The organism is Stenotrophomonas sp. STEN020, assembly GCF_056760195.1.
Map to the genome: position 1 here is coordinate 1 of NZ_JBRREI010000039.1, position 45002 is coordinate 45002.

At 63.1% G+C, this 45002-nt stretch carries 43 protein-coding genes and 1 tRNA gene; 24 read left to right on the forward strand and 20 right to left on the reverse strand.

Annotation, left to right across the window (positions count from 1 at the left end; genetic code table 11):
• Positions 1-225: 225 nt before the first annotated feature.
• From ACVOLZ_RS15450 to ACVOLZ_RS15480, 7 genes are read right to left on the reverse strand one after another with little or no spacing between them, the layout of a single operon-like run.
• Positions 226-1038: a M15 family metallopeptidase gene (locus tag ACVOLZ_RS15450; protein WP_481516905.1), complete on the reverse strand. Its 813-nt coding sequence runs from the start codon at positions 1036-1038 to the stop codon at positions 226-228.
• Between the two features lie 9 nt (positions 1039-1047).
• On the reverse strand, positions 1048-1620 hold the full coding sequence (locus ACVOLZ_RS15455) for a PH domain-containing protein (RefSeq protein WP_481516906.1): 573 nt from the start codon (positions 1618-1620) through the stop codon (positions 1048-1050).
• A complete protein-coding gene (locus ACVOLZ_RS15460; protein ID WP_481516907.1) occupies positions 1620-2912 on the reverse strand; it encodes an alpha/beta hydrolase in 1293 nt (430 codons plus the stop codon). The genes ACVOLZ_RS15455 and ACVOLZ_RS15460 overlap by 1 nt, the downstream gene beginning before the upstream one ends.
• On the reverse strand, positions 2912-3094 hold the full coding sequence (locus ACVOLZ_RS15465) for a DUF4177 domain-containing protein (RefSeq protein WP_481516908.1): 183 nt from the start codon (positions 3092-3094) through the stop codon (positions 2912-2914). Before ACVOLZ_RS15465 ends, ACVOLZ_RS15460 begins: the two co-directional genes overlap by 1 nt.
• On the reverse strand, positions 3094-3270 hold the full coding sequence (locus ACVOLZ_RS15470) for a type II toxin-antitoxin system antitoxin (RefSeq protein ID WP_481516909.1): 177 nt from the start codon (positions 3268-3270) through the stop codon (positions 3094-3096). The genes ACVOLZ_RS15465 and ACVOLZ_RS15470 overlap by 1 nt, the downstream gene beginning before the upstream one ends.
• The gene (locus tag ACVOLZ_RS15475) at positions 3267-3551 is read right to left on the reverse strand and encodes a hypothetical protein (RefSeq protein WP_481516910.1); all 285 of its coding nucleotides are present in this window, start codon (positions 3549-3551) and stop codon (positions 3267-3269) included. The genes ACVOLZ_RS15470 and ACVOLZ_RS15475 overlap by 4 nt, the downstream gene beginning before the upstream one ends.
• Positions 3552-3573: 22 nt before the next feature.
• Positions 3574-4455: an SPFH domain-containing protein gene (locus ACVOLZ_RS15480; protein WP_481516911.1), complete on the reverse strand. Its 882-nt coding sequence runs from the start codon at positions 4453-4455 to the stop codon at positions 3574-3576.
• A gap of 261 nt (positions 4456-4716) precedes the next feature.
• Here ACVOLZ_RS15480 and purT point away from each other — a divergent pair, with 261 nt between their 5' ends.
• Both purT and ACVOLZ_RS15490 read left to right on the forward strand, forming a co-directional pair.
• A complete protein-coding gene (purT, locus tag ACVOLZ_RS15485; RefSeq protein ID WP_481516912.1) occupies positions 4717-5901 on the forward strand; it encodes a formate-dependent phosphoribosylglycinamide formyltransferase in 1185 nt (394 codons plus the stop codon).
• A gap of 456 nt (positions 5902-6357) precedes the next feature.
• Positions 6358-7899: a HEAT repeat domain-containing protein gene (locus ACVOLZ_RS15490; RefSeq protein WP_481516913.1), complete on the forward strand. Its 1542-nt coding sequence runs from the start codon at positions 6358-6360 to the stop codon at positions 7897-7899.
• Between the two features lie 69 nt (positions 7900-7968).
• Here ACVOLZ_RS15490 and ACVOLZ_RS15495 read toward each other — a convergent pair whose 3' ends face one another.
• From ACVOLZ_RS15495 to ACVOLZ_RS15505, 3 genes are all read right to left on the reverse strand, one after another.
• A complete protein-coding gene (locus ACVOLZ_RS15495) occupies positions 7969-9162 on the reverse strand; it encodes an endonuclease/exonuclease/phosphatase family protein (RefSeq protein WP_481516914.1) in 1194 nt (397 codons plus the stop codon).
• A gap of 105 nt (positions 9163-9267) precedes the next feature.
• Positions 9268-9654 carry a hypothetical protein gene (locus tag ACVOLZ_RS15500; protein ID WP_481511110.1) on the reverse strand — a complete coding sequence of 129 codons (387 nt, stop codon included), beginning with the start codon at positions 9652-9654 and terminating at the stop codon, positions 9268-9270.
• A 120-nt stretch (positions 9655-9774) separates the two neighbouring features.
• Entirely contained in the window at positions 9775-10536 is a 762-nt protein-coding gene (locus ACVOLZ_RS15505; protein ID WP_481516937.1) for an arginyltransferase, read from the reverse strand.
• A 150-nt stretch (positions 10537-10686) separates the two neighbouring features.
• Here ACVOLZ_RS15505 and ACVOLZ_RS15510 point away from each other — a divergent pair, with 150 nt between their 5' ends.
• Positions 10687-11271, forward strand: a complete 585-nt coding sequence (locus ACVOLZ_RS15510) for an EF-hand domain-containing protein (protein WP_481516915.1) — start codon at positions 10687-10689, stop codon at positions 11269-11271.
• 65 nt (positions 11272-11336) lie between these two features.
• Here the strand turns inward: ACVOLZ_RS15510 and ACVOLZ_RS15515 are convergent, their stop codons facing one another.
• The 4 genes from ACVOLZ_RS15515 to ACVOLZ_RS15530 form a co-directional block, all read right to left on the reverse strand.
• Complete coding sequence (locus ACVOLZ_RS15515) at positions 11337-12551, reverse strand: RNA polymerase sigma factor (protein ID WP_481516916.1); 1215 nt, start codon at positions 12549-12551, stop codon at positions 11337-11339.
• A 61-nt stretch (positions 12552-12612) separates the two neighbouring features.
• Complete coding sequence (locus ACVOLZ_RS15520; protein ID WP_481516917.1) at positions 12613-13161, reverse strand: pathogenicity-like protein; 549 nt, start codon at positions 13159-13161, stop codon at positions 12613-12615.
• A gap of 3 nt (positions 13162-13164) precedes the next feature.
• Positions 13165-14076, reverse strand: coding sequence for an acyl-CoA thioesterase II (gene tesB, locus ACVOLZ_RS15525; RefSeq protein WP_481516918.1), 912 nt, complete (start codon positions 14074-14076; stop codon positions 13165-13167).
• 92 nt (positions 14077-14168) lie between these two features.
• On the reverse strand, positions 14169-14951 hold the full coding sequence (locus ACVOLZ_RS15530) for an enoyl-CoA hydratase/isomerase family protein (RefSeq protein ID WP_481516919.1): 783 nt from the start codon (positions 14949-14951) through the stop codon (positions 14169-14171).
• Positions 14952-14987: 36 nt separating this feature from the next.
• Here ACVOLZ_RS15530 and ACVOLZ_RS15535 point away from each other — a divergent pair, with 36 nt between their 5' ends.
• On the forward strand, positions 14988-15428 hold the full coding sequence (locus ACVOLZ_RS15535; RefSeq protein ID WP_481516920.1) for a copper chaperone PCu(A)C: 441 nt from the start codon (positions 14988-14990) through the stop codon (positions 15426-15428).
• On the opposite strand, the gene ACVOLZ_RS15540 is transcribed toward ACVOLZ_RS15535, so the two are convergent.
• Positions 15429-16292, reverse strand: a complete 864-nt coding sequence (locus ACVOLZ_RS15540) for an AraC family transcriptional regulator (protein ID WP_481516921.1) — start codon at positions 16290-16292, stop codon at positions 15429-15431.
• A gap of 116 nt (positions 16293-16408) precedes the next feature.
• Between ACVOLZ_RS15540 and ACVOLZ_RS15545 the strand changes: the two genes are divergently transcribed.
• Complete coding sequence (locus tag ACVOLZ_RS15545; RefSeq protein ID WP_481516922.1) at positions 16409-16942, forward strand: carboxymuconolactone decarboxylase family protein; 534 nt, start codon at positions 16409-16411, stop codon at positions 16940-16942.
• Positions 16943-17128: 186 nt separating this feature from the next.
• Here the strand turns inward: ACVOLZ_RS15545 and ACVOLZ_RS15550 are convergent, their stop codons facing one another.
• Positions 17129-17536, reverse strand: a complete 408-nt coding sequence (locus ACVOLZ_RS15550) for an acyl-CoA thioesterase (protein WP_057630162.1) — start codon at positions 17534-17536, stop codon at positions 17129-17131.
• Positions 17533-20496 (reverse strand): excinuclease ABC subunit UvrA, encoded by a 2964-nt coding sequence (uvrA, locus tag ACVOLZ_RS15555; protein WP_481516923.1) that lies wholly within the window; start codon positions 20494-20496, stop codon positions 17533-17535. Before uvrA ends, ACVOLZ_RS15550 begins: the two co-directional genes overlap by 4 nt.
• Positions 20497-20792: 296 nt before the next feature.
• Here uvrA and rplU point away from each other — a divergent pair, with 296 nt between their 5' ends.
• The 4 genes from rplU to ACVOLZ_RS15575 all read left to right on the forward strand — a co-directional run bounded on the left by rplU (position 20793) and on the right by ACVOLZ_RS15575 (position 22773).
• Positions 20793-21101 (forward strand): 50S ribosomal protein L21, encoded by a 309-nt coding sequence (rplU, locus tag ACVOLZ_RS15560; RefSeq protein ID WP_481511122.1) that lies wholly within the window; start codon positions 20793-20795, stop codon positions 21099-21101.
• A gap of 19 nt (positions 21102-21120) precedes the next feature.
• Entirely contained in the window at positions 21121-21381 is a 261-nt protein-coding gene (rpmA, locus tag ACVOLZ_RS15565) for a 50S ribosomal protein L27 (protein ID WP_282269141.1), read from the forward strand.
• A 168-nt stretch (positions 21382-21549) separates the two neighbouring features.
• Entirely contained in the window at positions 21550-22608 is a 1059-nt protein-coding gene (gene obgE, locus ACVOLZ_RS15570) for a GTPase ObgE (RefSeq protein ID WP_481516924.1), read from the forward strand.
• Positions 22609-22626: 18 nt separating this feature from the next.
• The gene (locus ACVOLZ_RS15575; RefSeq protein ID WP_481516925.1) at positions 22627-22773 is read left to right on the forward strand and encodes a hypothetical protein; all 147 of its coding nucleotides are present in this window, start codon (positions 22627-22629) and stop codon (positions 22771-22773) included.
• Between the two features lie 333 nt (positions 22774-23106).
• Here the strand turns inward: ACVOLZ_RS15575 and rpsT are convergent, their stop codons facing one another.
• On the reverse strand, positions 23107-23376 hold the full coding sequence (gene rpsT, locus ACVOLZ_RS15580; protein ID WP_057629708.1) for a 30S ribosomal protein S20: 270 nt from the start codon (positions 23374-23376) through the stop codon (positions 23107-23109).
• A gap of 115 nt (positions 23377-23491) precedes the next feature.
• Here rpsT and murJ point away from each other — a divergent pair, with 115 nt between their 5' ends.
• From murJ to ispH, 5 genes are all read left to right on the forward strand, one after another.
• The gene (gene murJ / locus ACVOLZ_RS15585; protein ID WP_481516938.1) at positions 23492-25093 is read left to right on the forward strand and encodes a murein biosynthesis integral membrane protein MurJ; all 1602 of its coding nucleotides are present in this window, start codon (positions 23492-23494) and stop codon (positions 25091-25093) included.
• 65 nt (positions 25094-25158) lie between these two features.
• Positions 25159-26106, forward strand: coding sequence for a bifunctional riboflavin kinase/FAD synthetase (locus ACVOLZ_RS15590; protein WP_303747036.1), 948 nt, complete (start codon positions 25159-25161; stop codon positions 26104-26106).
• On the forward strand, positions 26103-28934 hold the full coding sequence (gene ileS / locus ACVOLZ_RS15595; protein WP_481516926.1) for an isoleucine--tRNA ligase: 2832 nt from the start codon (positions 26103-26105) through the stop codon (positions 28932-28934). Before ACVOLZ_RS15590 ends, ileS begins: the two co-directional genes overlap by 4 nt.
• A gap of 70 nt (positions 28935-29004) precedes the next feature.
• Positions 29005-29511 carry a signal peptidase II gene (lspA, locus tag ACVOLZ_RS15600; RefSeq protein ID WP_481516927.1) on the forward strand — a complete coding sequence of 169 codons (507 nt, stop codon included), beginning with the start codon at positions 29005-29007 and terminating at the stop codon, positions 29509-29511.
• A 52-nt stretch (positions 29512-29563) separates the two neighbouring features.
• The gene (gene ispH / locus ACVOLZ_RS15605; protein WP_481516928.1) at positions 29564-30514 is read left to right on the forward strand and encodes a 4-hydroxy-3-methylbut-2-enyl diphosphate reductase; all 951 of its coding nucleotides are present in this window, start codon (positions 29564-29566) and stop codon (positions 30512-30514) included.
• Positions 30515-30569: 55 nt separating this feature from the next.
• On the opposite strand, the gene ACVOLZ_RS15610 is transcribed toward ispH, so the two are convergent.
• Positions 30570-31514 carry a LysR family transcriptional regulator gene (locus tag ACVOLZ_RS15610; protein WP_481516929.1) on the reverse strand — a complete coding sequence of 315 codons (945 nt, stop codon included), beginning with the start codon at positions 31512-31514 and terminating at the stop codon, positions 30570-30572.
• Positions 31515-31669: 155 nt separating this feature from the next.
• Here ACVOLZ_RS15610 and ACVOLZ_RS15615 point away from each other — a divergent pair, with 155 nt between their 5' ends.
• From ACVOLZ_RS15615 to cyoD, 9 genes are all read left to right on the forward strand, one after another.
• Positions 31670-33262, forward strand: coding sequence for a GMC family oxidoreductase (locus ACVOLZ_RS15615; RefSeq protein ID WP_481516930.1), 1593 nt, complete (start codon positions 31670-31672; stop codon positions 33260-33262).
• Positions 33262-33519, forward strand: coding sequence for a hypothetical protein (locus ACVOLZ_RS15620; protein WP_481516931.1), 258 nt, complete (start codon positions 33262-33264; stop codon positions 33517-33519). The genes ACVOLZ_RS15615 and ACVOLZ_RS15620 overlap by 1 nt, the downstream gene beginning before the upstream one ends.
• Before the next feature lie 18 nt (positions 33520-33537).
• Positions 33538-35019, forward strand: a complete 1482-nt coding sequence (locus ACVOLZ_RS15625; RefSeq protein ID WP_481516932.1) for an aldehyde dehydrogenase family protein — start codon at positions 33538-33540, stop codon at positions 35017-35019.
• Between the two features lie 63 nt (positions 35020-35082).
• Positions 35083-35976, forward strand: coding sequence for a catalase (locus ACVOLZ_RS15630; RefSeq protein WP_481516933.1), 894 nt, complete (start codon positions 35083-35085; stop codon positions 35974-35976).
• Positions 35977-36150: 174 nt separating this feature from the next.
• Positions 36151-36226 (forward strand) — tRNA-Thr (locus ACVOLZ_RS15635).
• A gap of 582 nt (positions 36227-36808) precedes the next feature.
• A complete protein-coding gene (gene cyoA, locus ACVOLZ_RS15640; protein ID WP_481516934.1) occupies positions 36809-37930 on the forward strand; it encodes a ubiquinol oxidase subunit II in 1122 nt (373 codons plus the stop codon).
• Positions 37931-37932: 2 nt separating this feature from the next.
• Positions 37933-39930, forward strand: coding sequence for a cytochrome o ubiquinol oxidase subunit I (gene cyoB, locus ACVOLZ_RS15645; RefSeq protein ID WP_481516939.1), 1998 nt, complete (start codon positions 37933-37935; stop codon positions 39928-39930).
• On the forward strand, positions 39927-40565 hold the full coding sequence (cyoC, locus tag ACVOLZ_RS15650) for a cytochrome o ubiquinol oxidase subunit III (protein ID WP_481511135.1): 639 nt from the start codon (positions 39927-39929) through the stop codon (positions 40563-40565). Before cyoB ends, cyoC begins: the two co-directional genes overlap by 4 nt.
• Positions 40565-40903, forward strand: coding sequence for a cytochrome o ubiquinol oxidase subunit IV (gene cyoD, locus ACVOLZ_RS15655; RefSeq protein WP_282271076.1), 339 nt, complete (start codon positions 40565-40567; stop codon positions 40901-40903). Before cyoC ends, cyoD begins: the two co-directional genes overlap by 1 nt.
• Positions 40904-41190: 287 nt before the next feature.
• Here the strand turns inward: cyoD and ACVOLZ_RS15660 are convergent, their stop codons facing one another.
• Positions 41191-43251 carry a putative bifunctional diguanylate cyclase/phosphodiesterase gene (locus tag ACVOLZ_RS15660; protein WP_481516935.1) on the reverse strand — a complete coding sequence of 687 codons (2061 nt, stop codon included), beginning with the start codon at positions 43249-43251 and terminating at the stop codon, positions 41191-41193.
• 132 nt (positions 43252-43383) lie between these two features.
• Here ACVOLZ_RS15660 and radA point away from each other — a divergent pair, with 132 nt between their 5' ends.
• Positions 43384-44766: a DNA repair protein RadA gene (radA, locus tag ACVOLZ_RS15665; RefSeq protein WP_481516936.1), complete on the forward strand. Its 1383-nt coding sequence runs from the start codon at positions 43384-43386 to the stop codon at positions 44764-44766.
• Positions 44767-45002: the final 236 nt, after the last annotated feature.

Consider the following 45002-nt stretch of genomic DNA (forward strand, 5'->3'; position numbering starts at 1 on the left):
TTGGCCGGGGGGGGGGGTGGGGGGGGGGGGCGGGGTTTCCGCCGCCCCCAAAATGGGGGGCCCGCGTGTTTTTGGGGGGGGGGGTTTACGCCCCGAAGCCCATGATCTGTCAGGTCGCAGGCATGCCCAAAAGTAAATGCTGATCCGTAGTGCCGAGCCATGCTCGGCAGGCGCCTTGCAGACAATGCATCGGACGGTTCGTCAGCTTCGCAGCTTACGCCGCTCTTACAACGGCGCAGCGCTGCGATAGCACCAGTGCCAGGGCTCGTAGACGATGCCGTGCGGGTTGTCGCGCGGGTAACTCATGTGGAAGCCGAAGCGCCCTGCGTGCTGCTGCAGCCAGGCGAACCCGGTGGTGAGTTCGAAGGATTCCTCTGCCGGCGGCTCGCCCGGTGTGCTGATGTCCAGTGCGTTGCCGCCATGGTGCTCGCTGTAGCCAGGAGCGGCGTTGACGGTGAGGATCTCGTCCACGCTCAGGCCGCGCGCCAGCTTGCGCTCAAAAATGCCGAGCTGATAGTCGTGGCTGCGGTAGCCGGAGATCGCATCCAGCGCGATGCCATCAGTAGCGGCCGTCTGCTGCATGCGTTGCCAGCCGCGCGCTGCACCGCCGGTCAGCCAGAGCGGACGACGGTAGCGATCAAAACCGGCCAGGCGCAGATGCGCCGGTTCGGCGACCAGCGGCAAACCGGTCTGCGCGGCGTAGGCGTCGGCATCCAGATCCAGTTGCTGCAGATGCAGATGCAGCTGATGCAAGGGCAGGCTGCCACTCGCTGGCGGAATACGGGATGGCTGTGCGCGCAAGGCTTCCAGCGCGGTCAACGCAAAGTCGATGCCGGGTTCGTCCGCCAGCCGGGTCACCAATGGCATCAGTCCGCCACGCAGCTGCGCAGCCAGATAGCGGCCATCGCGTTTGCGTCGCAGCACCTGCGTTGCCCGGGCCAGCACGCGTGCATCATCACTGCTGCGCGCGCGCAGCAGGCCGCCGGGCCAGATCTCGATGTCGGGCGTGTTGAGCAGGATGTGGGGAGCGTTGCGCATACGCGCAGCTTAGGCCCGTGCGTCGCCGTCGGCCAGTCGTCTGAGTTCATCCAGCAGGGCGCGCGGCTGCTCGGGGCTGACCAGCACGCTGTTGCCGTCGCGCAGCGGGATCACCAGTACGCGGCTGTTGTCGGTGATCAGACAGAAGGCCTTGCCGCCGCCCTTCATGTGGAAGTGACCAGCGCGGAAGCCGGGGAACTGGAAACCATTGGATTTCCCGCCTGGCTTGAAATCAGGGTTCTCTGCGAAATTGACGACGCGCGCGCGTTCCAGCCGCATCGAACTCAGCGGCACGCGTCGGGTGTACAAGGTGGCGGCGATGGTCAATTGCTTCGATTCAACGCGCAGTTCGCGCCGACGGTAGGCCAGAGTCAGCGCCGCGCCAACCAGGGACAGTACCAACCAGCCACCCCAGGACGCGAATGTCGCCTGGAACGGCGGCTTGCCGGCGAACAACCTGATCAGCGGATCGATGCTGAGCACCAGCAGCATGGGCGCCCATAGCCAGAGCAGGAGTGAGCTGGTTGGTTTGGCGACGTTGAACTTTTTTGTTTCGGTTGGCGTGGTGTTGCGGCTGCTCATCACTGTGCTTTGATCCATAGCGCGATGTCGTTGATCAGTGCTGGATCGACGTGACCCGGGCGCGCGTACTCTTCCAGCGAGCCCTTGCCTTCACCGGCGATGCCGAGGTGATTGAGCGCCGGGTAGTGCCGAAAACGGTAGCGCTCACCTTGCAGCCCCTTGTTCCACAGCTGCCAGTCAGTGTCGATCACCTGGAAGTCGCGGCCGCCCTGCAGCACCAGCACTGGCAACTTGCTGTCGCGCGCACCGGCGATGGGGTCGACGGTTTCCAGCCGCTGCCAGAACCGCCCGGGGACATCCATCAATCGTGCATCCGGATTGCTGCGCACGGCGGCGATGGCCGCATCCAGGGCGGTGAGCTGGGCTTGGTCCTCGGCGCTGATCGTGCCGTCCAGACCGAGCATGTAGCGGTTCTGCTCGGCCAGCAGGTCGAGGATTGGGCGCGCCGGTGCAGCCAGCAGCACCAGTCCAGCCAGCTTGCCATTGGCCGCCTTGGCGATGCGCCCGGCCAGCAATCCACCTTGGCTGTGGCCCAGCAGATAGACGCGGCGAGGATCGATGATGACGTTGGTTGCCAGCGCGTTTACCGCAGCGACCGCATCGTCGGTGGTTTCGTCATCAATGCTGAAGCTGCCTTTGAAATCCTGCGGACGCGCGTGGCTGCGCTTTTCGTAGCGCAGCACGGCAACGCCCTGTGCTGCCAGGCCGCGCGCGATGTCCAGGAACGGGCGATTGGGGCCGATTGTTTCATCGCGGTCCTGCGGACCGGAGCCGTGCACCAATACGATGGCAGGGAAGGGACCCTTGCCCTTGGGCAGGGTCAGCGTGCCCGGCAGTGCCGCGCTGGCGCTGCCAGTAGCTGGCACGTTGAAGTCCTGTTCGATGAAGCTGGCATCAGCTGCAGGCGGCGGTGCAGGTGCGGCGGCTGCAGGCTGCACCAGGAAGCCGGCAACCTTGTCGTCCTTGTCCAGCACGATGCGCGCCTGCAGGGCGCCATTGGCGTAGCGCAGTGGAATGACGACGATGCGGAAGCCGTCGGCTTCGCTGGTTGCGGCTTCGCCACGTGGACCGGCTGCACCCATCTGCGCGGGCAGCGACTCCCAGACCGCCTTGAGCTTGTCTGCTGGTACCGCCGCTTTCATCTGTGCCGAAAAATCCGCTTCGGCAGCCGCGTACTGGCCAGCATCAAGCCGGTCCAGCAGCTGGGTGGCCAGAGTGGCCGGGTCGGCAGCATGTGCGCTGCCGGCGAGGGAAAGAATCGCTGCTGTGATCAATCCACTCAAGGCTTTCATCACAGAGCCTTTTTGAAAACCAATGTGGGGGTGGAAATGGTTGGAGTGGCATGGACCACGTTGACCAGTTCCCAACCAAGCCGGCCCTGCTTGTCCAGTTCTTCCTGCAGTGTTTCTGCCTTGAAGCTGCCCATCAGGGTGGTTTTCAACTCGACGACCAGGTATTTCCACTGCGTGCTCATTATTCTTCCTTGGGCTCTTCTTGAGGTTTGGGTAAACGCCCGGCCTTGCGCAGGGCGTCGCGGATCACATACTCGATCTGCGCGTTGAGGCTGCGCAGCTCGTCGTCGGCCCAGCGCTGGGTCGCCGCCAGAACATCAGCGTTGATGCGCAGCGGATAGGCCTTCTTCTCGCTCACCTGCGGGGTGCTCCGTTGTTGCCGCGACGTAGATGCAGCACCATCGAAATGCCCAGCGCATTGACCGCGACCACCAGCGCGATGATCACGCCGTAGGCGATGTTGCGGTTGTCACCGGCCAGGTAGACGCCGGTGGCAGCCAGGAACATGCACAGTGCGATCAAAGCCCAGCGCAGGCCCAGCCCGCGTGCGTGCGCGGTGCCGGGGCGTCCGCTCCATACCGCGAAGCAGAGAGCAGGGATGCCGGTGGCGGCAATGATCAGGGGGGCGAAAACATTCACTACGATTACCTCACTGCGTTGTTCAGTACAGCGAACCGGCATTAACGATTGGCTGGGTGCCGCGGTCCGAGCACAGCACGGTCAACAGGTTGCTGACCATGTGCGCTTTACGCTCTTCGTCGAGGGTGACGACGGCGTTCTTCTGCAGTTCCAGCAGCGCCATTTCGACCATGCCGACGGCGCCAGCGACGATCTGTGTGCGCGCGGCGATCACCGCGCTGGCCTGCTGACGCTGCAGCATGGCCTGGGCGATTTCCGGTGCGTAGGCGAGGTGGCTGATGCGGGCATCAAGCACTTGTACGCCGGCATCGGCCAGGCGTTCGGCCAGTTCGTCCTTCAGGTGCTGGGAGATCTCGGAGGCGTGGCTGCGCAGGGCGAGCTGGCCTTCGGTGTGCTGGTCATAGGGGTAGCTGGTGGCCATCGCACGCAGCGCCGATTCGGACTGGATGTGCACGAAGCTCTCGTAGTCGTCGACGTTGTAGACCGCTTCGGAAGCATCGACCACCTGCCAGACGATGACCGCGGCGATTTCGATCGGCGAGCCGTCCAGCTCATTGACCTTGAGCTTGCCGCTTTCAAAGTTGCGCACACGCTGGCTGACGGTGCGCTTGCTGTAGAAGGGGTTGTTCCAGCGCAGACCGTTTTCCTTGACCGTACCGACGTACTTGCCGAACAGGCTGATCACAGCGACCTGGTTGGGCTGGACCATGTATAGGCCGCAGCTGAGGAAGAGGCCGACGACCACCAAAGCGATGCCGCCGATCACCATCGGCCCGCCGCCACCGGTACCGTTCTTGGTGACTACGATCGCTGCAATGATCGCGATGGCGCCCGCAAGCATCATCAGGAGGGTGCCAAGCAGGGTGGGAATGCCGGTCATGGAACCGATGGACTTCTCTTTCATGGCACATCTTCCGTGGTGGTTGATGGTTAAGATATCAAATTGATATCAACATGCAAGTGGTTCTGTCATTGCGCCTTGGCCTGGGCAGGAACCGGGTAAGCACGCTCGCCCCGGAGGCCGGTGCGGGACACCTCATCCCCGCTGCGCCATTCCATCCATTCCCCGGGTCCGCTGGTGCTTACCCGGGGAATGGGGCCGCCCCTCCACGGCCCGGCTTGCCTAGAATATGCATCCTCTTTAGCGCCCTTCCGGACCTGCCTGATGATCACCCTCGGTACCCCGTTGTCCCCATCCGCTACCCGCGTCCTGCTGCTTGGTTCGGGCGAACTGGGCAAGGAAGTGGCGATCGAACTGCAGCGTTTCGGGGTGGAAGTGATCGCCGCCGACCGCTACGCCAATGCCCCGGCCATGCAGGTCGCGCATCGCAGCCACGTGTTGGACATGCTTGACCCGGTCGCGTTGAAGGCGCTGATCGCGCAGGAGCAGCCGCATCTGGTGGTGCCGGAGATCGAGGCCATCCACACCGAAACCCTGGTGCAGCTGGAGGCCGAGCAGGGCCTGCGGGTGATCCCGACCGCGCGCGCCGCGCGCCTGACCATGGATCGCGAAGGCATCCGCCGTCTGGCCGCGGAAACCCTGGGCCTGCCGACCTCGCCCTATCGCTTTGTCGATACCGAAGCCGAGTACCGCGAGGCCGTCGCCACCATCGGCCTGCCGTGCGTGGTCAAGCCGGTGATGTCGTCCTCGGGCAAGGGCCAGAGCACGCTGCGCAGCGAAGCCGATATCGGACCGGCATGGGAATACGCGCAGACCGGCGGCCGTGCCGGTGCCGGCCGTTGCATCGTCGAAGGCTTCATCGACTTCGACTACGAGATCACCTTGTTGACCGTGCGCCACGCTGGTGGAACAGCGTTCTGTGATCCGGTTGGCCACCTGCAGAAGGATGGCGACTATCGCGAAAGCTGGCAGCCGCAGGCGATGTCGGCCAAGGCGCTGGAGGGTGCGCAACAGATCGCCCGTGCCATCACCGATGACCTCGGCGGCTGGGGCCTGTTCGGTGTCGAGTTGTTCGTGAAGGGCGACGCGGTGTGGTTCAGCGAAGTCTCGCCGCGTCCGCACGACACCGGTCTGGTGACCCTGGTGTCGCAGGAGCTGAGCGAGTTCGCACTGCACGCACGCGCCATTCTTGGCCTGCCGATCCCGAGCATCCGTCACAACGGCGCATCGGCATCGTGCGCGATGTTGGCGCAGGGCAATGGCGTTCCGTTCTTCAGCAACGTGGCCGAAGCACTGATCCATCCGGACTCGGCGCTACGCCTGTTTGGCAAGCCGATGGTGCAGGGCCAGCGGCGCGTCGGTGTGACCTTGGCGCGCGCAGTAAATGTGGATCAGGCGCGTGCGATTGCGTGTGATGCGGCAGCGGCAATTGGTATTGAACTGCGGTAACAGCTGCTGGCGCAGGTTCGGGCCTGCGCCAAACGGCTATGTTGTCGGGCTTGTGTCCTGCTTGATTCTCGTGGGGGGGAAATGCGCAGATTGCTGGCTTGGACTGTTGCAACGATTGTGGTCATTGCTGTGCTGCCGGCATCTGCGGTGCGTGCACCGGCTGGGCTGCCGTGTACGTCGTTGGAAATATGCATTGGCAGCTTGCAGATGTTGGCGAAGACTCCGCCACGGACGTCTGAGGCGCGTGCACAGGCAGAGGTGCTGCTTGCGCGAATCAGCACGTTTGCTGGTGCTGATGCGGCACTTGTGCCGCTGTTGGAAAGCGCGGATATCGCTGTTTCCGAGCTGGCTGGCAGGGTGCTGCGGGATGTGCCGCATATAGACCCTGCCTACCTGCCAGAGATCAGGCGCGGGCTTGATCGTGGTCTGGGCTGGCTGGCACCGGCGCTTGCTCGGATGGACACGGACGAAGCTGCCGGCGAAGCCGTGCAGCGCTATCTGCGCTCGGACAGTGCGCCGCACAATCAAGAAGCCTATGCCGTTGAGTTGAGTGGCGCGCGGGCCGTGCCTTACATCGTGGAAGCCGCTCGCTGCGAGACAGCCTGCGATGGTCACCTGCATTTTCTGTTGGGAGAAGTGCTGCATCGCATGCCACCATCAGTCCGTGCCGCCGCGGCGCCCCAGCTGCTCTCGATTGCCGTGGCGCCTGATGTGAGCGATCAGGTGGGCTACGGTGCTATTGGAATGATTTCCGAGCTCGGGGTGCCGGCCTTGGGGCTCGAAGCTGAGCTGCTGCAGTTGCGCAGCCGTCGGCCCTCTTTGGCGCCGGCGATCGACAATGCACTTGTCGCTATCGGTTCCACTGAAGCTGGCAGCATATTCGTGCAGCGCCTTGTCGATCCTGACGCGCTGACGCTGCGAGATGCTGCGCAGGCGGGGCCGGCTGCGGCCGGCGCTGCTGGCAGGGTGATTGCGCTGTTGGATGATGCCGATCCGGAAGTCCGGGTCGCGGCGGCGAGGACCTTGGGTTTTATCGGCAATGCCGCTGCTGGACCTGCGTTGGCTGGCAAGTTGAATGATCCGATGGACCCGCGTTTGGCATGGACGGCGGCGGAGTCGCTGGGGCAGATCAAGGCGGGTTCTGCCCTGCCGGCACTACAGCGGGCAAGTATGCTGCACTGGTATCCGCCGGTTCGACAAGCGGCCACGCTGGCGATGGCCAGGATCGGTAACGGCGAACCTTATGTTTCGAGGTATCACCCGGACAACTTTCCATCCGAATTCTTCCGCTATTCTCATATCGGTGAAGACGATGGCGTTCCTGTATGTGGTGTGCCGGTTGATGGTGAGCTGGCTGAGAGTAGTGCAACCAAACTACGCGCGCCGACGCATGCTGCAAATCTGAAAGCGCTGGCCTATAACCGAAGCGAGATCGAAATCGCGCCGCCTCCTGAGGGGGACGCTGGAACGGGAAAAATCGTTGAAAAACGTCGGCTGGTGAAGCAGGTTCCGAGTACAGCGTTGCGTGTGCCCGGCGGCTGGTTGCTCGGTAGTGACCGAGGAGAGTGGGGTGGGGAACTGCTCTTCTTCGGTGAGCAGGGCCAGCAGCACGATCTGTTGCAGGAAAACGTTGAAGACATCTTCCGCTTCGGTGATGGCTATGTGGCGGTGGTTGGTATTGCTCACCTTGGGGGTAATCGGGGCGCGTTGATCAGCATCGAACAGACCGTGGCTGGCTGGAAGGCTTCGACGTGGCGGATTCTGCCAGGGGCACCCATGCGAACGTACCTGACCACCAACGGCGAACTGCTGGTGGCCACTTACAGCGGTGGAACGATCGTGGTCTCCGCTGACGGAAAGATGCGCATGGCGGAGTGCAGGAAGCCGGTGCCGGACAAGTTGTCCGCAAGGTCGCAGGCGCTTGCCAGGCAGGAAGCAGAGGCGGTTGCCGAGGAAGTTGCTGAGGCAGCCATGATGGCGGCAGATGATTGGCCGTAGGAAGAGGTCAAGCAATGACGCCGGCTGGCGCCGGCGTCATGCAAAACCTTCAGATGCAATTTGCAGTGCTCAGCGCACATCAACCCAGACAAGATGGTGGTCGCTGCCGTCGGCGATCTTCGCTTCCGGGCTGTCGTTGGCGGGCCAGAACACGCCGCTGCCGATGTAGCTCAGGCCGGTGGAGGGCAGTACATAATCCAAGCGCATGGTGCCCGAGCGCGGGCCGAAGTCGCCGGTGGCGTGCTGCGGGGCGCCGCGGCGGACGATGCCCTTCTCTGCATAGGCCAGGCTGGTCTGCTCGGCACCGACGCTGGTCGGAGTGGGGTAGCGCAGCACGCGCGGGTGTTCCAGCAGTTCGAGGATGGCGTCGTGGCGGCCGTCGCCATCGGCCGGATCGTTGTTCAGGTCGCCAACGATGACGAAGCGTGCATCACCGGCCAGGCCACCGCATGTGCCCTTGTCATCGCACAGCCACGGCTTGTCGCCGCCATCGAGGTATTCCTTCCACAGCCGCAGTTCGTCGTGGTTGCGGGCGGCGTTGCGCTTTTCCTTGCCATCGAACACCGGCGGCGTGGGGTGCGATGCCAGCACGTGCACCGTGCCCAGCGGGGTGCGCACCGGCACGTCCCAATGCGACTTGGACGACAGTCGCAGCTGTGACCACACCGCATCCGGCCAGAACGATTTGCCGGTAGTCGGCTCGATCGGACGCAGCGCGCCGGGCATGGTGCTCCACTTCAACAGCTGGAACGTACGTACGGCAGCTTCATCGATCGGGTACTTGGACAGCACCAGCATGCCGTACTGGCCCGGGTGCAGGCCGTAACCCCAGGCATCGTTGCCACGCTCGCGGCCTTTGCCGCCAACCGTGCCGTTGTTGTCCAGATCCAGGCCACTGGGCACGCCGGTGTTGACCGGGGCCAGATAGCGGTAGGGGTATTTCAGTGCTTCGCCGCCGCCGGGTTGGGCGACTTCAAGATAGCGCTGCTGGAACAGGTCGGCGGCGCGGTGGGCGTCGTCGAAATCGAATTCGTTGAGCAGGACCAGATCCGGCCGCGTCTGCTGCAGTACAGCAGCGATCTTGCGCGCATGCGCGCTGTCGCCCTGCAGTTCACGGATCAGACCGCCTTCCTCCTCGGAATACAGGGAGGTGTTGTAGGTTGCCAGCCGCAGCTGGTTCGGCGGGCTGGCGCTGCCGCTGGGTGAGGTGGAGCAGGCTGCCAACAGCAGGGTCATCGGGGCGAGTAGGGTTGAGATGCGCATCCGCCGATTTTCTCACGTCGCCATGACGATAAGGCGAAAACATGAAGTTGCGAAAACACGAACGCCCCGCAAGCGGGGCGTCCACGGATAGCGCTGTTACGTTGCTTAGAACGTGCAGCCCATCGCGCCGAAGCTGGTCTTGGCCTGTTCCAGCGCGGTCTTGCACTGGTTGGCCAGCTCGGTCTTGTCGGTCACACCAGCCCAGGCGCTACGCGACTGCTCGATGCCCTGCTTCATCATGTCGCGCTGGGCTTCGGGAACCTTGTCGCTGATGCATGCGTAGACCTTTTCAAGGTACTGGTCGCATTCCGGAACGCCGGTGCCGGCCTTGACGGTGTCGGTGGCCGGGGCCGGGGTGACTTCAGCTGCAGCAGCTGCGGGTGCAGCGGCCGGGGTGGCTGCCGGTGCGTCCGTGGCCGGGGTTTCGGCCTTCTTGCAGCCAGCGAGGGCCAGGGTGCCAATTGCAGCCAGAATCAAAAGTTGGGTCTTCACGCATTACTCCTGTTGAATGAATACTTCCTTGCGCCATCACGATGCGCGATGACATTCCTATTCTGCATAAATCCCGGTTAAATAAGTATCAAGACAGGTCACAGTTGAGGTGTTTCTCAATCAAGGCTGGCCATTGCCAAGGTCCTGTTCGCCCTGCACCCAGCGCTTTCCGTCGAAATACTCCAGCGGATGGAAACGGCGTTTGTAGTCCATCTTGCGGTGGCCATTGATCCAATAACCCAGATACAAATGCGGCAAGCCGTTGCGCTGGGCCCAGGCGATCTGCTGCAGGATGCCGAAGGTGCCGAGGCTGCGCTTTTCCTGATCCGGATCAAAGAACGTATAGACCGCCGACAGGCCGAGGTCGGTGACGTCGGTGACGGCGACGGCCAGCAGTTGCCCGCGTTTGCCGGCAGCACCTGCCGTGCGTATTTCCATGAAGCGGCCGTGTGACCAGCTGCCGATCAGGAACTGGTCGAACTCGTGCGGGCCGTGCTCGTCCATGCCGCCCTTGGCGTGACGGTGGGACAGGTAGCGTTGATACAGTGCGAACTGCTCGTCGGTACGCTCGGCCGGCAGAATCCGGCATTGCAGGTCGGCGTTATGCGCCAGGCAGCGGCGCTGGCTGCGGTCAGGGCGGAAGCGCGCCACCGGGATACGCACCGGCACGCAGGCGCGGCAGCCTTCGCAATGCGGGCGGTATACAAGGTCGCCGGAGCGGCGGAAGCCCCAGCTCAACGCCATCGGGTAAAGCGCGCCCAGGCGCTCGTCCTGGGGATCCAGCACCAAGTCGCGTGCCTGCCGTTCCGGCCAATAGCCGCAGGGATGCTCGCCGGTCTGGAACAGGCGCAGTTCTTCGTTGTTTTCGCCGTGGGCTGCCATGCGCACAGCATAGCCGTGGCGCGTCGCAAAACCTGCGCCTGTCTGCGTGATGAATATCGCCGGCATGCAGGTCAACCAAGTCGGCAGCTGGTGCGTTGACCGTAGCGAGGACGCAATGCCGCGTCCGCAGTCTCACCACGGAGCCACACCATGACCACGACCCACCGCAAACCTCTCCTCCTGCTGGCGATGCTGCTGGCCACCTCGGCGACCGGCTTGGTGTTCGCGGCTGCGCCGACCAGCACCGGCCCGGCGCCACAGCGCCTGGATGCCAACAATGATGGCGTGGTTGATCGTCAGGAAGCAGCGGCGCGCCCGCGTCTGGCACAGCGTTTCGATGAACTGGACAAGAACAAGGACGGCAAGCTGTCGCGCGAGGAAATGGCGCAGATGCGGCATGACGGGCGTCACGGCAGTGATCGCCACGGCGGCCATCGCGGCCAGCGTGATGGCGGCTTCATGCGCGGCATGGATACCGACAACGATGGCCGTATCAGCGCTGCCGAGTACCAGGCTAATTTCACTCGTCTGGACGTGAACAAGGACGGCTACATCGACCAGGCTGATCGTCAGGCCCGTGCCGAACAGCGTCGTGCCGAGTGGTTTGCCAAGGCCGATACCAACAAGGATGGCAAGTTGAGTCCTGCCGAACTGGAGGCCGCACGCAAGGACGGTCACCGCGAGCATCGTGGCCCGCGTGGCCCGATGCCGCCGCATGCTCCGGCTGCGAAGTAAGTTGCACAAAGGCGCCGATCGACAACACCCCCGCTGATAACAGCGGGGGTGTTTTGCTTTGGAACTCAGTGCTGCAGCAACGCGTACAGCGTCGCCGCAACCGCCAGCAGCGATGCGCTGACCACGGCGCTGCGTCCGAACATGCTCTGATAGATCCAGGACGGGCCCTTGCGGCCATGGCGAGCTGCATCACGGGCAAGCATCGGCGCCATCACGCGCGGCAACGTGACCAGGTACTGGTAGTTCAATACGGCCATGCCTATTGCCAGGGTCAGCAGTCCGCCAATCAGGCCCATGCGGAACACAATGCCGGCCATGGCGCAGATGCAGAACACGAAGGCGCCGATGGTGTGCAGACGCATGAAACGGCGAACACGCTGGGTTTCCTCCGGCGTCTCGGCATAGTGCAGCAGGTAGAGATTGGTGAGATAGGCCCCAACGGTGCCAAACACGACTGCGCCCAGCACTATCCATAGATCGAAAGGATTCGGGAACAATGCATTTACGGCAGCGCCGAGTGTTCCTGCGGCCGCGCCGCTGCCGGCGGTGTTGATGCCAAGACTGCTGATTCCCAATTTGCCAGCGCTGGTGCCGGCAACTCCTGCGCCGCTGGCAATGATCGCAGCGCTGGCTACACCAGGGGCGGCCAGCATCAGCGCCGAGCTGACCAAGGCAGCGAAAGCGGCGCTTGGTGCCGAGTTGCGTGCGAATTCACCAAAGCGCTTGAGCATTTCCTCGCGCACGCTGGCACGCGCGCGCGACAGGCGCTTGCGCACGGCCGCATCGCTCAGGCCCAGCAGCATGGCCACCTGCTGTGAACTCTGCCCTTCGCGGTAGTACAGCAGCAGGGCTTCGCGGCTGTCCTCGGGCAGGGCCGAGATGATTTCCTCGGCGACCAGTTCCTCCTCCACCCGCGCCATCGCGTCGGCACCGTTGGGCGAGGGATCGGCGGCCATGCTGATGGCGATTTCCGCAGCCTCGCCGCTGAGCGGACGGTTGCGGTTGGCGCGCAGCCAGTCCCGGGCCAGGTTGCGGGTGATCTGCCGCAGCCAGGGCAGGAAGCTGGAGCTGTTGTTGAGCTGGGTGAGCTGTTGCCAGGCTTTGATGAAGGCTTCCTGGGCGATGTCCTCGCTGGCCTGCACATCGCGGGTGATGGCCAGGGCGATGGCGGTCACCGTGTTCTGGCAGGCCATCACGATGCGTCCATAGGACTGCGTGCAGCCCTGGCGGGCGGCAGGTAGCTCGTTCTGCAGCAGGATTTCCAGCGTTTCGGTGCTCATCGGACAGGCCTTTTCGACGGTACTGCCAAACAGGACGGGCACCGAAGCCCGATGTGACCGATTATTTTTCCGGTGCCGGTGCCGGTGCCGGTGCCGGTGCCGGAGCCTGCGAGGGGGCGTCGGGCTGCGACTGGATGCGGACGCGGAACTCGTCTTCGCTCGGCTGCTGCTGGGCTGGTTGCGCCTGCGTGGTGGGGACCGCCGGAGCGGCGGTCGGGGTAGTGCGATGGCGCATCATGATCACCAAGGCCACGCCCGCGATCACCACCAGCAGGGCGATGCGGATCCTCCAGGCCCAGCTGCGACCATTGCCTGCTTCGGAGGGTGCTTCGCGGAAGGCGTATTCGGCGGTGGGATGGTCGCGACGGGTGGTATCGAGCAGGCGCTTGTCGCGCAGGATCTCGCGCGCACGCGGCTGGTCATTGGCGTGCACCACCCAGACCGCGGGCTGGTTCTCGTTGTTGACCTTGTCGGTATAGCTGAACTGGCCGCGGCGCTTGCTGTGGTAGGAGCGACCGTTGGTGACGCGCACCTCGATGCCGGCATCGCGCAGGATCTGCGCCACACCTTCGGCGTTCTCGACGCGCTGGCTGCTGAAAATCTTGCGCATGGTTCAGCCCTTGCTCGCTTCGTTGTCGTCGGGGGTCACGCGGATCAGGCCTTCCTGTGCGGTGCTGGCGACCAGCACGCCATCGCGGGTATAGAACTGGCCACGCGCCAGACCGCGCGAATCCTGCGCGCTGGGGCTGTCCAGCGAGTACAGCAGCCAGTCGTCGACGCGGAACGGGCGGTGGAACCAGATCGCGTGGTCGAGCGAGGCCATCTGCACATGCGGCTGGTAGTAGCTGATGCCGTGCGGGAAGGTCGCCGTGCCGAGCAGGTGGAAGTCGGAGGCGTAGGCCAGCAGCGCTTGATGCAGTTCCGGCGCATCGCCGATCTTCTCGTTCAATCGCAGCCAGACCTGGTGGTAGGGCGGGCGCTTGGGCGGGTTCAGCTCGTCACGCGGATAGACGTGGCGGAACTCGAACGGGCCGCCGCGCGATAGCCAGCGCTGTACCTTGACCGGCAGCCGCTCCAGCACGTCGGCCGGCACCGGGCGGTTGGGTTCGATGTCCTCGGGTTGCGGCACATCCGGCATCTTGTGCTGGTGTTCGGCACCACGCTCGGCCTGCTGGAACGAGGCCGCGCAGAAGAAGATCACCTTGCCATGCTGGATGGCGGTGACCCGGCGTACCGAGAAGCTGCCGCCGTCACGGGTGCGGTCCACGTCATAGACGATGGGGTGGTCGATATTGCCGGCGCGCAGGAAGTAAGCGTGCAGCGAATGCACGTGACGGCCGTTCTCGACCGTTGCCTGTGCGGCTGCCAGCGCCTGGCCCAGCACCTGCCCACCGAACACGTACTTGGTGCCGATATCGCGGCTCTGGCCACGGAACAGGTTGTCCTCCAGCCGCTCCAGCGACAGCAGGTCAATCAGTTCGGAGACCACGGGTTCGGGCGTGTTGGACAAGGCGGCGGCCTTCATTTCGACAGGCCGCGATTATAGGCGAGCAGGGGAAGGGGAACGCAGGCAGGCGCTGCTGCCAGTACCGATCCCCAACCCGGACCGAGCGCTGCTCAGTTCTTGCCCAAGCGAGCAGCCAAGGCCTGCAAAGCGCCCTGCGCATCCGGCGAGAACCAGGCCTCGACGAAGCGCTCCAGCTGGATGTGCTCGGCCTGCATGGCCTCGTGCAGGTCGGCGCGGGCGATGGCGCGGGTCTGCAGCATCGGCTGCGCCGGCAGCTTGAGTTGGGCCTGCAGCCAGCCGATGGCGCGTTCGACCACCTGTGGCGCGCCGTCAGCCAGTTCATCGACCAGACCGATATCCAGGGCGCGCTCGGCGCTGACCAACTGGCCGCCGGTCAGCAATACGCCGGCACGGTGGTGGCCGACCACGCGGCGCATCAGGCGTTGGATGCCTTCCGGCGCGACCAGGCCGACCTGCACCTCGTTCAGACCGATCACATAGGGTTTGGCCGGGTCGGCGCTGCGCGCCATCACCCGGTAATCGCAGCACAGCGCCAGCACACAGCCGCCAGCTGGTGAATGGCCGGTCAGCGCGGCCACCACCGGCACGCGGCTCTCGGCCAGCACACGGGCGGCCCCGAAGAAGGCCTGCCAGCTGTCCATCAATTTGCGCTTGTCATCACCATGCGAGAGCAGGTGCGGCACGTCCATGCCGCCGGTGAAGATCCGCTCGCTGCCGGACAGCACGATGCCGTGCACGTCGTCGGTCATGGCCAGGGTGACGGCAGCAATCAGGGCGCGGCACAGTTCGGTATCCAGTGCGTTGACTGGCGGCCGCGCCAGGCGCAGTTCACGGATGGGGCCATGGTTGATCACTTCGATGAGCGTGGTCATGCTGCGGTTTCTCGTACGGCAAGGAGTCGTGGCCTGATGATAACCAAACCATTCGTGTGCGTACTGTTGGCCTTGGGTGCATTTGAGGCGGCTGCAGCACCGGCCTGCGTGAGCGTGGAGCAGGGCTGGGTGCGCTTGACCCCGGCGGCGACGCGAATGGCGGCTGGCTTTGCGCGCATCCGCAACGGCTGCGCCAGCGAGGTGGTTGTCATCGGTGCGGGCAGCAAGGCCTTTGGCGATGTGTCGTTGCATGAAACCACGGTGGTGCAGGGCGTCAGCCGGATGCGCGAAATCGAACGCTTGCCGATTGCTGCCGGGGCAGCTGCCGAGCTGAAGCCCGGGGGTCTGCACTTGATGCTGATGCAGCCGGAAGTCCCGCTGACGGAAGGCGCGCAGTTGCCGTTGCGGCTGAGCCTGGAAGATGGAACCAAGGTCGACGGAATGCTGCAGGTACGACGCGAGGCGCCTGCGCGCTGATCAGGCCTGGGCCTGTTTCAGCCACTCGCGCGGCGACATTCCGGTTTTGGCTGTGAATACCCGCGATAGCGCCGAAGCATTGGCATAACCGAGCTCGTCGGCCAGCGTCTTGATCGGCCGGCCTTGGCGGAGCCGACGCTGGGCCAGCGCGATGCGCCAATCGGTGAGGTAGTCCAGCGGTGTCTGTCCGACGATGTCGCGAAAACTGTTGGCGAAGGCGGTGCGCGACATGCCTGCCTGTTCGGCGAGACTGCTGAGCGTCCAGCTTTCACCGGGTTGGTCATGCATCGCTGCCAGCGCACGGGACAAGCGCGGATCCGACAGGCCGGTGATGAAGCCGGCGGGAATTCCGGCTTCCTGCGGGTGATCCAGCAGCCAGCGCAGCAGTTGGATGACCACTACTTCGAACAGCCGATCGGTCAGCAGGCGCTGGCCGCAGCGGACGTTGTCGGTTTCGTTGAACAGCAGTTCCAGTGTCATCGCCAGGCCGGGGACGCGCGCCAATGGCAATGCAATCAGCGACGGCAGTCCACGCACCAGCGGATGGGCGATGCCGCCATCGAAGTCCAGGCGTGCACAGGTGAAATCGGCGCCCTCGCGTGGCGGGTTGTGGAAGCGGTGATTGAACGGGCGCGGATAGAACAGCAGCGTCGGCTCCTCGAAGTGCATCGAGGCAGGGATATCGCGGCTGCCGGGATGGCTGACCTCGAGTTGGCCGCGTCGCAGTACGTGCAGATAGGCATGGCCTTCGCCCGCATCAAAGCTGGTCAGCCCGCACAGCGGGCCGGAGTGGAATAGCTGCGCCTGGAAGCGGAAGTTCTCCAGGACGCCTGCCAGTCGATCTACCGGGGGAAGGTTGCTCATCTGTATCAATTGGTTCGTTTGGTGAACTAATCGTATCAAATGGTTCTGATTCGGGCGGGATACTTCTTTCACGGGCTGACGGCCCGGTAGCCATCCCAATTGATCAGGAGATCACCATGTCACGCATCAATCTACAGACCCAGACCGCTCCTGCCGCCAGCCAGCCGCTGTTGGCGCAGATTCACCAGGCCTTTGGCGCGACGCCGAACATGTTCAAGGCGGTGTCCAACTCCCCGGCGGCATTGCAGAGCATGTGGGGCGCGTTTGGTGCCTTGGGCAAGGGCAGTCTTGGCAGCAAGCTTGGCGAACAGCTGGCCGTTGCCATCGCCAACCGCAACCGCTGCGAATACTGCCTGGCGGCGCATACCGTGCTGGGGCAGAAGGCGGGCGCTAGTGCGGCTGAGATGGCATCGGCGCAGGTGGGGCAGTCCGAAGACGCGCGTACTGCTGCGGCATTGCGATTCGCGCTGAAAGTGGTGGAGCAACGTGCGCAGCTGGGCGATGTCGATGTGGCGGAGCTGCGCGGTGCGGGTTTCGGTGACGAGCAGATCGTTGAGATTCTCGCGCATGTGGCGTTGAACCTGTTCACCAACTACATCAACGTGGCGTTGGATGTGCCGGTGGATTTTCCGAAGGTTGCCTTGAAGTAAGGCGATGCGGGTGGAGGCAGGTCACCGTCATGCCTGCAACTGCAATTGAAGCCCCTCTCCCACCGGGAGAGGGGTTGGGGTGAGGGTAGGAGCGAAGCGCTGCGCTGCCAACAACGCCAGTGCTGACCCGACCCTCATCCGCCCCTTCGGGGCACCTTCTCCCGGAGGGAGAAGGGTCAGGCTAGATCAGCTAGAAGCCCCCCTTACAGCCTCAGGCAACGGCGCACTTTTCCCCGTCTGCGTATCCATCCAGACCACCACCACATTGCCGTCCGAATACAGCTTGCTGTCGTCATTCTGGTCAACGATGCGATGGCCAATGGTCACGCTGCTGTTGCCCAGGCGCTCGACAAACAGCTCGACCACGATGTCGTTCGGCCACACGATCGGCAGGCGATAGTTGATGTTGGTATTGGCCACCACCGGTGCGATGCGGTCATTCATCGACACGCCTTCCACGCCCAGCATCCAGCGTACGCGCGCCTCTTCAAGGTAGGACACGTACTTGGCGTTGTTGACATGGCCCATCGAGTCCATGTCGCGCCAGCGCACGCTGATAGGCACGCGGGCCAGTTGCTTGTGCTCGTTGCTCATTTCGCAGCCTTCTTTTTTGCGGGGGCGGCAGCCTTTTTGGCCGCCGTTTTCTTGGCCGGCTTTTCCTTGCGCGGCGGGCGCGCATCGGGCTTGTTGGCCACTGCCGCCGGCTGTTCCGGACGCGCGCTGGTCGAGGGCAGCATCTTGGCCAGGAACTGACCAGTGTAGGAGTCTGGATGTGCCGCCACGTCTTCCGGCGTGCCGGTGACCAGCACCGTGCCGCCGCGGTGACCGCCTTCCGGACCCAGATCGACGATCCAGTCCGCGGTCTTGATCACGTCCAGGTTGTGCTCGATCACCACCACGGTGTTGCCTTCGTCGCGCAGCTTGTGCAGCACGCCGAGCAGGGCCTCGATGTCGTGGAAGTGCAGGCCGGTGGTGGGCTCGTCGAGGATGTACAGGGTGCGGCCGGTATCGCGGCGCGACAGTTCCTTGGACAGTTTCACGCGCTGTGCTTCACCACCGGATAGCGTGGTCGCGCTCTGGCCCAGCTTGATGTAACTCAAGCCGACGTCCATCAGCGTTTCCAGCTTGCGTGCGATCGACGGCACCGGCTCGAACAGGCGCAAGGCATCTTCGACCGTCATCTGCAGCACGTCGTTGATGTTGTAGCCCTTGTAGAGGATCTCCAGCGTCTCGCGGTTGTAGCGCTTGCCGTGGCAGACATCGCAAGGCACATACACGTCCGGCAGAAAGTGCATTTCCACCTTGATCAGGCCGTCGCCCTGGCAGGCTTCGCAGCGGCCGCCGCGCACGTTGAAGCTGAAACGGCCCGGCGAATAACCGCGCGCACGCGCTTCTGGCACTTGCGCGTATAGCTCACGCAGCGGCGTGAACAAGCCGGTGTAGGTTGCCGGATTGGAGCGCGGAGTGCGGCCAATCGGTGACTGATCGATGTCGACGACCTTGTCGAACAGGTCCAGGCCTTCGACGCTCTTGTACTTGGCAATCGGATGCGAGGAACCGTTGATCTCGTTGGCAGCCAACGAGAACAAGGTGTCATTGATCAGCGTCGACTTGCCCGAGCCGGACACGCCGGTCACGCAGGTCAACAGGCCTGACGGAACGTCCAGATCCACGTTCTTCAGGTTGTTGCCGCTGGCGCCGCGCAGGCGCAGCGTCATCTTTGGATTGGGCTTGTGCCGGCGTGCCGGGATCTCGATGCGGCGCTTGCCCGACAGGTACTGGCCGGTCAGTGAGCGCGGTGACTCCAGCAGGTCCTGCAACTGACCCTGGCCTACGATTTCACCGCCATGCACGCCTGCACCGGGGCCGATATCGACCACGTAATCGGCAAGCCGGATTGCATCCTCGTCGTGCTCGACCACGATCACTGTATTGCCCAGATCGCGCAGGCGGGTGAGGGTGCCGAGCAGGCGCTCGTTGTCGCGCTGGTGCAGGCCGATGGACGGCTCGTCCAGTACGTACATCACGCCGACCAGGCCGGCGCCGATCTGCGAGGCCAGTCGGATACGCTGCGCTTCACCGCCGGACAAGGTGTCGGCCTTGCGCTCCAACGTGAGGTAATCCAGGCCGACGTCGACCAGGAAGCCGAGCCGCTCGCCGATTTCTTTGACGATCTTGGTGGCGATCTCGCCGCGCCAGCCGGGCAGGCTCAGTTCGCTGAAGAAGCGCTTGGCTTCGTCGATCGGCAGCACCGCGATTTCCGGCAAGGGACGATCAGCAACAAACACATTGCGCGCCGCCTTGTTCAAGCGTGCGCCCTTGCACTCCGGGCACGGCCGCGAGCTGATGTACTTGGCCAGTTCTTCGCGCACCGCCGGCGATTCGGTTTCGCGGTAGCGGCGCTCAAGGTTGGGGATGATGCCTTCGAAGCGGTGCTTGCGCTGGTTGCGGCCGCCGGCTTCGGTGAAGTAGGTGAAAGTGATCTGATCTTCACCGCTGCCGTACAGCACGGCCTGCTTCACGTTGTCCGGCAGTGATTGCCAGGTGGCATCCACATCGAACTTGTAGTGCTTGGCCAGCGAGGCGATCAGCTGGAAATAGTAAGCGTTGCGGCGGTCCCAGCCGCGCACCGCACCAGCGGCCAATGACAGCTCCGGATGCACGACCACACGGTTCGGATCGAAGAACTCGGCCACGCCCAGGCCATCGCAGCCGGGGCAGGCGCCGACCGGCGAGTTGAACGAGAACAGGCGCGGTTCCAGTTCCGGCAGCGCGTAATCGCAGACCGGGCAGCTGTACTTCGAAGAGAACAGTTGCGGTGTGCTGTCGGTGGCATCCAGGGTCATCACCGTGGCCATGCCATCGCCCAGCTTGAGCGCGGTTTCAAAACTCTCGGCCAGGCGCTGTTTGATGTCTTCGCGCGGACGGAAACGATCAACCACCGCCTCGATGGTGTGCTTCTGGCGCAGGGTCAGCGCCGGCACTTCGTCGATTTCGTACAGCTCGCCGTCAACGCGGACGCGCACGAAACCCTGGGCGCGCAGCTGGTCGAAGACCTGTGCATGTTCGCCCTTGCGATCGCGGATCACCGGCGCCAGCAGCATGTAGCGCTGTTCCGGATCCAGGGTCAGCACCTGGTCGACCATCTGGCTGACGGTCTGCGCTTCCAGCGGGTAGCCGTGGTCCGGGCAGCGCGGGCTGCCGACGCGGGCGTAGAGCAGGCGCAGGTAGTCGTAGATCTCGGTGATGGTGCCGACGGTGGAGCGCGGATTGTGCGAGGTCGACTTCTGCTCGATGGAGATCGCCGGCGACAGGCCTTCGATGTGGTCCAGGTCGGGCTTTTCCATCACGCTCAGGAACTGCCGCGCATACGCCGACAACGACTCGACATAGCGGCGCTGGCCTTCGGCGTAGATGGTGTCGAACGCCAACGAGGACTTGCCCGAGCCGGACAGGCCGGTGATCACGATCAATTTGTCGCGTGGCAGGTCGAGATCGATGTTCTTGAGATTGTGCGTCCGCGCACCGCGGATGCGGATGAAATCCATCGCCATGGGAAATCCGATTTGGAGCGCCGCCGGCTGGGCCGGAAGCAGGATGTGTGGGGGCGTCGCTGACGGCAGTCAATCAGCCTAGCGACCTTGTCATTTGGGGGCAATTGCCAGTTTTGCCAGTGCTGTTTCCCGCCAGTGGGCCGGATGCCGGGGACGGGGCTGAACCGGGGTCCAGCCCCGTCGGGTCAGAGCAGGGGGCGGGTTGACCCGGGCCAGGTATGGCCGGTAAAATCCCGCTTCTGTCCGCCCTCGATGGCGGGCAAGGCGACCACAATAACTACAGAGGAAGTCTGGTCATGTATGCAGTTCTGGTAACTGGCGGTAAGCAGTACCGCGTCGTTCAGGGTGAAACCCTGCGCGTGGAAAAACTCGAAGTCGAAGCTGGCAACGAGATCAAGTTTGACAACATCCTGATGCTCGGCGATGCCGACGGCATCAAGCTGGGTGACGCGCTGAAGGGCGCTTCGGTGACCGCCAAGGTTGTGGCCCATGGCCGCGCCGACAAGATCCGGATCATCAAGTTCCGTCGTCGTAAGCACCACATGAAGCGTCAGGGTCACCGTCAGTACTACACCGAAATCGAAATCACCGGCATCGCCGGCTAATTGCTAAGGAGCATCCGTCATGGCACATAAAAAGGGCGTAGGTTCCTCGCGCAACGGTCGCGATTCCAACCCGAAATACCTCGGCGTCAAGATCTTCGGTGGCCAGGCCATCGAAGCTGGCAACATCATCGTGCGTCAGCGCGGCACCCAGTTCCACCCGGGTGCAGGCGTCGGCCTGGGCCGTGACCACACGCTGTTCGCGCTGGTCGATGGCAAGGTTGAGTTCACGGTGAAGGGTGCCAACAAGCGCCGTACCGTCAGCGTTGTCACGGAAGCTTAATTCCGTACGCGCAAGCCGCCCATACTCCGGTGTGGGCTGCTGACGAGAGCCCCGCTTCGGCGGGGTTTTTCGTTGGAACCCCGACATTCCGGGGTGCAGGGCCGATAATGGGCAGTACCTGCTTTTGCTATTCCCCAATCCCCATTTCCTAATCCCGGCGTTAAATTCATGAAACTTGTAGACGAAGCGGAGATCGAAGTCATCGCTGGCAAAGGCGGCAATGGCTGTATCGGCTTTCGCCGCGAGAAGTTCATTCCGCTCGGTGGTCCGGATGGTGGCGATGGCGGCAATGGCGGCAGCGTCTGGATCCGCGCCGACGCAAACCTGAACACTCTGGTCGACTTCCGCCATGACCGCATCTTCAAGGCGCAGCGCGGCGAGAACGGCATGGGCCGCCAGGCCTATGGCAAGGGCGGCGAAGACCTGGTCATCACCGTGCCGGTTGGCACCGTGGTGATGAACGTCGACACCGACGAAGTCATTGGCGACATGACCACCCATGGCGATCGCCTGCTGGTGGCCAAGGGTGGCAAGGGTGGCCTTGGCAACATGCACTTCAAGAGCTCCACCAACCGTGCGCCGCGTCAGGCGTTGCCGGGTGAAGAGGGCGAAGAGCGTCTGCTCAAGTTGGAGCTGAAGCTGCTGGCTGACGTTGGCCTGCTGGGCTTCCCCAATGCGGGCAAGAGCACCTTGATCCGTGCGGTTTCGGCGGCAACGCCGAAGGTCGCTGACTACCCGTTCACCACCTTGTACCCGAACCTGGGTGTGGTGAAGGTTGAGAATTACCGCAGCTTCGTGATCGCTGATATTCCGGGGCTGATCGAAGGTGCGGCCGACGGTGCTGGTCTGGGTGCGCAGTTCCTGCGCCATCTGCAGCGCACCCGTCTGTTGTTGCACCTCGTCGACATCTCGCCGATGGAAGGTGGTGTTGAAGGCATTTCGCCGGTTGAGCAGGTGCGTGCGATCGAGCGCGAGCTCGGCAAGCATGATCCGGAGCTGCTGAAGAAGCCGCGCTGGCTGGTGTTGAACAAGGCCGACCTGATGTTCGAGGAGGAGGCCAAGGAAGCGGCTGAGCAGATCATCAAGGAGCTGGGTTGGACTGGCCCGTGGTACCTGGTGTCGGCACTGGGCCGCGAAGGCACCTGGCCGATCATGAAGGACATCATGGCGTCCTTCGATCAGCAGAAGATTCTGGAAGCCGAAGAGCGTCACGCTGCGGGCGAGTGAATTTTTCGCCGGTAGTTGATGTTTGAGGAAAACCCGGCGAAAGCCGGGTTTTCTGTTTTTGGCTTTGGCTTTGGCTTTAGCTCTTGGCTCCTAGCCTTAGCCTTAGCCTTAGCTTTGGCTCTGGCTTTGGCTTTGGTTTTGGTTTTGGTTTTGGTTTGCGCTTGAAGTCCCTCTCCCGCCTGCGGGAGAGGGGTTGGGGTGAGGGCAAGCTCTTGCTTGAAAAGCCAAAGCCAAAGCCAAAGCCAAAGCCCCCTCATCCGCCCTTCGGGCACCTTCTCCCGCAGGCGGGAGAAGGGGGTGGTTCGGCTTTTTCGTTGTCAGCCCACAGCCACAGCCAAAGCCAAAGCCACAGCCAAAGTCAAAGCCAAAGCCAAAGCCAAAGCCAAAGCCGGGTAGGGTGCAGCTGCCTCGCTTCCCCCAAAATCGCCCAACAAAAAACCCGACACTAGGCCGGGTTTTTCATGCCGGGAGTCTTGCGACTCCAGGTTGTTGCGCGGATCAGGCAGCCTTGATGGCTTTGATGCGTGCAGTCAAACGGCTCTTATGACGCGCAGCCTTGTTCTTGTGAATCAGGCCACGGGCGCTGAAACGGTCGAGGATAGGCTGGGCGACGGCAAAGGCTGCCTCGGCGCCAGCGGCGTCGTTGGCATCCAGAGCCTTGATCACCTTCTTGACGGCGGTGCGCAGCATCGAACGCTGAGCCGTGTTGCGCGCGTTGCGCACAACGGTCTGCTTGGCGCGCTTCTTGGCGGACTTGATATTGGCCACAGTGGTGGTTTCCTGAAAATCGATGTGGTGGGAACAGCAAGCATGCAAGTATGATGGCTGTCCGATTGAACGTCAAGTCAAGTTGTCAAGGGGGCCGTGGGTGAGTTCACCGCGCATGTTGCGGGGGCTGCTGTCGTTCAGCAGCATGACGATGATTTCCCGGGTTCTTGGCCTGGTTCGCGATCAGGTTATCACTACCACCTTCGGTAGTAACGCGGTCACCGATGCCTTCTGGGTAGCGTTCCGTGTGCCCAATTTCCTGCGCCGCTTGTTCGCCGAGGGCTCGTTCGCCACGGCCTTCGTGCCGGTATTCACCGAGGTCAAGGAAACCCGTCCGCATGCCGATCTGCGCGAGCTGATGGCGCGGGTGTCCGGCACCTTGGGTGGCGCGCTGCTGGTGGTCACCGCGTTGGCGCTGATTTTCACGCCGCAGTTGGCCTTCCTGTTCAGCAGCGGTGCGACGGACCCTGCCAAGCAGGGCCTGCTGATCGATCTGTTCAGGCTGACCTTCCCATTCCTGCTGTTCGTCTCGTTGACGGCTTTGGCCGGCGGTGCGCTGAATAGTTTCCAGCGGTTCGCGATGCCGGCGTTGACGCCGGTGATCCTCAACCTGTGCATGATCGCTGGCGCGCTGTGGCTGGCGCCGCGGCTGGGTGGCACGCCGGAGAAGCAGATTCTGGCGCTGGGCTGGGCGGTGCTGGCGGCAGGTGTTCTGCAGCTGTTGTTCCAGCTGCCCGGGCTGAAGGGCATCAATCTGCTGACCCTGCCGCGTTGGGGTTGGAATCACCCGGATGTGCGCAAGGTGCTGACCCTGATGGTGCCGACGCTGTTCGGTTCCTCGGTGGCGCAGATCAACCTGCTGCTGGATACGGTGATCGCTGCGCACCTGACCGACGGCTCGCAGTCCTGGCTGTCGCTGGCTGACCGCTTCCTGGAGCTGCCGCTGGGGGTGTTTGGTGTCGCTCTGGGTACGGTGATCCTGCCGGCGCTGGCCCGCCATCACGTCAAGACCGACGGCGAGGGCTTCTCCAATGCGCTGGACTGGGGTCTGCGCATGACCTTGCTGATCGCGGTGCCCGCCATGCTGGCCCTGCTGTTGCTCGCCGAACCGCTGATCGCCACGCTGTTCCAATACAAGAAGTTCACCGAATTCGACACCCAGATGACTGCGTTGGCGGTCTATGGCCTGAGTTTCGGTCTGCCTGCCTTTGCCTTGCTGAAGGTGGTGTTGCCAGCGTTCTACTCGCGCCAGGACACCAAGACCCCGGTACGTGCCGGTCTGGTCGCACTGGTCGCCAACATGGTCTTCAACTTCATCCTGCTGGCAGTGGTTTTCCACTTCATGGTGCCGCCGGAGCTGAAGGCGCAGGGCGTGATGGCGGCGCTGGGCAAGCAGCCAGGCCTGCACCTGGCGCTGGGTATTGCCAGTGCACTGTCCAGTTACCTGAACCTGATCCTGCTCTGGCATTGGCTGGGCAAGACTGGCGTCTACCAGCGTCGGCCGGGCTGGGGTTGGTACCTGCTGCGTTTGGCGGTGGCCTGTGCGGTGATGGTGGCGGTGCTGTTGGGGCTGCTGCATTGGCTGCCGGAGTTCACGCCCATGGATAAATGGCAGCGTGCCAGCGCTCTGGCGGTACTGGTCGGCGCCGGCGGTGCGAGCTATCTGCTGGCGATGATTGCGATGGGCTTCCGTCCCCGCGACCTGCGCGGGCATTGAGCCGCCCGTTATACTTCAGGGCTACACACGACAGAACCGGCCCGCATGGGCCGGATCCGGATGGAATGAGCAGGCTTTTTAGAGACGTCGAAGGCGGGGTGTTGTTCCCGCAGGGAAGCGTGGTCTGCATTGGTGCCTTCGATGGCCTGCACCTGGGCCATCGGGCGCTGGTGCGCCACGCAGTTGCCCGTGCCCGCGCCTTGGGTGTGCCGGCCGTGGCCTTGGGCTTCGAGCCGCTGCCGCGCGAGTTCTTCGCCAAGGACAACCCGCCGCCACGCTTGATGCTGGCCCGTGACAAGGTCGCCACGCTGCGTGAGCTGGGGGTCGACAGCGTCGGCCTGCTGCGCTTTGACGCCAAGATGGCGGCGATCACCGCCGAGGACTTCGTCCGCGACATGCTGGTGCGCCGGCTGGGTGCGCGTGAAGTCTGGATCGGTCCCAAGTTCCATTTCGGCAACCGCCGTGGCGGCGATATCGCGCTGCTGCAGGCGATGGGCGCCGAGCTGGGCTTTGTCGCCGGCGAGATCGAGCCGGTGCACCTGAACGGCGAGCGTATTTCCAGCACCCGCATCCGCGAGCTGATCGTGGCCGGCGAGTTCGCCCATGCCGGCGAATTGCTGGGTCGTCCGTATGCGATCGGTGGCCGGGTTGTGCGTGGGCGCCAGCTCGGGCGCACCCTGGGCTTCCCTACCGCCAACTTGCGTTTCCCGAAAACACCCGCACTTTCTGGTATCTACGCTACGTGGGTGCACGGCGTGTTCGAGCAGCCATGGCCGTCGGTGTCGAGTTTCGGTACCCGTCCCACGGTTGAAGGCGTGGAGCCGCTGCTTGAGGCACATCTGTTCGACTTCAATGGCGACCTGTACGGCCGTCACATCGAAGTGGAATTTGTCGCCAAGCTGCGGGATGAAGAGAAGTTCAACGATCTGCCGGCGTTGACCGAGCAGATGCACCGCGACGCAGAGCAAGCGCGTCGCATCCTCAACGAACACAGATTGCGAGCTACCGCGTGAGCCAGGATTACAAAGCCACCCTTCATCTGCCAGCAACGGAATTCCCGATGCGCGGCGATCTGCCCAAGCGCGAGCCGGGCATCCTGGCACGTTGGGAAGAGCAGGGCATTTACGCGCAGCTTCGTGAGAATGCGAAGGGCCGCCCGCTGTTCGTGCTGCACGACGGCCCGCCGTATGCCAATGGCCAGATCCACCTGGGCCACGCGGTCAACAAGATCCTCAAGGACATCATCGTCAAGTCGCGCTACATCGACGGCTTCGATGCGCCCTACGTGCCGGGCTGGGATTGCCACGGCCTGCCGATCGAAATCGCGGTCGAAAAGAAGTGGGGCAAGGTCGGCGTCAAGCTTGATGCCGAGCAGTTCCGGCAGAAGTGCCGTGAGTACGCCGAAGAGCAGATCAACCTGCAGCGCGCTGATTTCAAGCGCCTGGGTGTGATCGGCGATTGGGAAAACCCGTACAAGACGCTGAGCTTCGACTTCGAGGCCAATGAAATCCGTGCGTTGGCCAAGATCGTCGCCAACGGCCATCTGGTGCGCGGCGCCAAGCCGGTGCATTGGTGCTTCGACTGCGGCTCGGCACTGGCTGAAGCTGAAATCGAATACCAGGACAAGACCTCGCCGGCGATCGACGTGGCGTATGCCGCGCGTGATTCCAAGGCGCTGGCCGCCAGCTTCGGCGTCGAGCTGCCGGCCGGTGTGGAAGTGGCGGTGCCGATCTGGACCACCACGCCGTGGACGCTGCCGGCTTCGCTGGCGGTGTCGCTCGGTGCGGACATCGAATACGCGCTGGTCGAAGGCCCAGCCCACAACGGCCAGCCGCGCTGGCTGGTGCTGGCCTCGGCGCTGGCCGAACGCTCACTGGGCCGCTACGGCGTGGCCGACGTGGTCGTGCATGGTCATGCCAAGGGTTCGGCACTGGAAAGCCTGCTGCTGGCACACCCGTTCTATGCCAACCGTGACATCCCGTTGCTCAACGGCGAACACGTGTCCGATGCCGACGGTACCGGTGCGGTGCATACCGCGCCTGGCCACGGTCAGGAAGATTTCGCGGTCAGCCAGCAGTACGGGCTGATGGACAAGTACAACGCTGGCCAGATCAATCCGATCGACGGCGGCGGTGTGTATCTGCCGTCGACGCCGCCGGCTGGCACCGTCGAGCTGGCCGGTCAGCACCTGTGGAAAGCACAGCCGCTGATCGTCGAAGTGCTGCGCGAAAGCGGCGCACTGCTGGCCTTCTTCGAAATCCAGCACAGCTACCCGCATTGCTGGCGTCACCGCAAGCCAGTGGTGTTCCGCGCCACCCCGCAGTGGTTCATTTCGATGGACAAGGCCAATCTGCGCGACGACGCGATGGCTGCCATCGACAACGTGGGCTGGTTCCCGAGCTGGGGCAAGGCGCGCATCAGCAGCATGGTCGACGGTCGCCCGGACTGGTGCATCAGTCGCCAGCGTACCTGGGGCGTGCCGATCGCGCTGTTCACCCATCGCGAAACCGGCGAGCCGCATCCGCGCAGCGTCGAGTTGATGCAGCAGGTGGCCGACCGCGTGGAGCAGGGCGGCATCGACGTCTGGTACTCGCTGGACGCCACCGAACTGCTTGGCGATGAAGCCGCCCAGTACGAAAAGGTCACCGACATCCTCGATGTCTGGTTCGACTCCGGCGTGACCCATGAAGGCGTGCTGTTGGCACGTGGCTACGGCAAGCCGGCCGACCTGTACCTGGAAGGTTCCGATCAGCACCGCGGTTGGTTCCAGTCCTCGCTGCTGACCGGCGTAGCCATCGACAAGCATGCGCCGTACAAGCAGTGCCTGACCCACGGCTTCACCGTGGACGAGCACGGCCGCAAGATGTCCAAGTCGTTGGGCAACGGCATCGAGCCGCAGGAAATCATGCGCACCCTGGGTGCGGACATCCTGCGCCTGTGGATCGCCTCGGCTGACTACAGCAACGAGATGTCGCTGTCGCAGGAGATCCTCAAGCGCAATGCCGATGCCTACCGTCGTCTGCGTAACACCGCGCGCTTCCTGCTCGGCAACCTGGACGGCTTCGACCCGGCCCAGCATCTGGTTGCATTGCCGGACATGGTCGCGCTGGACCGCTGGATTGTGCATCGCGCGTTCGAGCTGCAGGAGAAGATCAAGGCTGCCTACGCCAACTACAACATGGCCGAGATCGTGCAGCTGCTGCTGAACTTCTGCAGCGTCGATCTGGGCTCGTTGTACCTGGACGTGACCAAGGACCGCCTGTACACGATGCAGGAAGATTCACGCGGCCGTCGTTCGGCGCAGAGTGCGATGTTCCATATCGCCGAAGCGTTCGTGCGTTGGGTTGCGCCGATCCTGACCTTCACCGCCGAAGAGCTGTGGGGTTACCTGCCGGGCAAGCGCGTCGACAACGTGCTGTTCTCCACCTGGTATGACGGTCTGGCGCCGTTGCCGGCCGATGCGCAGCTGACCGCCGCTGACTTTGATCAGCTGCTGGCGCTGCGTGAGCAGGTCTCCAAGGTGCTGGAGCCGATGCGCGCCAATGGCGCCATCGGTGCCGCGTTGGAAGCGGAAATCACCGTCGCCGCCAACGAAGAGCAGGCAGCACGCTGGCAGCCGCTGGCCGAGGAGCTGCGTTTCCTGTTCATCAGTGGCGATGTCAGTGTGCGCCCGGCAACCACCGATGAGGTGTTTGTCAGTGCGCAGCCGACCGATAAGTCCAAGTGCGTGCGTTGCTGGCATTACCGCGCCGATGTCGGCTCGGTTGAGGCGCATCCGGAGCTGTGCGGCCGTTGCGTGAGCAATATCGACGGCGTCGGCGAAGACCGTCGCTGGTTCTAAGCAAAGCACCAGGCGAAGCGGGTGAGAAGCCTCTCATCCGCTTCTTCGCAGTCCACTACAGGCGTATTACATGCAAGCAAAGGCTGTTAAACCCAATGCGTTGATCTACCTGCTGGTATCCGTGGCCGTGATCGGCTTGGACCAGTGGAGCAAGGCCTGGGTGTTGTCCAGCCTGCCCGAGTTCAGCCCGGTGCCGGTGATCGATGGTTTCTGGAACTGGTACCGCACCTACAACACCGGAGCGGCATTCAGCTTCCTCAGTGATGCCGGTGGCTGGCAGCTGTGGTTCTTCACCTTTCTGGCCATCGCAATCAGCGGCCTGATGGCGTTCTGGCTGTCGCGCACGCCGCGCGCCAACTGGCGCAGTGCGCTGCCTTACGCGCTGGTGATCGGTGGCGCCATCGGCAACGTCATTGACCGCCAGATTCATGGTCACGTCATTGATTTCATTCAATGGTATGTAGGTGACCATTATTGGCCGTCGTTCAACATCGCCGACGCGGCGATCGTGGGCGGTGCCATCGGTATCGCCTTGATGGGCTTGCTTGACGGCAAGGCCGAAAAAAAGGCCGGATGATTTCGGCACCTGTTCCCGCATTTGCGACCGTCAGCGGTCGGAGTCGTTGAAGATGGACGTATTGCTCGCCAATCCCCGTGGTTTCTGTGCCGGTGTAGACCGTGCCATCGAGATCGTCAAACGCGCCATCGAAACCCTGGGCGCGCCGATCTATGTGCGGCATGAAGTGGTGCATAACCGTTTCGTGGTCGATGATCTGAAGGCACGCGGCGCTATCTTCGTTGAAGAACTCGATGAAGTGCCGGACGGCAATACCGTCATCTTCAGCGCGCATGGTGTGTCTCAGGCGGTGCGTATTGAAGCTGATCGCCGTGGCCTGAAAGTATTCGACGCCACCTGCCCGCTGGTGACCAAGGTGCATCTGGAAGTGGCCCGCCACTGCCGTGCTGGCCGCGATGTGGTGCTGATTGGGCACGAAGGCCATCCCGAAGTGGAAGGCACCATGGGACAGTGGAGCCGCGAGAACGGCAAGGGCAACATCTATCTGGTCGAGAGTGTTGAAGACGTTGAGGCGCTGCAGGTTTCGCAGCCGGAAAACTTCGCCTTCACCACCCAGACTACTTTGTCGGTGGATGACACCCGTGCGGTGATCGACGCGCTGCGCAAGCATTTCCCGATGGTGCAGGGGCCGAAGAACGACGACATCTGCTACGCCACGCAGAACCGTCAGGATGCGGTGCGCGACCTGGCTACCCAGTGTGATCTGGTGCTGGTGGTGGGTTCGCCGAACAGCTCCAACTCCAACCGTCTCAGCGAACTTGCACGTCGTGAAGGCGTGGAGTCCTATCTGATCGATGGTGCCGACGAGATCGACCCGCAATGGGTAGTTGGCAAGCAGCATATCGGCTTGACCGCCGGTGCCTCGGCACCGCAGGTGCTGGTAGATGGTGTGATCGCACGGCTGCGCGAACTGGGCGCTGGCAACGTCCGCGAAACCGGCGGCGAGCCGGAAACCATGGTGTTTGCGCTGCCCAAGGAGCTGCGTCTGCGCCTGGTGGATTGAGTGCCTGTGCGCAATTGTTTCTGATCAAGCCGACCCTCTAGGTCGGCTTTTTTGTTCATGGTGACGGCAAAGCAGGAATGTCTGGCGTGTTGAACAGATCACTCATGTGCTTGGCGAGAAAATCAATGAAGACGCGCACGCGTGGCACCTGTGCCGACATCGGTGGCCATACCAGGAAGATGCCGGTTGGTGCGACGGCATGGTTGCTCAGGACCTCCCGTAGTTGGCCGTGGGCGATCTCTTCGCACACCATGTAGTCGGGTAGCTGCACGATACCGAGTTCGGCCACAGCTGCGCTCGCCAGTGCGCCGGCATCATTGATGGCGTAGTCCGGAGTGAGCGGCTTTGGGATTGCCATGCCCTGGAACCGCCATGGTTCCATTCGTTCGCTGTCCCGGTGGCGATAGTAAAGACAGCAATGGCTGCGCAGATCGGAGGGATCCACGGGTGTGCCATGCTTTGCGAGATACGCTGGCGAGGCGCAGGTGACAAGCGCATACGCCCCCAGTCGGCGCGCCTGCAGACTGGAGTCCTCGAGTTCTCCGGCCCACAGCGCCAGGTCATAGCCTTCCTCGATGATATCGAGTCGGTACGCATCAAGACTGAGCGCGACGTTGACCTCTGGGTAGCGGGTGTGGAAGTCATGCAGTGCGGGCAATACAAATTTGCGCCCGAGGACTGTGTTGGCGGTGATCCTCAAGCGCCCGCGCGGTGTGCTTTGGCGCATGTCCAACTCATGCTCCGCTTCCTGCAGATCCTTCAGTACCTTGTCCACGTAGTGATACAACACCTCGCCTTCGCCGGTGAGTGCGAGCGAGCGGGTGGTGCGATTGAGCAGGCGCGTACCCAAGCGCAGCTCCAGTCGTTCGACGGCTTTGCCCACGGCCGATGCCGACAAGCCCAGTTGCCGCCCAGCTGCGGAAAAGCTGCCAGCACGCACCGCCGACGCGAACGCGATCAGGCCGTTCAGTGATTCCAACGATGAGAGGACTGAGGACATTTGTTCCTGAGTGTGATGACTCGTGCACGGATTCCGCCCGCGCCGCATTCGTTCGAGGATGGCCACCATGGTTCCGTTGCCCACAGTATTTGCATCAACGCGTTTGCAGGTGGCGGGAGGTGGCTTGAAGGGCTTGCTGCAAGGAGGTGTTCGCCATGGCTACTCGGCAAAAATACGCGGGTACAGGCGTACAGGTGCATGGTGACAGTGCGCACGCTGTGGCGACATCAGGCGACGCGCACTATGACGTGGTGATTGTCGGTGGTGGTTCGGGCGGGGCGGTGATGGCGAGCCGGCTCAGCGAAGACCCGTTCCGCCGTGTGCTGCTGATCGAGGCCGGTCAGGCCTATGCGCCGGATGCTTATCCAGATGCGGTGCGCCTGCAGAACATTATCGGTGGCGATGGCGCACACGATTGGGGCTATTCGGCCGAGCCAAATATCTATGGCACGACGATGCCGGTTCCGCGCGGCAAGGTGCTGGGGGGCTGCTCGGCGGTCAATGCGGGTGTGGCGATGCGCGCACCGGCCGGTGACTTCGAGCGCTGGACCGCGGCCGGGCTTGAGCACTGGGCTGCGCAGGATGTGTTGCCGTTCTTCCAGCGTAGCGAGCGCACCGTACATGGTGACGATGCCTTTCATGGCCGCAGCGGGCCGTGGCCCATCCATTACCTGCAGGATGATGAAGTTTCGGACATGCAGCGTGCCTTTGTCGCGTCTGCTGTACACGCGGGTTTCGCGAAGGTGACCGACTTCAATGGCGACCAACCCTTCGGTGTTGGCCCGTACCCGATGAACAACCGGATGGGGCAGCGGCTCAATACCGGCATGACCTATCTGTCGCTGGATGTACGCATGCGGCCCAACTTGACCATCCGCAGCCAGACCCTGGTTGACCGGGTTGGGTTTGAAGGCAGGCGCGCGGCTGCGGTGGTGTTGGCCGATGGGCAGCGCATCGAAGCCGACAACATCGTGCTCAGTGCGGGAACCTATGGCACGGCGGTGATCTTGCTGCGCTCGGGTATTGGGCCGGCAAAGGATCTGCTGGCGCTGGATATCGATGTGGTGGCGAACCTGCCAGTTGGGCAGCGACTGCAGGAGCATCCATTTTTCTATACAACCTGGGCCGCGCGTCCAGACCGGCTTGGGCTGCCGGTTCCGCCGGTGGGCGCAATTCTGTGGGCGCAGTCATCCAGGGCGGCTGCCAATGTCGGCGACTTTCATGTTTCGGCAGTGCATTACGGTGATCCGGAAGCATCGCCCACCGGTGCCATCTTCATGCTGGCGTTGGCGCTTACCCGGCCGCGTTCGCTGGGTACTGTGAGGCTGCGCTCGACAGCGCCGGATGCGGCGCCTGTCATCGCGCTCAATCTGCTGGCCGAGGCGCAGGATCGCCAGTTGATGGTGGAGGGCATCGAGCTGATCAGGCGCATCGCCAGGCAAGGACCACTGGCGGCATTGATTGCCGAGGAAATGGTGCCCGGTGCGCTGTCGACCTCGTACGAAGCCTTGGAGGCGGCGCTGCCGACTGCGTTGGATATCTACCACCATCCCACCTCGACCGCGCCAATGGGTGGTGCCAACGATAAGCATGCGGTACTCGACTACCAAGGGCGTGTGCGCGGCATTGATGGTCTGCGTGTTGCCGATGCCTCGGCGTTCCCGGATGTGCCCTGCGTTGCAACCAACCCAACGGTGATCATGTTGGCTGAGCGCATCAGCCAATGGATGCGGGATGCAGACAGCTGATGTGGCGCACCGAGCTCGCGCCGCGGCTGAAGCGCACTGCGCTGATCTGGTTGGCGGTGTATCCCACCGTGCTGACGGTGGTGAGCGTGCTCGGCCCGTATTTCAGACAGTGGCCGTTGCCGCTGCGGGTACTGGGATCGACGCTGATCATCGTGCCGATCGTTGTCAACATCAGCGCGCCGCTGGTACAGGCGGCGGTATCAGCGGTGGGGCGCTATTGGGCGGCAGACAAGGAACGTCCGGCAGGTCATGACTAGTCAATGTGTGGAGTTACCATGAGCGATGCAATCAAGTCACCAGAGCAACTGCGCCGAGCAGCCAACTGGATAAACGGCATTCCGCGCTTTGATGGTGTGCTCAAGGATTCGATAAATCCGGCTACGTACGAGGTGATTGGTAGCTACCCGGACAACGGCCGCGCGGCGGCGATGGCAGCGGTGTCTGCGGCATCGCAGGCGTTCCAGCAGACCCTATGGGCGCACGACCATGAGCTGCGTGCACGGGTGCTGGAACAGTTGGCGCAGGCATTCGAACGCAACCGTGACCGGCTTGCGGAGATCCTGTCGTTGGAGAACGGCAAGATAACTGCCGAGGCCGCATTCGAGCTGGACATGGTGCCGAGCAAGCTGCGCTATTCGGCGGCGACGGCGATGCTGGAAGCGGGGCGCTCGCTGCGGCCAAAACCCGGCCGACTGTCGATGATTCTGCGCCAGCCCATGGGCGTGGCTGCAGTGATCGCGCCGTGGAATTCGCCCGTGGTATTGACCATCCGTTCATTGGCGCCAGCGCTGGCTGCGGGCTGTACTACGGTGATCAAGTTGCCTTCGCAGGTAGCGCAGACCGCCAGCACCATGGCCAAGATCATGGCCGAGGCCGAATCCTTGCCGCGTGGGGTGATCAATCTGTTCTTCGAAAGTGGCCCGGAAGGTTCCAGCTATCTGGTAGATACACCACAGGTGCCGGTGGTGAGCTTTACCGGCTCCACCAGCACCGGCCGCGCGATCAGCAGCTCCGGCGCAAAACATCTCAAGCGTTTCGGCATGGAGTTAGGCGGCAAGACGCCGATGATCCTGTTTGAAGACGCCGATCTTGGTCAGGCGCTACCGGTGATAGAGAAAGCATTGACGGTATTCAGTGGCCAGTTCTGTATGACCGGCTCACGTCTGTTGGTGCATGACCGCATCTACGACGCGGTGCGCGATGGCATGGGCGCGCGCCTGCGCATGGTCAAGGTTGGGCCTGCGGCCGACCCGAGCAGCGACATGGGGCCTCTCATCGACCGCGCAAATGTGGAGCGGGTGGATGCAGTGGTACAGGAAGCGATCAGTTCCGGTGCGATCGTGGTGGAACGGGGTGGCCCCATTACTACCGGCCCGCTGCGCAAGGGCGCGTTCTTCCGGCCGACCTTGCTGGAAGTGTTCGATAACGCGCTGCCGATCATCCAGCAGGAAACCTTCGGCCCGGTGCTCACCATTCAGCGCTTCAGCGATGAGGCACAGGCGATCCGCCTGGCCAACGACAACGAATATGGATTGGCCGCCAGCGTATGGACGCGCGACGTGGACCGCGCACTACGTGTGGCCGAGGCACTCGATGCCGGCTCGGTCTGGATCAATGACTGGGCGCGGGTGTTTGACGGCACGGAGGAGGGCGGATTCAAACAGTCAGGGCTGGGGCGGCTCAATGGATTGGCCGCGCTGGAAGATTTTCTTGAGTACAAACACATAGCGCTCCACCCAGGTCTGGTCGAGCGCTGAACAGCGTCGTACGTCCGCGAGCTGCTGTTAGCTGCCACGGCGTTGCGGTGCGAGGACACGGCGATGGCGACAGACATGTCGCAGGCGTTGTTCGCTGCCCTGCAGTTCGGGGCAAAAGTTGCGGCCGGTGGCCGAGTGAATCATGCGCGCGGCCTGCTGGCGGAGGGGCACTTCCGCGCCACCCCAACCGCACCGCAGTTCTGCATGGCTGCGGTATTCGGCGGCGAAGATCTGCGCGTGCTGGCGCGCTTCTCAAGCTCGGGCGCCAATCCACATATCGATCAGCGCAACCCCGCGAGCGAACCGCGCGGCCTCGCGCTGCGGATCGGCAACAAGGCGGCGATGGTGCTGGTCGGGCATTCGCTTGATGGTTTCCCGGCCGGTGATCCCGAAGCGTTTCTCGCCTTCCTGAATGCCGTGAACCAGCGCGAGCGCGCGCCAGCGATGCTGGCCGCACAGATGGCCGGTTGCCCGGCTGTCGCGCACTTCGAGGAATTGCGTGCGGGCGCAATGACCAGCAGCTTCAGTGCCTTGGATTACCACATGCTGCACGCCTACCGGCTGATCGCCCCGGACGGACACGCACGGATCGGCCGCCTCAGCGTGCGCGCGACCAAGCCCTACGTCGCCCGCGCACCGCCAGACGGCCCGGACTACCTGGACAAGCGTATGCGCGGCGAACTGTCCAAAGGCAGCGTGGTATTCGCCCTGCTGTTCACCCCGGTGCCCGAAGGCGAGGACCCGACCGACATCACCCGCAGCTGGGACCCAGCCGCACCCTCGTTCGCGTTGGGCCATATCTGGCTGGAGCGGCTGCTGCCACAGCAGGCCAGCCAGCGCAAAGTGGCCTTCGATCCGGCGCTGTTGCCAGCGGGGATAGGGTTTGCTGGTGACCCGATGTTGCATGCGCGGCTGCGGGCTTATCGGTTGGCGGCGGCAAGGCGGCTGGGGCGGTAGATGCGGGGCGGCGTTGGATTGCGCGTAGCGGCGTTCGGTTCCCGCTGCGGTGAGGGTTGTTGGCTCGGGCTACCGGCAAAGTGTGCCAGCGACAATCGCCGGAAGGCTTGGGACAGCCTTGTGCGCCGTGCTGATTGACCGCAGCTCCCCGTTTTGCCTACAATTCGCGCCTTCGCCGGAATAGCTCAGTTGGTAGAGCGGCGCATTCGTAATGCGTAGGTCGTAGGTTCGATTCCTATTTCCGGCACCAGATCAGGCCCGCCTTGTGCGGGCCTTTTCTGTGGGCGCTGCCTGGGGTTTGCTTGCGCGGCGAAGCAGGTGGTCCTGGCGGTATCGTCGTTGCGGCTGATCAGAGCGCAAGGCTGGCCGTGCTTTACCAGATGCGCCCGCGGGCATGAGGTCGGTGACTGGGGCGGTGGGTGCTGTCGCGCCGACTGCGATACGCGTGCTCGGAGCGTACTGGGCCGGGCAGGCTGAACACGATGGGCGATGGTGACCGCGAGCGGGCGAATTCGGCGAGCTTTCGCGCTTCGCCGGGCCTGACGCGCCAGATGTGATGAAGGTCAGCGTGCTGCAGCGTGCGGGCGCGGGCTTTGCTGAATCTGTCCTGCCAGCGCACAGGTGCGACAACGTGTCGCACAGGATTGCCCGCTTTTGCTGCGCGAAATCATTGTCAATACCTTTCTTAAGTGGTGCGTGAAGGCCTAAAATTGCGGGGCTGAAATCTGACAACCCCCTACATGTCTCCCCGGTGGGCAATCCCCGGGCGCTTGTTTGCGTTTGCATGTATGGGCTTGCCAGGTCCGGCTCTCCCTCGCAATTGGATCGACCGATGATTCCGTTGAAAACTCTTGGACGCTTTTTGCGTCCGGGCCTCATTGTCGCTATGGCCGTCATGATGACGGGCTGCGACTGGGCCCTGTTTGACCCCAAGGGCCAGATCGCCCGGGACGAACTCACGCTGCTCATCACCTGTACGGTGCTGATGCTGCTGGTGGTCATTCCTGTGATCGTGCTGACGCTGGTGTTCGCGTGGAAGTACCGCGCATCCAACACCAAGGCCCGTTATGAGCCCAACTGGTCTCACTCCACCGCCATCGAAGTGGTGGTCTGGTCGATCCCGTGCATGATCATCCTGGTCCTGGCCGTGCTGACCTGGCGTTCTTCGCATGCGCTGGATCCGTACAAGCCGCTGGAGTCTGATACCAAGCCGGTGGTGATCGAAGCGATCTCGCTGGACTGGAAGTGGCTGTTCGTCTACCCGGAAGAGAACATCGCCGTGGTCAACGAGCTGACCTTCCCGGTTGATGCCCCGCTGAACTTCAAGATCACCGCCGATACGGTGATGAATGCGTTCTTCATTCCGCATCTGGGCAGCATGATCTACTCGATGGCCGGCATGGAGACCAAGCTGCATCTGGTTGCCAACGAAGCTGGCAGCTATGAAGGCCTGTCCTCGCATTACAGCGGCGCCGGCTTCAGCAAGATGCATTTCACCGCGCACGCGGTGAGCAACGAGGAATACCAGGCCTGGTTGGCCAAGGTTCGCGGCGACGCCAAGGTGCTGGACCAGAAGTCCTTCGCCGAACTGGGCGCCGAGAAGAACCACGACTGGTACCCGGTGACCTATTACGGCAGCACCGAGAAGGGCCTGTTCAACACCATCATTGCCAAGCACGCCGGTGAGAACCACCACTTCGGCATGAAGCACGATGGCAAGAAGATGTCGCACGAAGGTGCTGGCCACGAGGCGATGCAGCCTGAAGCCATGGACCACGCTGCGATGGGCCACGAAGCAATGGACCACGACGCGATGGATCACGCCGCCATGGGCCATGACGCTCCTGCCGCCGCTGCTCCTGCTGCTGCCGCCGAGGCTGACGGCCACGCCGGTCACACTGCCAACGAGCCCGCCGAAGCCGCACATGCCGGCCACGGCACCTCGGGAGAATGACGATGCTTGGAAAACTCTCTCTTGATTCACTGCCGCACGATCCCATCGTGCTCTCCACCCTCATCGGCGCGATGCTGGGCGGCCTGGCTGTTGTAGCCGCGGTCACCAAGTTCAAGCTGTGGGGTTACCTGTGGAAGGAGTGGTTCACCTCGGTGGACCACAAGAAGATCGGCGCGATGTACCTGATCGTGGCGTTCGTGATGCTGCTGCGCGGCTTCTCCGACGCGATCATGATGCGTGCCCAGCAGGCGGTTGCCGCTGGCGGCGCCGAAGGCTATCTGCCGCCGCACCACTACGACCAGATCTTCACCGCCCACGGCGTGATCATGATCTTCTTCGTGGCCATGCCGCTGATCACCGGTTTGATGAACTTGGTGGTGCCGCTGCAGATTGGTGCCCGCGACGTTGCCTTCCCGTTCCTGAACTCGCTGAGCTTCTGGCTGTTCGTCGCAGGCTGCGGCCTGATGATGATTTCGCTGTGGATCGGTGAATTCGCCGCGACCGGTTGGTTGGCCTTCCCGCCCTTGTCAGGGTTGGAATACAGTCCAAGCGTAGGTATGGATTACTACATCTGGGCCCTGCAGGTATCAGGCCTGGGTACCACGCTGAGCGGTATCAACTTCTTCATCACCATCCTCAAGATGCGTAGCCCGGGCATGAAGCTGATGCACATGCCGGTGTTCAGCTGGACCGCCCTGGTCACCAACCTGCTGATCATTGCTGCCTTCCCGGTGTTGACCATCACCCTGGTGCTGCTGACCCTGGATCGTTACCTGGGTACGCACTTCTTCACCAACGATGGTGGCGGCAACGCCATGCTGTACATCAACCTGATCTGGATCTGGGGTCACCCGGAGGTCTATATCCTGGTGCTGCCGGCATTTGGTGTGTTCTCTGAAGTGATCGCCACGTTCTCGCGCAAGACCCTGTTCGGCTACAAGGGCATGGTCTACGCCACCTGTGCGATCGGTGTGTTGTCGTTCCTGGTGTGGTTGCACCACTTCTTCACCATGGGCTCGGGTGCCAACGTCAATGCCTTCTTCGGCATCACGACGATGATCATCTCGATCCCGACCGGCGTGAAGATCTTCAACTGGCTGTTCACGATGTACCGCGGCCGCGTGCACTTCACCTCGCCGGTGTTGTGGACGATCGGCTTCATGGTCACCTTCACCATCGGCGGCATGACCGGCGTGATGCTGGCGATCCCGGCCATCGACTTCGTGTTGCACAACTCGCTGTTCCTGATTGCCCACTTCCACAACGTCATCATCGGCGGCGTGGTGTTCGGCATGTTTGCCGGTATCACGTACTGGTGGCCGAAGATGTTTGGCTTCACCTTGAATGAGACCTGGGGCAAGCGTGCATTCTGGGGCTGGTTCATCGGCTTCTACGTGGCCTTCATGCCGCTGTACGCACTGGGCTTCATGGGTGCTACGCGTCGTATGCAGAGCTACCCGAACATGGACTACCAGCCGTACTTCGTGGTTGCCGCCATCGGCGCTGCGATCATCGCCCTGGGCATCCTGTGCCAGGTGATCCAGATCGCCGTGTCGATCCGCGACCGCAAGAAGAACGCTGACCTGACCGGCGATCCGTGGGATGCCCGTACCCTGGAGTGGGAAACCGCTTCCCCGGTGCAGTTCTACAACTTCGCCACCCTGCCCAAGGGTGAGGAGCTGGACGAGTTCTGGCACCGCAAGCAGCGCGGCGAAGCCTGGCAGAAGCCGGCCAAGTACAGCGACATCCATATGCCGAAGAACACCGGCACTGGCGTTGTGATCGGCGCGTTCAGCCTGGTGCTGGGTTTTGCGATGGTCTGGCACATCTGGTTGCTGGCCATCATCGGCCTGGTCGGCATGATCGCCACCTTCATCTACCGTACCTTCGACAAGGACGTGGATTACTGGGTGCCGGCTGCCGAGGTGGAACGTATCGAGAACGAACACCGTAAGCACCTGGAAGCTCAGGGCTTGGTGAAGACCGAGGTGAAGGCATGAGCACGAACGCCCACACGATGACCCACGGTTCCGCAGCGCACGCTGCGGACCATGGCGATGACCATCACGAGCATCACGACACCAGCGAGAACACCGTCTTCGGTTTCTGGGTGTACCTGATGAGCGATCTGCTCATCTTCGCCACCCTGTTCGTGACCTACGTAGTGTTGTCCGGCGGCACCAATGGTGGCCCGTCGGCCAAGGATCTGTTTGAACTGCCGTTCGTGGCGTGGGAAACCGCGCTGCTGCTGGTGTCCTCGCTGACCTTCGGCCTGGGCATGATCGCCATGCACCAGTCCAAGAAGGGCCTGATGTTCTTCTGGCTGGCCATCACCTGGCTGCTGGGTGCCGGCTTCATGGGCATGGAAATCTGGGAGTTCAACCACCTGATCCACAACGGCCACGGCCCGGACAAGAGTGCCTTCCTGTCGGCGTTCTTCGCCCTGGTCGGTACCCACGGTCTGCACGTGACCGCTGGTCTGCTGTGGTTGGCGGTGATGTTCGTCCAGCTCAAGCAGGATGGCCTGACCCCGCGCAACAAGACCCGCATGGCGTGCCTGAGCCTGTTCTGGCACTTCCTGGATCTGGTCTGGATTGGCGTGTTCTCTGTCGTTTATCTGTCGGGAGCGATGTAATGTCCGCACATGACAATCATGCACACGGTGCCGCTGGCGAGAGCCACGGCAGCGTCAAGTCTTACCTGATCGGCTTCGTGCTGGCTGCCGTGCTCACCATCATCCCGTTCTGGGTGGTGATGAGCGGTGGCATGTCGAGCTTCGCCACCGGCGCGGTGATCGTGGTTGCAGGCATCCTGCAGCTGCTGGTGCACCTGGTGTTCTTCCTGCACCTTGACCGTTCCTCGGCTGCGCGCTGGAACGTCAACGCCGGCATGTTCACCCTGGTGGTGATCGGCATCATCGTGCTGGGCACGCTGTGGGTCATGTGGAACATGAATCACCACATGATGCACTGAGCGGCTTGATCACTTGATGCATAACAAAGGCCGCCGCAAGGCGGCCTTTGTTTTTTTTTTGTAGTGCCGAGCCATGCTCGGCAAGGGCGTTCCCAACAAACCATCAGCCAACCGCAGTTGTGGGAGCGGCGTAAGCCGCGAAGCAGGAATGCCTTCAGGAATCGGCATTCTTGAGATCTGGTGATCCACCAGCTTCGCGGCTTACGCCGCTCCTACAAGCGAATTGAAATTATTGGTGAAGCCCCCGCCGAGCATGGCTCGGCACTACGCGCAGTTGCGGCCTGGCTTCAGCCGTTGCTGCTGATGAAATCCGCTGCCGCCACCGGTCGGCCCAGGTGGTAGCCCTGCAACACATCACAACCAAGTTCACCGAGGAAGTTGCGTTGCGCCTCGGTTTCCACACCTTCAGCGACGACCTGTAATTGCAGCGTGCGGCCCAGCGCGATGATCGAGGAGACGATGGCCGCATCCTCGCTGTTGTGCTCCAGGTCGCGGACGAAGGCACGGTCGATCTTGAGTTCCGTCGCTGGCATGCGCTTGAGGTAAAGCAGGCTGGAGTAACCGGTGCCGAAATCATCGATGGCGATGCGTACGCCCATCGCGGTCAGGGCTTCCAGTATCTGCAGGCTAGCGTCCACATCTTTCATCGCGGTGCTTTCGGTCACTTCCAGGGTCAGCTGGCGTGGGTCCAGTGCATGGCGCTCAAGTGCGCAGCGCACAGTCTCCACCAGTGTCGGCGAGGCGAACTGCAACGGCGACAGGTTCACTGCCATCGACCAATCCGTGTTGCCGGCGTCATGCCAGCTACGCAGCTGTGCGCAGGCCGCGTCCAGCACCCATTCGCCAATCGGGATGATCAGGCCGCTGCGCTCGGCGACGGGAATGAAGACATCGGGCGATAGCAGGCCCAGCTCGGGATGGTTCCAGCGCAGCAGCGCTTCAGCGCCGTTGGCGCGGCTACCACCGGCCGGGAACTTGGGCTGGTAGTACAGCACCAGCTCATTGCGCGTGGTGGCGTGGCGCAGGTCCTGCAGCAGGCGCAGGCGCTGGCGGGTGCCGGCCTGCATGGTCGAGGTGAAGAACGCGTGGCCGTTCCGGCCGCTGTGCTTGACGTGATACATCGCCGCATCGGCATGCATCATCAACTCGCGTTCGTTGCTGGCATCTTCCGGATACAGCGCGATGCCGATGCTGGTGCTGACCAGCAGCTCGGCATTGTCGATCAGGAAAGGCTCACTGATGGCGGCGCTGATCTGCTCGGCCATCAGCGCGGCATCGTCGGGCGTATCGATCGCCATCACGATGACGAACTCATCGCCGCCGAGGCGAGCGAAGGTGTCCTGGCTGCGCAGCAAAGCGCTGACTTTTTTGCTGAACTGCACCAGCAGGCGGTCACCGAGCTGGTGGCCGTAGGCATCGTTGACGTTCTTGAAACCGTCCAGGTCGCAGAACATCAAGGCCAGGCCGAACCCGCTGCGGTCGGCTTTTTCGATCGCGCGCTCAATGCGGTCCTGCAGTAGCACCCGGTTGGGCAGTTGGGTCAGCGGGTCGTGCAGCGCGGCCTGCACCAGCTTTTCATTGGCGTTGGCCAGCGAATGGGCCAGCAGGCCCGTGCGCAGCCGCATCTGACCGTCGAATACCGAGGCCAGCAGGGCGACCGCCAGGGTGGCAATGGTGGTGACGATGACCAGGCCTGCGAGCAGGTGCGTATCCAGCCCGCCGGCGCTGATGGCGCCGCAGATGCTGCCAGCGGGGAAGCGTGCGGCGGCCATGCCGGTGTAGTGCATGCCGACGATGGCCACACCCATCACCAGTGATGCCAGCAGGCGCATCGGCAACAGGCGGGGCTGCTCATGGCGCAGGCGCTGCGCGATCCACAATGCCGCTGCCGAGGCGCCAATGGCGATCAGGATCGAAGCGGTGAACCAGGCAGGGTCGTAATCAATGCCTGGTTGCATCCGCATTGCCGCCATGCCGATGTAGTGCATCGCGGCGATGCCCAGTCCCATCAGTACCGCACCTGCCAGCAGGCGGCTGACTGGCAGCCGTTGCCGCGATACCAGCCACAGCGCATACATGGAAGCGGCAACGGCTGCGGCCAACGAGTAGGCGGTCAGAAACAGGTCGTAGCCGACCGGGATCGGCAGCTTGAAAGCCAGCATGCCGATGAAGTGCATCGACCAGATGCCCAACCCCATCGCCACGGCGCCTCCCACCAGCCAGATGCGTGCAGCCCTGCGGCTTTGGCTGCTGGCAACGCGCGAGGACATGTCCAGCGCGGTGTAGGAGGCAAGGATCGCTACCAACAGCGAGACGACGACGAGGCCCTGATTGTAACTGCCGATCATGCGGATTCCTGGAGCATCAAGACGGAGCAGAGCCCCACTTACCTAGCGGCAGCGGCGGCGGGGACTTTAGTTGTCGCAGCCTTTGCGACATCGGTGGGCTATCCTGCGGCGCTGACGCAGATAGGAATTTTCATGGCCAAGACCCGCAGTGCATACGTCTGCAGCGAATGTGGCGCCGAGTACAGCAAGTGGCAGGGCCAATGCACCGAATGCGGTGTATGGAACGTGCTGAGCGAGATCGTGCTCGAGACCGCCGCCTCGGCAAAGGCGCCGGCAGCACGCCGCAGCGGCTGGGCCGGCAAGGTCGAGGCGCCGAAGATCACCGCCTTGAAGGATGTACAGCAGACCGAACATCTGCGGGTTTCCACCGGCATCAGCGAGTTCGACCGGGTGCTGGGTGGTGGGCTGGTGGAAGGCGCGGTGGTGTTGGTTGGCGGCGACCCGGGTATTGGCAAGTCCACCCTGCTGCTGCAGGCGGTGGCCAAGATGGCCAGCAGCTTGCCGGTGCTGTACGTCACCGGTGAAGAGTCGCTTTCGCAGGTGGCTGGTCGTGCGGTGCGTCTGGACCTGCCGCTGGAGGGCATCAACGCACTGTCCGAGACCGGTGTCGAGAACATCCTGCAGCACGCGGTGAAGGCGCGGCCCAAGCTGATCGTCGCCGACTCGGTGCAGACGTTGTGGACCGAGGCGCTGACGGCGGCGCCGGGTTCGGTCAGCCAGGTGCGCGAAAGTGCAGCGCGGCTGGTCCGCTTTGCCAAGGAAACCGGCACTGCCGTGTTCCTGGTCGGCCATGTCACCAAGGAGGGCGGTATCGCCGGCCCGCGTGTGCTGGAGCACATGGTGGACGCGGTGCTGTACTTCGAAGGTGAAAGTGGCAGCCGCTTCCGCATCCTGCGCGCGTTCAAGAACCGCTTCGGTGCGGTCAATGAGCTGGGCGTGTTTGCGATGGGCGAGAAGGGCTTGAAGGAAGTGCCCAATCCATCGGCGATCTTCCTGTCCGGTGGCAGTACCCGCCAGCCCGGCAGCTGCGTGATGGTGACCCGCGAAGGCACGCGCCCGTTGCTTGTGGAGGTGCAGGCGCTGGTGGATTCCTCACCGCTGTCCAATCCGCGCCGGGTGGCGGTCGGTCTGGAGCAGAACCGGCTGGCGATGTTGCTGGCGGTGCTGCACCGTCATGGTGGCGTGCTGGTCGGCGATCAGGACGTGTTCGTGAATGTGGTCGGTGGCATTCGCGTGCAGGAAACCGCCGTCGATCTGCCGGTGCTGCTGGCGGTGCTGTCCTCGCTGCAGGACCGACCGCTGGCGGAGAAGACCATTGCGTTTGGCGAAGTGGGTTTGTCCGGCGAGATCCGCCCGGTGCCCAATGGTGAGGATCGCCTGCGCGAAGCGGCGACGCATGGCTTCAAACGCGCAATCGTGCCCAAGGCCAATGCGCCGAAGGCCGGCACGGTGAAGGGCATGGAAGTGATTGCGGTGGAGCGGCTGTCGCAGGCGCTGGAAGCGGCTATGGAGTAAGCGGCGACTGTAGTGCCGAGCCATGCTCGGCAGAGGCCTTGCCAAAGATCCAGCCCGTAGGAGCGGCGTCAGCCGCGAAGCTGATAGTCGATCCGATCCAAAGGTGCCTGTAATTTCATTGTTGCCAGCTTCGCGGCGGACGCCCCTCCCCCAAGATGCAGGGGGGGCGCTGGTTTTCTGGGTTTGGCCCATGCCCGCAAGGCTCGGGCCAAAACGTGTAGGCTCAGCCGCGGCCC

Coding starts and splice junctions, on each gene's coding strand:
- ACVOLZ_RS15455 (WP_481516906.1), bottom strand. CDS start 1,620: ATGAGCAGCCGCAACACCACGCCAACCGAAACAAAAAAGTTCAACGTC.
- ACVOLZ_RS15465 (WP_481516908.1), bottom strand. CDS start 3,094: ATGAGCACGCAGTGGAAATACCTGGTCGTCGAGTTGAAAACCACCCTG.
- ACVOLZ_RS15480 (WP_481516911.1), bottom strand. CDS start 4,455: ATGAAAGAGAAGTCCATCGGTTCCATGACCGGCATTCCCACCCTGCTT.
- ACVOLZ_RS15590 (WP_303747036.1), top strand. CDS start 25,159: ATGAGCAGGCTTTTTAGAGACGTCGAAGGCGGGGTGTTGTTCCCGCAG.
- ACVOLZ_RS15630 (WP_481516933.1), top strand. CDS start 35,083: ATGGCGACAGACATGTCGCAGGCGTTGTTCGCTGCCCTGCAGTTCGGG.
- ACVOLZ_RS15625 (WP_481516932.1), top strand. CDS start 33,538: ATGAGCGATGCAATCAAGTCACCAGAGCAACTGCGCCGAGCAGCCAAC.
- ACVOLZ_RS15515 (WP_481516916.1), bottom strand. CDS start 12,551: ATGAGCACCGAAACGCTGGAAATCCTGCTGCAGAACGAGCTACCTGCC.
- ispH (WP_481516928.1), top strand. CDS start 29,564: ATGGACGTATTGCTCGCCAATCCCCGTGGTTTCTGTGCCGGTGTAGAC.
- ACVOLZ_RS15540 (WP_481516921.1), bottom strand. CDS start 16,292: ATGAGCAACCTTCCCCCGGTAGATCGACTGGCAGGCGTCCTGGAGAAC.
- rpmA (WP_282269141.1), top strand. CDS start 21,121: ATGGCACATAAAAAGGGCGTAGGTTCCTCGCGCAACGGTCGCGATTCC.
- uvrA (WP_481516923.1), bottom strand. CDS start 20,496: ATGGCGATGGATTTCATCCGCATCCGCGGTGCGCGGACGCACAATCTC.
- ACVOLZ_RS15575 (WP_481516925.1), top strand. CDS start 22,627: ATGTTTGAGGAAAACCCGGCGAAAGCCGGGTTTTCTGTTTTTGGCTTT.
- murJ (WP_481516938.1), top strand. CDS start 23,492: ATGTTGCGGGGGCTGCTGTCGTTCAGCAGCATGACGATGATTTCCCGG.
- ACVOLZ_RS15660 (WP_481516935.1), bottom strand. CDS start 43,251: ATGATCGGCAGTTACAATCAGGGCCTCGTCGTCGTCTCGCTGTTGGTA.
- cyoC (WP_481511135.1), top strand. CDS start 39,927: ATGAGCACGAACGCCCACACGATGACCCACGGTTCCGCAGCGCACGCT.
- ACVOLZ_RS15490 (WP_481516913.1), top strand. CDS start 6,358: ATGGACACGGACGAAGCTGCCGGCGAAGCCGTGCAGCGCTATCTGCGC.
- ACVOLZ_RS15530 (WP_481516919.1), bottom strand. CDS start 14,951: ATGACCACGCTCATCGAAGTGATCAACCATGGCCCCATCCGTGAACTG.
- purT (WP_481516912.1), top strand. CDS start 4,717: ATGATCACCCTCGGTACCCCGTTGTCCCCATCCGCTACCCGCGTCCTG.
- cyoA (WP_481516934.1), top strand. CDS start 36,809: ATGATTCCGTTGAAAACTCTTGGACGCTTTTTGCGTCCGGGCCTCATT.
- ACVOLZ_RS15495 (WP_481516914.1), bottom strand. CDS start 9,162: ATGCGCATCTCAACCCTACTCGCCCCGATGACCCTGCTGTTGGCAGCC.
- radA (WP_481516936.1), top strand. CDS start 43,384: ATGGCCAAGACCCGCAGTGCATACGTCTGCAGCGAATGTGGCGCCGAG.
- ACVOLZ_RS15550 (WP_057630162.1), bottom strand. CDS start 17,536: ATGAGCAACGAGCACAAGCAACTGGCCCGCGTGCCTATCAGCGTGCGC.
- cyoB (WP_481516939.1), top strand. CDS start 37,933: ATGCTTGGAAAACTCTCTCTTGATTCACTGCCGCACGATCCCATCGTG.
- tesB (WP_481516918.1), bottom strand. CDS start 14,076: ATGAAGGCCGCCGCCTTGTCCAACACGCCCGAACCCGTGGTCTCCGAA.
- obgE (WP_481516924.1), top strand. CDS start 21,550: ATGAAACTTGTAGACGAAGCGGAGATCGAAGTCATCGCTGGCAAAGGC.
- ACVOLZ_RS15505 (WP_481516937.1), bottom strand. CDS start 10,536: ATGGCAGCCCACGGCGAAAACAACGAAGAACTGCGCCTGTTCCAGACC.
- ACVOLZ_RS15610 (WP_481516929.1), bottom strand. CDS start 31,514: ATGTCCTCAGTCCTCTCATCGTTGGAATCACTGAACGGCCTGATCGCG.
- ACVOLZ_RS15620 (WP_481516931.1), top strand. CDS start 33,262: ATGTGGCGCACCGAGCTCGCGCCGCGGCTGAAGCGCACTGCGCTGATC.
- rplU (WP_481511122.1), top strand. CDS start 20,793: ATGTATGCAGTTCTGGTAACTGGCGGTAAGCAGTACCGCGTCGTTCAG.
- ACVOLZ_RS15520 (WP_481516917.1), bottom strand. CDS start 13,161: ATGCGCAAGATTTTCAGCAGCCAGCGCGTCGAGAACGCCGAAGGTGTG.
- ACVOLZ_RS15460 (WP_481516907.1), bottom strand. CDS start 2,912: ATGAAAGCCTTGAGTGGATTGATCACAGCAGCGATTCTTTCCCTCGCC.
- ACVOLZ_RS15510 (WP_481516915.1), top strand. CDS start 10,687: ATGACCACGACCCACCGCAAACCTCTCCTCCTGCTGGCGATGCTGCTG.
- ACVOLZ_RS15450 (WP_481516905.1), bottom strand. CDS start 1,038: ATGCGCAACGCTCCCCACATCCTGCTCAACACGCCCGACATCGAGATC.
- ACVOLZ_RS15615 (WP_481516930.1), top strand. CDS start 31,670: ATGGCTACTCGGCAAAAATACGCGGGTACAGGCGTACAGGTGCATGGT.
- ACVOLZ_RS15535 (WP_481516920.1), top strand. CDS start 14,988: ATGATAACCAAACCATTCGTGTGCGTACTGTTGGCCTTGGGTGCATTT.
- lspA (WP_481516927.1), top strand. CDS start 29,005: ATGCAAGCAAAGGCTGTTAAACCCAATGCGTTGATCTACCTGCTGGTA.
- cyoD (WP_282271076.1), top strand. CDS start 40,565: ATGTCCGCACATGACAATCATGCACACGGTGCCGCTGGCGAGAGCCAC.
- ACVOLZ_RS15545 (WP_481516922.1), top strand. CDS start 16,409: ATGTCACGCATCAATCTACAGACCCAGACCGCTCCTGCCGCCAGCCAG.